General features: G+C 74.9%; 44 protein-coding genes and 2 tRNA genes. 20 read left to right on the forward strand and 26 right to left on the reverse strand.

The features are described from left to right. Window positions 1-123 precede the first annotated feature (123 nt). Together ABZW14_RS31730 and ABZW14_RS31735 are read right to left on the reverse strand one after the other, a co-directional pair. Entirely contained in the window at window positions 124-762 is a 639-nt protein-coding gene (locus ABZW14_RS31730; RefSeq protein WP_355354033.1) for a maleylpyruvate isomerase N-terminal domain-containing protein, read from the reverse strand. A 98-nt stretch (window positions 763-860) separates the two neighbouring features. Beyond that, window positions 861-3,572, reverse strand: a complete 2,712-nt coding sequence (locus tag ABZW14_RS31735) for a cellulose binding domain-containing protein (protein ID WP_355354036.1) — start codon at window positions 3,570-3,572, stop codon at window positions 861-863. Window positions 3,573-3,781: 209 nt separating this feature from the next. On the opposite strand from ABZW14_RS31735, the gene ABZW14_RS31740 reads away from it, so the two are divergent. Both ABZW14_RS31740 and ABZW14_RS31745 read left to right on the forward strand, forming a co-directional pair. Further along, window positions 3,782-4,459: a BON domain-containing protein gene (locus ABZW14_RS31740; RefSeq protein WP_355354039.1), complete on the forward strand. Its 678-nt coding sequence runs from the start codon at window positions 3,782-3,784 to the stop codon at window positions 4,457-4,459. A 103-nt stretch (window positions 4,460-4,562) separates the two neighbouring features. Next, complete coding sequence (locus tag ABZW14_RS31745; protein ID WP_355354042.1) at window positions 4,563-5,114, forward strand: thioredoxin domain-containing protein; 552 nt, start codon at window positions 4,563-4,565, stop codon at window positions 5,112-5,114. Window positions 5,115-5,126: 12 nt separating this feature from the next. On the opposite strand, the gene ABZW14_RS31750 is transcribed toward ABZW14_RS31745, so the two are convergent. Then, a complete protein-coding gene (locus ABZW14_RS31750; RefSeq protein WP_355354044.1) occupies window positions 5,127-8,135 on the reverse strand; it encodes a LuxR C-terminal-related transcriptional regulator in 3,009 nt (1,002 codons plus the stop codon). Window positions 8,136-8,299: 164 nt separating this feature from the next. On the opposite strand from ABZW14_RS31750, the gene ABZW14_RS31755 reads away from it, so the two are divergent. From ABZW14_RS31755 to serS, 4 genes are all read left to right on the forward strand, one after another. Next, window positions 8,300-8,725 (forward strand): hypothetical protein, encoded by a 426-nt coding sequence (locus ABZW14_RS31755; protein WP_355354047.1) that lies wholly within the window; start codon window positions 8,300-8,302, stop codon window positions 8,723-8,725. A gap of 53 nt (window positions 8,726-8,778) precedes the next feature. Further along, window positions 8,779-9,954: a saccharopine dehydrogenase NADP-binding domain-containing protein gene (locus ABZW14_RS31760; RefSeq protein ID WP_355354050.1), complete on the forward strand. Its 1,176-nt coding sequence runs from the start codon at window positions 8,779-8,781 to the stop codon at window positions 9,952-9,954. Between the two features lie 47 nt (window positions 9,955-10,001). After that, complete coding sequence (locus ABZW14_RS31765; RefSeq protein ID WP_355354159.1) at window positions 10,002-11,075, forward strand: MerR family transcriptional regulator; 1,074 nt, start codon at window positions 10,002-10,004, stop codon at window positions 11,073-11,075. A gap of 93 nt (window positions 11,076-11,168) precedes the next feature. Next, window positions 11,169-12,455, forward strand: coding sequence for a serine--tRNA ligase (gene serS, locus ABZW14_RS31770; protein WP_355354053.1), 1,287 nt, complete (start codon window positions 11,169-11,171; stop codon window positions 12,453-12,455). Here serS and ABZW14_RS31775 read toward each other — a convergent pair. The 4 genes from ABZW14_RS31775 to ABZW14_RS31790 are packed head-to-tail and all read right to left on the reverse strand — an operon-like array spanning window position 12,439 to window position 17,023. Next, the gene (locus tag ABZW14_RS31775) at window positions 12,439-13,326 is read right to left on the reverse strand and encodes a cytochrome c biogenesis CcdA family protein (RefSeq protein WP_355354056.1); all 888 of its coding nucleotides are present in this window, start codon (window positions 13,324-13,326) and stop codon (window positions 12,439-12,441) included. The two genes, serS and ABZW14_RS31775, sit on opposite strands and share 17 nt — an antisense overlap. After that, the gene (locus ABZW14_RS31780) at window positions 13,323-13,898 is read right to left on the reverse strand and encodes a redoxin domain-containing protein (protein ID WP_355354059.1); all 576 of its coding nucleotides are present in this window, start codon (window positions 13,896-13,898) and stop codon (window positions 13,323-13,325) included. Before ABZW14_RS31780 ends, ABZW14_RS31775 begins: the two co-directional genes overlap by 4 nt. A gap of 21 nt (window positions 13,899-13,919) precedes the next feature. After that, window positions 13,920-15,386: an NADH-ubiquinone oxidoreductase-F iron-sulfur binding region domain-containing protein gene (locus ABZW14_RS31785; RefSeq protein WP_355354062.1), complete on the reverse strand. Its 1,467-nt coding sequence runs from the start codon at window positions 15,384-15,386 to the stop codon at window positions 13,920-13,922. Beyond that, window positions 15,383-17,023 (reverse strand): hypothetical protein, encoded by a 1,641-nt coding sequence (locus ABZW14_RS31790; protein WP_355354065.1) that lies wholly within the window; start codon window positions 17,021-17,023, stop codon window positions 15,383-15,385. Before ABZW14_RS31790 ends, ABZW14_RS31785 begins: the two co-directional genes overlap by 4 nt. A 248-nt stretch (window positions 17,024-17,271) precedes the next feature. Between ABZW14_RS31790 and ABZW14_RS31795 the strand changes: the two genes are divergently transcribed. Next, window positions 17,272-18,720 (forward strand): alpha-amylase family glycosyl hydrolase, encoded by a 1,449-nt coding sequence (locus ABZW14_RS31795; RefSeq protein WP_355354068.1) that lies wholly within the window; start codon window positions 17,272-17,274, stop codon window positions 18,718-18,720. A gap of 73 nt (window positions 18,721-18,793) precedes the next feature. After that, complete coding sequence (locus tag ABZW14_RS31800) at window positions 18,794-19,708, forward strand: L,D-transpeptidase family protein (protein WP_355354071.1); 915 nt, start codon at window positions 18,794-18,796, stop codon at window positions 19,706-19,708. Window positions 19,709-19,714: 6 nt separating this feature from the next. Here ABZW14_RS31800 and ABZW14_RS31805 read toward each other — a convergent pair whose 3' ends face one another. The 5 genes from ABZW14_RS31805 to ABZW14_RS31825 all read right to left on the reverse strand — a co-directional run bounded on the left by ABZW14_RS31805 (window position 19,715) and on the right by ABZW14_RS31825 (window position 24,771). Further along, window positions 19,715-20,338, reverse strand: coding sequence for a response regulator transcription factor (locus tag ABZW14_RS31805; RefSeq protein ID WP_355354074.1), 624 nt, complete (start codon window positions 20,336-20,338; stop codon window positions 19,715-19,717). Further along, window positions 20,335-21,489 (reverse strand): sensor histidine kinase, encoded by a 1,155-nt coding sequence (locus tag ABZW14_RS31810; protein WP_355354077.1) that lies wholly within the window; start codon window positions 21,487-21,489, stop codon window positions 20,335-20,337. Before ABZW14_RS31810 ends, ABZW14_RS31805 begins: the two co-directional genes overlap by 4 nt. 21 nt (window positions 21,490-21,510) lie before the next feature. Continuing rightward, the gene (locus ABZW14_RS31815) at window positions 21,511-22,317 is read right to left on the reverse strand and encodes an ABC transporter permease (protein WP_355354080.1); all 807 of its coding nucleotides are present in this window, start codon (window positions 22,315-22,317) and stop codon (window positions 21,511-21,513) included. A gap of 30 nt (window positions 22,318-22,347) precedes the next feature. Then, window positions 22,348-23,238, reverse strand: coding sequence for an ABC transporter ATP-binding protein (locus ABZW14_RS31820; RefSeq protein WP_355354083.1), 891 nt, complete (start codon window positions 23,236-23,238; stop codon window positions 22,348-22,350). 84 nt (window positions 23,239-23,322) lie between these two features. Further along, window positions 23,323-24,771 carry an MFS transporter gene (locus tag ABZW14_RS31825; RefSeq protein ID WP_355354086.1) on the reverse strand — a complete coding sequence of 483 codons (1,449 nt, stop codon included), beginning with the start codon at window positions 24,769-24,771 and terminating at the stop codon, window positions 23,323-23,325. A gap of 110 nt (window positions 24,772-24,881) precedes the next feature. Between ABZW14_RS31825 and ABZW14_RS31830 the strand changes: the two genes are divergently transcribed. The 3 genes from ABZW14_RS31830 to ABZW14_RS31840 are packed head-to-tail and all read left to right on the forward strand — an operon-like array spanning window position 24,882 to window position 27,713. Continuing rightward, window positions 24,882-25,622 (forward strand): TetR/AcrR family transcriptional regulator C-terminal domain-containing protein, encoded by a 741-nt coding sequence (locus ABZW14_RS31830; protein WP_355354089.1) that lies wholly within the window; start codon window positions 24,882-24,884, stop codon window positions 25,620-25,622. A 42-nt stretch (window positions 25,623-25,664) separates the two neighbouring features. After that, a complete protein-coding gene (locus tag ABZW14_RS31835; RefSeq protein ID WP_355354092.1) occupies window positions 25,665-26,516 on the forward strand; it encodes an alpha/beta fold hydrolase in 852 nt (283 codons plus the stop codon). 54 nt (window positions 26,517-26,570) lie between these two features. Then, window positions 26,571-27,713, forward strand: coding sequence for a site-2 protease family protein (locus ABZW14_RS31840; RefSeq protein ID WP_355354095.1), 1,143 nt, complete (start codon window positions 26,571-26,573; stop codon window positions 27,711-27,713). A gap of 12 nt (window positions 27,714-27,725) precedes the next feature. Here the strand turns inward: ABZW14_RS31840 and ABZW14_RS31845 are convergent, their stop codons facing one another. Further along, the gene (locus ABZW14_RS31845) at window positions 27,726-28,952 is read right to left on the reverse strand and encodes an FAD-binding protein (RefSeq protein ID WP_355354098.1); all 1,227 of its coding nucleotides are present in this window, start codon (window positions 28,950-28,952) and stop codon (window positions 27,726-27,728) included. After that, a complete protein-coding gene (locus ABZW14_RS31850; protein ID WP_355354101.1) occupies window positions 28,949-29,452 on the reverse strand; it encodes a hypothetical protein in 504 nt (167 codons plus the stop codon). Before ABZW14_RS31850 ends, ABZW14_RS31845 begins: the two co-directional genes overlap by 4 nt. A gap of 99 nt (window positions 29,453-29,551) precedes the next feature. Here ABZW14_RS31850 and ABZW14_RS31855 point away from each other — a divergent pair, with 99 nt between their 5' ends. Then, on the forward strand, window positions 29,552-29,764 hold the full coding sequence (locus ABZW14_RS31855) for a hypothetical protein (RefSeq protein ID WP_355354104.1): 213 nt from the start codon (window positions 29,552-29,554) through the stop codon (window positions 29,762-29,764). 25 nt (window positions 29,765-29,789) lie between these two features. On the opposite strand, the gene ABZW14_RS31860 is transcribed toward ABZW14_RS31855, so the two are convergent. Next, the gene (locus tag ABZW14_RS31860) at window positions 29,790-30,719 is read right to left on the reverse strand and encodes an LLM class F420-dependent oxidoreductase (protein WP_355354107.1); all 930 of its coding nucleotides are present in this window, start codon (window positions 30,717-30,719) and stop codon (window positions 29,790-29,792) included. Between the two features lie 87 nt (window positions 30,720-30,806). On the opposite strand from ABZW14_RS31860, the gene ABZW14_RS31865 reads away from it, so the two are divergent. Next, window positions 30,807-31,115 (forward strand): metalloregulator ArsR/SmtB family transcription factor, encoded by a 309-nt coding sequence (locus tag ABZW14_RS31865; protein ID WP_355354110.1) that lies wholly within the window; start codon window positions 30,807-30,809, stop codon window positions 31,113-31,115. A gap of 2 nt (window positions 31,116-31,117) precedes the next feature. Further along, window positions 31,118-31,645, forward strand: a complete 528-nt coding sequence (locus tag ABZW14_RS31870; protein WP_355354113.1) for an SRPBCC family protein — start codon at window positions 31,118-31,120, stop codon at window positions 31,643-31,645. 4 nt (window positions 31,646-31,649) lie between these two features. Here the strand turns inward: ABZW14_RS31870 and ABZW14_RS31875 are convergent, their stop codons facing one another. Beyond that, window positions 31,650-32,852, reverse strand: a complete 1,203-nt coding sequence (locus ABZW14_RS31875; RefSeq protein ID WP_355354116.1) for an FAD-dependent monooxygenase — start codon at window positions 32,850-32,852, stop codon at window positions 31,650-31,652. Window positions 32,853-32,923: 71 nt separating this feature from the next. Here ABZW14_RS31875 and ABZW14_RS31880 point away from each other — a divergent pair, with 71 nt between their 5' ends. Then, window positions 32,924-33,511 carry a helix-turn-helix domain-containing protein gene (locus ABZW14_RS31880; protein WP_355354119.1) on the forward strand — a complete coding sequence of 196 codons (588 nt, stop codon included), beginning with the start codon at window positions 32,924-32,926 and terminating at the stop codon, window positions 33,509-33,511. Here the strand turns inward: ABZW14_RS31880 and ABZW14_RS31885 are convergent. Genes ABZW14_RS31885 through ABZW14_RS31895 form a run of 3 tightly spaced genes read right to left on the reverse strand, consistent with a single transcriptional unit; the run spans window position 33,502 to window position 36,960 of the window. Then, the gene (locus ABZW14_RS31885) at window positions 33,502-34,155 is read right to left on the reverse strand and encodes a response regulator transcription factor (RefSeq protein ID WP_355354122.1); all 654 of its coding nucleotides are present in this window, start codon (window positions 34,153-34,155) and stop codon (window positions 33,502-33,504) included. The two genes, ABZW14_RS31880 and ABZW14_RS31885, sit on opposite strands and share 10 nt — an antisense overlap. Further along, a complete protein-coding gene (locus ABZW14_RS31890; protein ID WP_355354125.1) occupies window positions 34,152-36,248 on the reverse strand; it encodes a histidine kinase in 2,097 nt (698 codons plus the stop codon). The genes ABZW14_RS31885 and ABZW14_RS31890 overlap by 4 nt, the downstream gene beginning before the upstream one ends. 25 nt (window positions 36,249-36,273) lie before the next feature. After that, window positions 36,274-36,960, reverse strand: a complete 687-nt coding sequence (locus ABZW14_RS31895) for a hypothetical protein (RefSeq protein ID WP_355354128.1) — start codon at window positions 36,958-36,960, stop codon at window positions 36,274-36,276. Window positions 36,961-37,188: 228 nt separating this feature from the next. Between ABZW14_RS31895 and ABZW14_RS31900 the strand changes: the two genes are divergently transcribed. After that, window positions 37,189-38,346, forward strand: a complete 1,158-nt coding sequence (locus ABZW14_RS31900; RefSeq protein WP_355354130.1) for an acyl-CoA dehydrogenase family protein — start codon at window positions 37,189-37,191, stop codon at window positions 38,344-38,346. Window positions 38,347-38,455: 109 nt separating this feature from the next. On the opposite strand, the gene ABZW14_RS31905 is transcribed toward ABZW14_RS31900, so the two are convergent. From ABZW14_RS31905 to ABZW14_RS31915, 3 genes are all read right to left on the reverse strand, one after another. Then, complete coding sequence (locus tag ABZW14_RS31905) at window positions 38,456-38,848, reverse strand: hypothetical protein (protein WP_355354132.1); 393 nt, start codon at window positions 38,846-38,848, stop codon at window positions 38,456-38,458. Window positions 38,849-38,931: 83 nt separating this feature from the next. Continuing rightward, the gene (locus ABZW14_RS31910) at window positions 38,932-39,375 is read right to left on the reverse strand and encodes a DUF5990 family protein (RefSeq protein WP_355354135.1); all 444 of its coding nucleotides are present in this window, start codon (window positions 39,373-39,375) and stop codon (window positions 38,932-38,934) included. 46 nt (window positions 39,376-39,421) lie between these two features. Continuing rightward, a complete protein-coding gene (locus tag ABZW14_RS31915; protein ID WP_355354138.1) occupies window positions 39,422-39,787 on the reverse strand; it encodes a hypothetical protein in 366 nt (121 codons plus the stop codon). Here ABZW14_RS31915 and ABZW14_RS31920 point away from each other — a divergent pair. From ABZW14_RS31920 to ABZW14_RS31930, 3 genes are read left to right on the forward strand one after another with little or no spacing between them, the layout of a single operon-like run. Further along, window positions 39,755-40,387 (forward strand): flavin reductase family protein, encoded by a 633-nt coding sequence (locus ABZW14_RS31920; RefSeq protein WP_355354141.1) that lies wholly within the window; start codon window positions 39,755-39,757, stop codon window positions 40,385-40,387. The two genes, ABZW14_RS31915 and ABZW14_RS31920, sit on opposite strands and share 33 nt — an antisense overlap. 4 nt (window positions 40,388-40,391) lie before the next feature. After that, entirely contained in the window at window positions 40,392-40,925 is a 534-nt protein-coding gene (locus tag ABZW14_RS31925) for a PadR family transcriptional regulator (RefSeq protein ID WP_355354144.1), read from the forward strand. After that, window positions 40,909-41,544 carry a GyrI-like domain-containing protein gene (locus ABZW14_RS31930; RefSeq protein ID WP_355354147.1) on the forward strand — a complete coding sequence of 212 codons (636 nt, stop codon included), beginning with the start codon at window positions 40,909-40,911 and terminating at the stop codon, window positions 41,542-41,544. Before ABZW14_RS31925 ends, ABZW14_RS31930 begins: the two co-directional genes overlap by 17 nt. Before the next feature lie 44 nt (window positions 41,545-41,588). Here ABZW14_RS31930 and ABZW14_RS31935 read toward each other — a convergent pair. From ABZW14_RS31935 to ABZW14_RS31950, 4 genes are all read right to left on the reverse strand, one after another. Then, window positions 41,589-41,665, reverse strand: a tRNA-Ile gene (locus ABZW14_RS31935). Window positions 41,666-41,783: 118 nt separating this feature from the next. After that, window positions 41,784-43,025: an FAD-dependent oxidoreductase gene (locus ABZW14_RS31940; protein ID WP_355354150.1), complete on the reverse strand. Its 1,242-nt coding sequence runs from the start codon at window positions 43,023-43,025 to the stop codon at window positions 41,784-41,786. Beyond that, window positions 43,015-45,135 (reverse strand): MMPL family transporter, encoded by a 2,121-nt coding sequence (locus ABZW14_RS31945; protein WP_355354153.1) that lies wholly within the window; start codon window positions 45,133-45,135, stop codon window positions 43,015-43,017. Before ABZW14_RS31945 ends, ABZW14_RS31940 begins: the two co-directional genes overlap by 11 nt. A 250-nt stretch (window positions 45,136-45,385) precedes the next feature. Next, window positions 45,386-45,458, reverse strand: a tRNA-Asn gene (locus ABZW14_RS31950). A 275-nt stretch (window positions 45,459-45,733) separates the two neighbouring features. On the opposite strand from ABZW14_RS31950, the gene ABZW14_RS31955 reads away from it, so the two are divergent. Continuing rightward, on the forward strand, window positions 45,734-46,120 hold the full coding sequence (locus ABZW14_RS31955) for a hypothetical protein (protein WP_355354156.1): 387 nt from the start codon (window positions 45,734-45,736) through the stop codon (window positions 46,118-46,120). Window positions 46,121-46,248 lie beyond the last annotated feature (128 nt).

Consider the following 46,248-nt stretch of genomic DNA (forward strand, 5'->3'; position numbering starts at 1 on the left):
TTATTATGTTTTTTGTTCTGTGTTTTCAGGTGGTTTCATCTCCCTTCCCGCGCCCTGTCCCCGCCCCCCCCCCCCCCGCGCGGCCGGCGGCGCTCCCGGTACCGGGAGCGCCGCCGGCCCGTGTCAGAACGCCGTGACGCTCGCCGGGGCCCGCTCCGCCCGGCTGAGCGCGCGCAGCACGGCGGGCTGCCCGTGCCGGCGTACGGCCAGCCGGGTGAGCAGGGCGAGGACCGGGTCCAGCACCTCGGCCGGCAGCTCCGGGGTGGGCACGCCGACGCTGACCGCCAGGTCGTCGGAGTGCACGGCCAGCTCCATCAGCCGCGTGGTGAGGTAGTCGTCCAGGGTCAGCGACCACGGTCCCCGGGCCAGGTGCACCACCCGTCCCGCGGGTTCGAGCGCCAGCGCGGCGGCCAACCGGTCCACCGTGGAGTCGACCGTCGCGCGCAGCGCGTCGGGACCGTCGGCGGCGACCCGCTCCCCGGAGCTGCGGATGCCCACGTTCACCTCGTCGTCCACCGCCGCGCCGATCCAGGTGCCCCGGGCGTAGTGGTCGAGCAGGCCGATCGGCTCGCCCGGCGGGACCGGCTCGGCGAGCACCCCGGGTACGGCGAGGACCTGGAAGGCCAGGTGGCCGGCCAGCCCGCCGACCCGGAACTCGGCGAGGGCGCTCGGGGTGTCCCAGCGGGTGGCCACGGCCGGCTCGGCGAGCAGCGCCGCGGCCGAGCGGGCGGCGGTCAGGTAGGCGGTCCGGATCGGGTGCATCGGCGTACCCCTCTCGTCGCGTTCGGGAGGCCGAGCGTACTGACCAAGATCGGTGGCCGTCCCCGGGACATCCGGGGACGGCCACCGTGCGTGCGGGGTCAGCGGGCGGTGCAGGAGAGCGTCGGCGCGCGGTTGCCGGCCGTGTACGTGCCGGTGAAGCCGGCCGTGGTGACCGCACCGACGCCGAGGTTGCCGTTCCAGCCGGCGTCCCGGACCGTCACGGCCGATCCGGTCTGCGTGTACGACCCGTTCCACATCTGGGTGATCTTCTGGCCGTCGGGGAAGGTCCAGGCCACCGTCCAGCCGGCGATCGGGGCGGTGCCGGAGTTGCGCACCGTCACCTCGCCCTGGAAGCCGCCCGGCCACGAGTTGGTCACCGCGTAGGTGGCCGTGCAGCCGATGCCGGTCGGCGTCGGGCCGGGCGTGGTGGGCGTCGGGCCCGGCGTGGTCGGAGTAGGGCCGGGCGTGGTGGGCGTCGGGCCGGGCGTGGTGGGCGTCGGGCCGGGCGTGCCGCCGAGCCGGTCCGCCACCAGGATGCCCCGGCCGTTGGTGCCGAGGTAGACCCGGCCGTGGACGCGCGGGTCGCCGGTGAGCGCCTCGCCCGCGTTGCCGTACTGGTGCTGGTCGTCGTTGATCCGCACCCAGGCCGCGCCGGCGTTGTCGGAGCGGTAGACGCCGTGCGTGCCGTCGACGGTGCCGACCGTGAACAGCGCGGGGTACGTCTGCCCCGGGGCCGCCCTGCCGAAGCCCACGTTGACCGCCGAGGTGACGCCGGACAGCTTCGTGAAGCTCGCGCCGGAGTCCGTCGAGTGCCACAGCCCGCCCTCGCCGGCCAGCCAGACGTCGCCCTCCCGGCCCGGCAGGGCCTTGAACTTGACCCCGGTGGTGGGCAGCCCGCTCGCTGCGGTGGCGGTGAAGCTCGCGCCGCCGTTGGCGCTGACGTAGAACCGGCCGCCGCTGACGCCGTAGAACTTGTTCGGGTTGACCCGGTCGGACTCGACGACCGCGTTGGCCGGGATGCCCGTCGCCGCCGTCCACGAGGTGCCGAAGCCGACCGAGCGGACCACCTGCTGGCCGGCGTCGCCCGGTGCCCAGACGAACATGCTGCCGTCGGCGGAGGCGGCCACCGTGCCGCCGCTGTCGATCCCGGACGGCTCGCTGCCCTGGAACCAGTTCGCCCCGCCGTCGGTGGAGAACGCGACGTGGCTGTCGTCGGGGCGGTCCGCTTCGGTGAAGTCGCCGGCCCGGACCAGCACGGCCGGCTTGGTCTCGGCGTAGTCGAGGCTCGTGGTGCTGGTGAAGGTCGGCTGGGTGAACATCATGGGCGGCACGGCGTTCAGGTCGGTGTGGCGGAAGCCGCCGATGTCACCGAGCGCGCTGACCAGCGGCGCGCCCGACGGCGGGCTGACCAGGTCGAGCACCGCGGTCTCCTCCAGACCCCGGACCATCGGCCGGACGGTGAACTGGCCGCCGGTGTCCCACTTCGTCAGCTCGGTGGTGCCGTAGATGGTCGCGCCGGTGCCGTACATCATCCGGTTGCTGTCGAACGGGTCGATCTCCAGCGACTCGTTCATCCAGCCCAGCTTCGGGCTCTCCTCCGGCGGGGACGGATTGCTGCCGAAGGTCAGCCAGGGCACCGAGGAGACGTCCATGGTGTACTTCTTCGTGCGGTCGGGGTAACCGGCGAAGTCCCAGATCCGGGTCCAGGTGGCGCCCCCGTCGGTGCTGCGCCAGAAGACGGCGTCCGGCCACCAGGAGACCTGGGTGGCCACCATCAGGGTGTTCGGGTGCTGGCGGTCGATGGTCAGCCCGGAGTAGCCGAAGTAGGCGTCGGCGCTCGACGACGGGACCGGGCTGATCTGGGTCCAGGCGCCGGTGGCGCGGGTGAACTTCCACACGTCGCCCTTGCCGCCGTCGTACGGGCCGCCGGTGTCGCTGGTGGCGATGTAGAGGTAGCCGCCGACCGGGTCCACCACCCCCTTGTGGGCCAGGTAGCCGGTGGGCTGGCCGGGGATCCGCTCCCAGGTGGCGCCGCCGTCGGTGCTCCGGTAGACCGGGTTCTGCTTGTCGGCCACGCCCACGTAGACGGTCCGGGTGGCGCTGCCGGGCGTACCCGTGCTCTTGTCGAAGCTGACCCAGGTCAGGCCCTGGTTCTGGCTCTGGTAGCCGGAACTGTCGTTCGGGTCGGCCCGGTAGTTGCCGACGTTGGGGAAGTTGGTCACCTTGGCCCAGGTGACCCCGTAGTCGGTGCTGCGCCACAGGCCGTTGCCGCCCTCGGCGCCGTAGTAGACGATGCTGTTCCGGTTCGGGTCCACGGCGAGGCGCTCGCCCATGCCGCGGCCGGGCATGTTGCCGCCGTTCTTGAACGGCAGCGCGGTGGCCTGCCAGGTGGCGCCCTTGTCGGTGGACCGCAGGATCGCCCCGTTGTTCGGGTCCCAGTCGTTGGTGTACATCCCGACCGCGGCGTACACCCGGTTGGTCTGCACCGGATCGGTGGCGAGGCTGACCACGCCGTTCCAGCCCCACCGGTCGGCATCCACCCAGTCCAGCAGCGGCGTCCACAACTGGGTCGACTGCTCCCAGCGGTACGCCCCGCCGATGTCGGTGCGCGCGTAGATCAGGTTCTTCTCGGTCTGGTTGAAGACGATGCCGGGGACGAAGCCACCGCCGTCGATCCGGACGTTCTTCCAGCTGTACTGCTCGGCCGAGGCGGCGGCGGCCGGGGTGGCGGGTGCGGCGGCGAACTGCACGACGGCGGCCGCGGTGGCGGCCAGCGCCGCGGCGGCCACGCCGGCGAGACTTCTGCGCATGGGCGGTTCCTCTCGGTTGCCCGGTGGTGGGACGGGAGCGGCGAGGCATATTCACACTAGTCGATGATGGAAGCGCTCCCAAGCCCCGCGTTCCCACCCGGATCGGGTGAGGGCGGGTCACCCGGGGTCCGCGCAGGATCGGGGTTGCGGGACTCCGTGCCGGTGGCGGAGCCCGGCGCACCGCGAACCGACCCCGGGAGGGAGCCAGCATGGCCACCGCGACGACCACCCGCACCGACCAGGAGATCCAGACCGCCGTCCTCGACGAGCTGACCTGGGAGCCCCGGGTACGCCCCACCGAGATCGGGGTGACCGTCACCGAAGGGGTGGTGACCCTGGCCGGCTCGGTGGACAGCTACGCCAAGAAGTGGGCCGCCGAGCGGGCCGCGCACCGGGTGCCCCGGGTGCGGGCGGTCGCCAACGACATCGCCGTCCGGATCGCCACCTCGGCCGAGAAGAGCGATCCGGAGATCGCCACGGCGGCCGGCCGGGCCCTGGAGTGGGACGCGTTCGTGCCCATCGAGGCGCTCGACGTGACCGTCGCCGACGGCTGGGTCACCCTGCACGGCGAGGTCGAGTGGGAGTACCAGCGCCGGGCCGCCGAGCGCTCCGTCGCCCGGCTCACCGGCGTACGCGGGGTGAGCAACGGCATCACCGTGCGGCCCAGCGCCCGCCCCGACGGACGCGACCTGGCCGAGCGGATCGTGGACGCGCTGGCCCGCAGCGGCGCCACCGAGGCGGAGGGGATCAGCGTCCGGGTGCACGGCGACACGGTGCTGCTGGACGGGCTGGTCCACTCGCCCGGCGAGCGCGCGGAGATCGAACGGGTGGTGTGGAGCGCGCCCGGCATCCGGGAGGTGCAGAACCGCGTGACCGTGGGCCGGTGACACGGACCACCCGGGCCGGGTGATCCCGGCTCACCCGGGCGCGGGCGAGGCTGGGAACCATGACTGATCCGAACGCCACGCCGGATCGGCGGGTGATGGCCCGATGACCACGCCACTGCAGGTCACCACCGCCCGGCTGCGGCTCCCGGTGACCGGGACGGACCACGCCCGCGGGCCGGCCGACGCGCCGGTCACCCTCGTCGAGTACGGGGACTTCCAGTGCCGGTTCTGCGGGGCCGCGTACACCAACCTGGCCGAGGTGCTGCGCCAGCGCGCCGACACGGTCCGGCTGGTCTACCGGCACTTCCCCATCGCCAACGTCCACCCGTACGCGGAGAGCGCCGCGGAGACCGCCGAGGCAGCCGGCCGGCGGGGCCGGTTCTGGGAGATGCACGACTGGCTCTACGAGCACCAGGACCAGCTGGATCCGGTGCACCTGTCGCTCGGCGTGGAGCAGCTCGGGCTGCCGCCCGACGAGGTCGGCGCGGAGGTCGGGCGGCACGCCCACGCCGACCGGGTCCGGCAGGACTTCGTCGGCGGCATCCGCAGCGGGGTCGACGCGACCCCGACGCTCTTCGTCAACGAGGTGCGTCACGACGGCGGGTACGACCTGGCGGAGCTGCTGGCCGCCGTGGACGCCGCCGCGAACGCCTGACGCCGGACACCGTCAGATCAGCCGCAGCTCACGCGCCCGCCGGACGGCCTCCCGCCGGCGGGTCGCGTCGAGCTTGCGGTAGATGTTGCGCACGTGGGTCTTCACCGTGTTGACCGACAGCGACAGCTCGCCGGCGATCTCCACGTTGGACAGGATGCTCTGCAGGTAGCGCAGGATGGTCAGCTCCCGCTCGGTGAGCGGCTCGTCCAAAGTCCGCTCCGGGCCGGACGGACGCTCCGGCGACTCGTCGGCCCGCCGCTCGTCGGCCCCACGGACCAGGTCGTTCACCGTCGCCCAGTGGGCGGTGCCGGCGTCGAGGTGCGCGGCGAGCAGGTCCCGGACGGCCGGCTCGGCGCGGGTGAACACCCGCCGGAAGCCCTCCGGCTCGGCCAGGTCGAGCACCTGCTCCAGGATCCGCCCGGCCCGGCGATCGTCACCGGCCGCGCCGGTCAGCACCGCGTCGAGCAACCCGGCGGCGAGCCGCACGGACAACGGCCAGGCGTCCGCGTCCGGGCCGGTCCAGTCGGGCAGCGCCCGGCCGGCCGCGCGCGCGTCGCCGACCCCGAGCCGTACCCGGGCCAGCGCCACGTCCAGGGCGGCCGGCCCACCGCCCACACCGCCCGGCTCCCGGCCGCCCGGCTCCCGGCCGCCCGGCTCCCGGCCGCCCGGCTCCGGGGCGGTCGGGTGCGACGGGTCGGGCGTGGTCACCGCGTCGGTCGTGCCGGCTCCCGCCTCGGTGAGCAGGGCACGCGCGCCGTTCAGGTCCCCGACGGCGGCGCGCAGCTCGGCCTCGTCGGCCACCAGCCGGGCGCCCAACTCGGGGCCGGGCGCGGTCTCCCGCGCCGCCGCAAGGGCGCGCAGCGCCGCGGCCGGGTCACCGCCGGCGGCCAGCAGGCCGGCCCGGCAGAGCGCGGCCAGCGCCGCACCGCCCGGCTCCGTGGTCGCCGGACCGGCCAGGGCCAGGTGGGCCGCGGCCTCCGCCGGCTCGTCCCGGTCCCAGGCCACCAGGGCCAGCGTGAGGTACGCGTACCCGCAGTCCAGCCGCGAGGACCAGCCCTCGCAGGGTGGCAGGGCCAGCGCCTCCCGGGCGGTGCGTTCGGCGGACCGCAGCGCGCCGTGCGCCGCGTCCAGCAGGGCCGACCGGCTGGCGCAGACCACCTCGGTACGCGGCCGGCCGGCCCGCCGCGCCGCCGCCAGCGCGCCGGAGAAGTGCCCGGCCGCCTCGGTCAGCTGCCCCTCGGCCAGCGCCACCAGCCCCAGCGCGGCGCCGGCGACCGCCCGCACGTCGGCCTCCTCCGCAGCCCCGGCACGCGGGTCGTCCCCGGGGCCGGTCGGCACCGCGGTGGCGAGCAACCGCCCGGCCGCCCGGCGTACCTCGTCGTGGTCACCGACGAGCCGGGCCAGGGTCAGCTCCACCGCGGTGGCCAGCCGCCGGAACCGGTCCCGCCGCGGCGCGGGCAGGTCCCGGGCGTGCTCGGCGGCCGCCCGCAACCGCACCGCGGCCGCCTCGGCGTCCCCGGCGTACGCCCGCTCGGCCGCGCCGGCCAGCGCCAGCTCGGGATCGCGGCGCACCGCCTCGACCGGCGGCTCGGGCGGGGCCGGTGCCACCGGCCGGTCCCGCTCGTACGGCGCCAGCTCCGGCCAGCGGGCGATCAGCAGCTCGGTGGCGGCGTCCCACTCGCCACCGGCCAGCGCGTGCCGCAGCGCCTCGGCCGGCCGGTCGTGGCCCGCGTACCAGCCGGCGGCGCGCCCGTGCAGCTCGCGCAGCTCGTCGGCGGGGAGCCGGTCCAGCTCGTCGCGGAGCAGGTCGGCCAGGAGGGGGTGGCACCGGTACCAGGGCGGGCTGCCCCCGTCCTGCTCGACGAAGCCGCCCTCCCGGGCCAGGTCGGCCAGCACCTGGCCGGCGTCGGGCCGCCCGGTCAGCGCGTCGGCCAGGTCGCCGCAGACCGCGGCGGCCACCGCGCTGCGGCGCAGCACGTCCCGGGCGGCCGGGTCCAGTGGCGCGAGCACCTCGTCGCGCAGGTAGCCGGCGACGTCCGGCCGGTCACCGGCGAACGCGTCGACCGCGCGGGCCGGGTCCGCCTGGGCCCGCAGCGCCAGCGCGGCGAAGCGCAGACCGGCGGGCCAGCCCCCGGTCCGATCGGCCAGCCGGGGCACCGCCGCGGCCGGCAGCGGCACGCCGTGCGCGACCAGCAGGTCGGCCACCTCGTCGGGGGTGAACGCCAGCTCGCCGGGGCCGACCTCGGTCAGCTCCCCGGCCAGCCGCCACCGGTGCAGGGCCAGCGGCGGGTCGGTCCGCGCTCCGGCCACCAGCCGCAGCCGTCCCTCGGTGTGCCGGAGCAGGAACTCCAGCCCGGTGAGCGCGGCCGGGTCGGTCACCCGGTGGAGGTCGTCCAGGACCAGCAGCACCGGACGCTCCCGGGCGGCGAGCGCCGCGGCGAGCAGCTCCAGCTGATCCGGCCGGGGCGGCCCGTCCGGCACCGGCGGCCGGGGCCCCTCGTCCGGGACGCCCTCGGCCGCCGCCCGCAGCGCCGCCGCCAGGTAGGCCCAGAGCCGCTCGCCGGTGTCGCCCTCCTCCACGGTCACCCAGGCCGGGGGCGGCTCGGCCCGTACGGACCGGGCCCAGGTGGCGAGCAGCGTGGTCTTGCCCCAGCCGGCGGGTGCGAGGACCAGGGTGACCGGCCCGGCGGCGCCCTGGTCGAGCCGGTCCAGCAGCCGGGGCCGGACCAGCACCGGCTCGGGCAGCGCGGCCGGTGCCAGCCGGGACGCCAGCAGCGGCGCGCCCACCACGCCGAGGCCGCCCGCCGAACCGCCCCCGGCCGGCGCCCCGCCGATCCCCGCCGAATCGCCTGCCGCCGGCACCCCGCCGATCCCCGCCGCGTTGGCGCTGCCCGGTGCTCCGCCGGCCCCCGCTGCGCCGACGGCGCTCGGGACGGGCGGTGGCGGGTCGGCGACGTCCGTCGCCCCGGTGCTGTCGGTCGGTGTCGCGGCGACCTCGACGCGGTCAGCCTCCTGCGGCATGCGGCCCCTCCCCCGGTCGGTGCGGGCAGCGGTTACCCGGCCCGGGCCGGTTCACCCCTTCGGGGCGAGCCCCGGTCACCCGACCCGGCCGCAGGCTGGAGGCACGCGGGCGGCCGGCCGCACGGAAGCCGGCCGCCCGGGACCCCGGACGACGGGAGGGTCGGGTGGGACGGCTGGTGCGGCTGACCGGCGGCGGGCTCGCCGTCGCGGCGGCGGGTGCGCTCGCACACCGGCACCGGCACCGGCACCGGCGCCGACCGGCCGCGGCCGCGCCCGACCCGCGGCGCTGGCAGGTCGTGACGGTGGCCGGCCGGCCCGAGGAGGTGCTCCCGCCCGGGCGCCCGCCGGACCCGCTGCGGCGGCTCGGCGGCGCGGTCGAGCTGTCCTCGCGCCCGGCTCCCGGCGGGCGGGGCACCGAGCTGGCGGCCCGGCTGCCGGCCGGCGGGGCGGCACTGCCGGGGCTGGCCGCCCACCTGGTCGGCGACGACCCCGGCCGGTTCCTCCGCCAGGTGCTGCGCGAGACGAAACAGCTCGTGGAGACCGGGGAGGTGCTGCGGGCGGACCGGTCCCGGCTGGACCGGCCGGGCTGAGCCGGCCCTCGTCATCCCGTGATCCGGGCGGCCGGGGATGGCACACTCGGCGGATGCGCGACGACCGCCCGTACGACCTCGTCCTCTTCGGCGCCACCGGGTTCACCGGCGGCCTGACCGCCGAGTACCTGGCCCGGCACGCGCCGGACGGACTGCGCTGGGCGCTGGCCGGCCGCAACCCGGGCAAGCTGGCCGGGGTGCGGGAGCGGCTGGCCGCCATCGCGCCGGGTCTGGCCGAGCTGCCGCTGCTCACCGCCGACGTCACCGACCCGGCGTCGCTGCGCGCCGTGGCGGAGAGCGCCCGGGTGGTCGCCAGCACCGTCGGCCCGTACATCCACCACGGCGAGCCGCTGGTCGCGGCCTGTGCCGCCGCCGGCACCGACTACCTCGACATCACCGGCGAGCCGGAGTTCGTCGACCTCATGTACGTGCGGCACCACGCCGAGGCGGTGCGCACCGGAGCGCGGCTGGTGCACGCCTGCGGCTTCGACTCGATCCCGCACGACCTGGGCGTCTGGTACACCGTCAAGCAGTTGCGCGCCGACGGGCCGGTCACCGTGGACGGTTACGTTCGGGCCGGCGGGCGGTTCTCCGCCGGGACGTACCACTCGGCGCTGACCGCGTTCTCCCGCACCGGGGAGATGCGGCGGGCGGCCACGGCGCGCAAGGCGGTCGAGCCGCGGCCGGAGGGCCGCCGGGTCCGGGCGGTGCCCGGCCGGGTCGGCCGGGTCCGCGAGTTCGGCCAGTGGGCCGTGCCGCTGCCCACCATCGACCCGCAGGTGGTCCGCCGGTCGGCGGCGGCCCGGCCGGAGTACGGCCCGGACTTCCGCTACCGGCACTTCGCGGCGATGAAGCGGCTGCCCACCGTGCTCGTGGCCGGGGTGGGCCTGGCCGGGGTGGTCGGGCTGGTGAAGCTGCCGCCGTCTCGGCGCTGGCTGCTCGGGCGGCTCTCCTCCGGCCAGGGGCCGAGCGCCGAGCAGCGGGCGAAGTCGTGGTTCCGGGTCCGGTTCGTCGGCTCCGGCGGCGGCCGGACCGTACGCACCGAGGTGGCCGGCGGCGACCCCGGCTACGACGAGACCGCCAAGATGCTCGCCGAGTCCGCGCTCTGCCTGGCCCTCGACGACCTGCCCCCGACCGCCGGGCAGGTGACCCCGGTGACCGCGATGGGCGACGCCCTGCTCGACCGGCTGGTCCGGGCCGGGATCACGTTCCGGGTGCTGGGCGCTTGACCCTCGACCGGGTCGAGGGCCCAGGATCCGGCGTCGTGGAGAGCGAACTGCGCAGCATCGGCGAACTGGCCCGGGCCAGCGGCCTGACGGTGAGCGCGCTGCGGTTCTACGACCGGTCCGGCGTGCTGGTGCCGGCGCTGGTCGATCCGGCGACCGGCTACCGCTGGTACACCGACGACCAGGTGGCCCCGGCCCGTCTCGTCGCCGGGCTGCGCCGCGTCGGCATGCCGCTCGCCGGGATCGCCGAGGCGCTACGGCACCGGCACCGGCCGGCCATGGTGCACCGGCTGCTGGACGCGCACCTGCGCCGCCTGGAGGACGGTCTCGCCGACGCCCGCCGTGAGCTCTCCCGGATCCGCACCCTGATCGACCCGGAGGAGACCCCCGTGACCACCACCCGACTCGTGCTGTCCCGCGCCGACCTGGCCGCCGCGGTGGACGCCGTCCGGTTCGCCGTCGGCAGCGACCCGGAGCTCCCGGTGCTCTCCGGCGTGCTGCTGGAGGTCGAACCGGACGGCGTCCGGCTGGTCGCCACCGACCGGCACCGGCTCGCCGTGGCGCGGGTCGGCGGGAAGATCGACGGCCCGCCCGTCCGCGCGCTGCTGCCGGTGGACGCGGTGGACGAGCTGCGCGCCCTGCTCGACACCGGCGCCGGGATCACCCCGGAGGTGCACCTCACCGTGGCCCCGGACCGGGTGGTGGCCACGGTGGCCGGCCGGCCGGTGACCGCCGCGGCGCTCCCGTACGACTTCCCGGACTTCCGGCGGCTGCTGCACGGGCAGGTCGGCGCCGCACCCACCCACCGGATCCCGGTGGACGTTCCGGCGCTGCGGCGGGCGCTCACCGCCGAGAGGGCTCCGGTGCTGCTCCGCGAGTACGCGGGGACCGACCACGAGGTGGTGGTGCTCGGCCTGGACGACCGCGGCGGGCTGTGCGTGCTCGGCCCGGACGCACCGGACGGCCTGCGGGTGGGGGTGAACCGGGAGTACCTGCTCGACGCCCTGAACGCCGGTGGCCGGGGCCAGCTCGTGCTGGAGCTGGACGGGCCGATCGCCCCGCTGGCCGTGCGTCGCCCCGACGACGAGGACGTCTTCTCCATCCTCATGCCGGTGCGCCTCTGACCGGTCGTCCGGGTGCGGGGCGGGCGGAACGGGCCGCGACGGTAGCATCTGGTGGTCCCACCTGACTGCCTGGACGGAGGCGTACGGAGCAGCATGCTCGACATGGAGTTGATCCGGAAGGATCGCGAGGCGGTGGCGACCGCGCTGGCGAAGCGACTGGATCCCGCCGAGGTCAACCGGGCGCTGGACGACATCCAGCGGCTCGACCAGGAACGCCGCGCCCTCATCACGGAGATCGACGCCGAGCGGCAGCGCCGCAAGGCCGAGGCGCGCGCGTACGCGGAGGCGAAGCGGTCCGGCGCGACGCCGGAGCCGGTCGCGCCGGAGGCCGAGCGCAAGCAGCTCGCCGAGCTGGAGTCCCAGCTGGACGAGGTGCAGTCCCGGCTGCGCACCACCATGAGCGAGCTGCCCAACCTGCCCGCCGACGACGTGGTCGCCGGTGGCAAGGAGGCCAACCGGGTGGTGCGCACCTTCGGCGAGCCGCCGGCCGTCGAGAAGGTCCGGGACCACGTGGAGCTGAGCCGGGCGCTCGGTCTGGTCGACCACGAGCGCGGGGTGAAGCTCGGCGGCTCCGGCTTCTGGATGTACACGGGCCTCGGCGCCCGGCTGGAGTGGGCGCTGGTCAACTGGCTGATCGAGCAGAACATCCAGGCCGGCTACGAGTTCCTGCTCCCGCCGCACCTGCTCCTGGACAGCGCCGGCTTCGCGGCCGGCCAGTTCCCGAAGTTCTACGACGACGTCTACCACCTGGACAAGCAGTCCGCCCCGCGCGGCCAGTTCCTGCTGCCCACCGCGGAGACGGCGATCCTCGGCGCGTTCCAGGACGAGATCCTGGAGACCGCGAAGCTGCCGCTGAAGGCGTTCGCCTACACCCCGTGCTACCGGCGCGAGGCGGCCGGCTCGCACTCCGACGAGCGCGGCACGGTGCGCGGCCACCAGTTCAACAAGGTGGAGATCTTCCAGTTCACCCTGCCGGAGCAGGCGGGCGCCGCGCTGGAGGCCATGGTCGGCCACGTCGAGGGCCTGGTCGAGAAGCTGGGCCTGCACTTCCAGACCAGCCTCCTCGCGGCGGGCGACTCCAGCGCCGCCATGAAGAAGACCCTCGACGTCGAGGTCTGGATGCCGAGCACCGGCAAGTACAAGGAGGTGTCGTCGGTCTCCTGGGGCGGCGACTACCAGGCTCGCCGGGCGGCCATCCGCTACCGGGAGCCGGGCGGCAAGCAGACCCGCTTCGTGCACACCCTCAACGGCTCGGCGCTGGCCACCAGCCGGCTCTTCCCGGCCATCCTGGAGCAGTTCCAGCAGCCCGACGGCTCGGTCGTGGTGCCCGAGGTGCTCCGCGACAAGCTCGGCACGGACCGTCTCACCCCGGTCCGCTGACCGCCTGACGCGCGGCGGGGGTCGGCCCGTCCGGCCCCCGCCGTCGTCGCCGGCCAAGGCCGGCCGCGAGCAGCAGCAGCAGCAGCGCCAGGATGGCCGCGAGCAGGGCCGGACCGGCCGTGTCGAGCACGCGGACCAGAGCCTGCTGCACCTGGGCGGCCGCGCGCACGATCGGGTCGCCGAGGGCGTCGTGGTGGCCCTGGGCCAGGCGCACCTCGTACCAGCCGTACCAGGCGACGTAGCCGCCCGCGACCAGCAGCACCAGGCCGCTCAGGCGGGGCACCCACGCGCCGGCGCCGCGCAGCCGGGCCACCAGCCGGCCGCGCAGCAATGCCACGCCGAGCGCGGCCACCCCGACCACCAGGCCCATCCCGATCGCGTACGCGCCGAAGAGCGCCAGCCCGCGCAGCGTCGAGCCGGCCCGCAGGCTGGTCACCACGATCGCCAGGAACGGCGCGATGGAGCAGGTCAGCGAGGTCAGCGCGTACGCTGCCCCGAACAGGATCATGGCCGGCCAGGTGCGGGTGAGCCGGGGCGCCCGGGCGAACGGGCGCGGCGCGGGCAGCCGCCGGCCGGCGAGCAGCCAGGCGCCGGCCAGCGCCAGCAGCACGCCGAGGATCACGGTGAGCCAGGGCAGCCGGGGGCGCAGCCAGTCGGCCAGCGGGGCGACGGCCAGCCCGAAGGTGCCGAAGACCAGCGCGTACCCGAGGGTCAGCCCGGCGGTGGCGGTGAGCGCGCGGCCGACCGCGCCGCGACCGTCGGCGGGGCCGGCGACCAGCAGCGACAGGTACGCGGGCAGCATGGCGAAGCCGCACGGGTTGACCGCGGCGAGCATGCCCGCGGTCAGCGCGAGCAGCAGCCCGCCGGTCATCCCCGGGCCAGCGCGTCGACCTGCCGGGTCAGCGACTCCCCGTCCAGGAAGCCCTGGTGGACCACCCGGCCGTCGCGGTCGACGACCACGAACGTGCTCTGCTCGACCACCTCGAACCGCCGCCACAGCACGCCGGCCCGGTCGTCGAGCTGCGGAGTGCCGGCCAGCTCGAACTCCCTGACGAACTCCTTCATGGCCTTCTGCTCGCCCAGCCCCGCGACGCCCACGATCGGCACGGTGTCCCGGTACTTCGGTGCGATCTCGGCGATCGTCCACGCCTGGCTGGCGCAGGTGGCGCACCAGGGCGCCCAGAACCAGAGCACCACCGGCTTCCCGGCCAGGGCGGCGGCGCTGAACGCCGTACCGTCGAGGGTCTTCGCCGTGAACGACAGGGTCTCCGGCACGCGGGCCGGGACCACCGGGGCGGCTGGCGGCGCGGAGGCCGCCGGGGCGGCGGCCACCGCGCCGACCGGGGTGGCCGGCTCCGGCCCGACCGCGCAGGACACCGCGCCGGGCAGCGTGACGGCCAGCACGGCGGCGGTGGCCAGGCGGCGGGTGGTACGTGGGATCATCCGCGTCTCCTCCGGGTTGGGCTACTCGGCCTTGACCAGCCGGAGCGCGAGTTCGGGACAGACCTTGACCGCCTTGAGCGCGCCCTCCCGCAGCCAGGTGGGCACCGGGGTGGCGGGGAAGGCGGGGTAACCGTTGCCGTCGAGCCGGATGAAGTCCGGCACGACGTGGGCGCAGAGGCCGTGCCCGTCGCAGCGGGACCAGTCGAGGGTGAGCCTGCGCGGGTTGGCGTCGGGGGCGCCGGGCAGGCCCATGACGCCCTTGACCCGCTTGCCGCAGCCCTCGCCGGTGGCGTGCAGCCGCAGGTCCTCCGCGAACACCTCCATGGCGGACAGCGCGAACCGGGCGGTGCCGTCGGGGTGGCTGCACGCGCCGCGCCCCTTCACGTCGCCGGCCGCCGCGCGGACCACCTCGATCGGGGCGCTGCCGGAGACGGCCAGGTCGACGGCGCGGGCCAGGTCGGGCAGGCCCATCTTGCACGGGCCGCACTGCCCGGCGGACTCGCCGGCCAGGTAGCGGACCACCTGAGCGGCCTCGCCGAGCGGGCAGGTGTCGCGGCCCAGCGGGACGATGATGCCGGCGCCGAGCGCGCCGCCCACCGCGGCGAGCCCCTTGCGGGAGATCTCGGCCCGGTCCGCCGCCTCCGGCGTGATCCACTTGCCGTGGTAGCCGCCCATCAGGATGCCCGGCCCCTCGGGCACCTCGCAGAGCTCCAGGATCTCCCGCAGCGGGGTCCCGGCCGCGCACTCCACCACGGCGGGCCGCTTGGCCGCCCCGGTGACGGTGAGCAGCACGGTGCCCGGCTCGTCGTCGGTGCCGAGCGCGGCGTACTCGTACGGGCCGATCCGGGCGGCGACGGCGAGCTGGGCGTACGTCTCGGCGTTGGAGAGCAGGGTGGGCAGCCCGCCGACTCCGGAGTCGCTGGAGCGCTTCTTGGTGCCGGGCGGGATGTGCGGCAGCCCGTTGATCCCGTTGACCAGTGCGCCACCCTCACCGGAGATGAACCGGTGCGGCACGGTGACGATGGTGGTCGGCACCGGCATCCGGCGCTCCTGCAACGCCTCGGTGAGCGAGGGCCGGCCCACGTCGTCGTCGGCCACCCCGATCACGATCTCCTCGGCGTCCAGCGCGTACGCGGCCAGCGCGGCGCCGTCCAGGATGAGGTGCGGGGCCCGGGTGAGCAGCACCTTGTCCTTCCAGCTCGCCGGCTCCCCCTCGGTGGCGTTCACCACCACCACGGCGGCCAGGTCCTGCCGCTCGCAGGACTCCAGCACGGCACGCAGCTTGCGGGCGAACGGGAAGCCGGCCCCGCCCTTGCCCTTGAGGTCGATCGCCTCGGCGAGCCGGAGCAGGGCGGCCGGCTCGACCGGCCCGATCGGGCCGTGCACCTCCTCGTGTGCCAGCAGGTCGAGCCGGCCGAACTCGGCGAAGCCGGCGGTGAGCCGGGGCTCGCCGACGCAGGCCACCGGCGGCACGGTCGTGCGCATCACTTGGCCTCACCCCGCAGCCCGGCCCAGTACGCGCCGTCCACGGCGTCGGCGTTGGCCCGCTTGCGCCGGCTGGACCGGCTCTCGCCGGAGGCTCGCATGGCCCGCCGGGAGGCGAGGTCGACGAGGGTCGGGGTGTCGTCGACGAAGGCGTCGTCGGGGGCGTAGCGGGCCGGCGGGCGCCAGTAGTCCGGCTCCTCCGGCAGGTCCTCCTCCGCGCTGTGCCGGCCGCTGCCGCTGCGCGGCGCCGAGGAGATCGGGCTGCCCGAGATCGGACCGGCCGAGACGGGCTCGCCGGAGACCGGCCGGCTCTCCCAGCGGCGCGGGCTGTCCCACGGCTCCTCGGGCTCGTCGGTCCGGCGGGGCGGGGCCGAGTAGCGGGCGACCTCCGCCGGGGTGGAGTAGCGGGTGCCGGTGTCCGGCGGCGCCGAGTGCCGGCCCTCGCTCTCCGGCGGGGCCGAGTAGCGGGCGGCGGTCTCCTCCGTGCGCGACCGGCGGGCGGTCCGCCCCTCCTCGTCCCGGTACCGGCGGCCGGTCCGCTCGTCGTCGCGACGCCCGGCCACCGTCTCGCGCTCCTCGCGACGCCGGGCGACCGCTGCCGGCTCCGCGTCCCGGCGCCGGGCCGGGGAGACCGGCGCCTCGGCGCGCCGCCGGCCGGCCGCCGCGCGGACCGGCTCGCGCAACGTGCCGGGCTCCGGCACCACCGGTACGGCGAACCGCTCGGGATCGCGCCGCCGGGCCGTGCCGGCCGGCGCCGTCCAGGTGGCGGTGGCCCCTGCCCAGCGACCCTCGCGGCCCCGGCCGTCCTCCTTGGCGGCGGCCCGGCGGCGGGTCAGCCCGGCGAGCAGGCCGGTGCGCTCCTCCCCCTTGCCGGCCATCGCCTGGTTGAGCGCGGCGGCCTGGTGCTGCTCCCGGCTGCGCTTGCCGAGGTGGACGGAGAGACGGACCAGCAGCGCCACCACCACGAGCAGCACGCAGGCCAGATAGCTCAGCACCACCCAGGTCTTCGCCGCCCGGCCGGCGTTGAGCCCGTGGACCAGCGCGAACGGCCAGGAGACGTACGCCATGGAGTGCAGGGCCCGCCACATCCACCGCGGACCCGCGCCGGCGAACCGGACCCGGACGATGCCGGTCCAGAGCACGCCGACCATCAGCAGCGCGGCCACGGTGCCCAGCCCGACGTAGAGGCCCCGGCCGGCGACGAACGGCACCACCGCGTCGGTCGGCCCGGCGCGGCCGATCGCGACCTTGGTGATCACGTGGCACACCAGCCCGGCCACGCCGAGGATGCCGGTGGCCCGGTGCGCCGACTGAAGCAGCACCCGGTGCCGGATGAGCAGCACCAGCCGGTCGGTGGCGAGCAGACCCAGCATGACGGTGAGGCTGAGCGAGACCAGGGCGACGACCCCGGCGAAGAACTCGGTGAAGAAGAATCCGTACGAGTACATGACGGTGCCGGCGCCGGCCAGTTCGAGGCCGGCCCACGCGACGGCGAGCCCGGACGCGGTGAGCGCCACCATCGCGGATCTCGACATGGTCCGGGCACCACGGCTGCTGGTGGCGGTCCGGACGGTCGTCGCCTTCTCGTTCTGCTGTGCCCGGGCCATCTGCTCCTCGATCGTCTCGCGGCGGCGCCCCACCGGCCGACCCTGCTCCGCTCTCCAGTACGGACGGACGGCACGGCCGGATCACCTCCGGTGGCGAATTTCTCGGCCGGTCCGTCGAACCGTCCCGGCCCCGGGCGCGTGTAGCGCCAGACGCAACGACATATGTCCATGCGTTGACATTCCTTGCAACACGCTTGTAACCTTGCCGAAAATTTCAGGCCGGCTTGCAAGAACTCGGCACTGAAGCCTCCCCCGCACCGCACACCCCCGCAGGAGTCCCGATGCATCGACGTCGATGCCGTGCGGCCGCCGCCCTCGTCCTGGGCCTGGCCGCCGGCCTGCTCGTCCCGACCACCGTGGCGGCTCCCCCGGCCGCCGCGGCCACCCCCGGCAGCAAGAAGGTCATCGTCCAGCTCTTCGAGTGGAACTGGACCTCGGTGGCCAGCGAGTGCACGAGCACCCTCGGCCCGAAGGGCTACGGCTACGTCCAGGTTTCCCCGCCGCAGGAGCACGTCCGGGGCAACCAGTGGTGGGTGGCCTACCAGCCGGTCAGCTACCGGATCGAGTCCCGAAAGGGCACCCGCGCCCAGTTCCAGGCGATGGTGAACACCTGCCACAACGCCGGCGTGAAGGTGATCGTCGACGCGGTGGTCAACCACATGTCCGGCCAGGACAACGGCGGCACCGGGTGGGCCGGCAGCACCTTCGGCCACTACGACTACCCGGGCACCTACTCCAGCCAGGATTTCCACTACTGCGGCCGCAACGGCAACAACGACATCGCCAACTACGGCGACCGGTACGAGGTGCAGAACTGCGAACTGGTAAACCTCGCCGACCTGAAGACCGAGTCGGACTACGTGCGCACCCGGCTCGCCACGTACCTCAACGACCTGCTCTCGCTCGGCGTCGACGGATTCCGGCTGGACGCCAGCAAGCACATGCCGGCCGCGGACATCGCCGCGATCAAAGGCAAGCTGTCCCGGTCGGCGTACCTGGTGCAGGAGGTCATCTACGGCGCCGGTGAGCCGATCCAGCCGACCGAGTACACCGGCAACGGCGACGTGCACGAGTTCCGCTACGGCAAGGACCTGGCCCGGATGTTCAACAGCGAGCGGCTGGCGTACCTGCGGAACTTCGGCGAGTCCTGGGGCTACCTGCCCGGCGGCTCCGCGGTGGTCTTCACCGACAACCACGACACCCAGCGCGACGGCGGCGTGCTGACCTACCGCGACCGCGGCGAGTACGCCCTCGCGAACGCCTTCATGCTGGCCTGGCCGTACGGCACCCCGGCGGTGATGTCGAGCTACACCTTCAGCAACAAGGACCAGGGGCCGCCCTCGGACGCGAGCAACAAGACGTCGAACACCACCTGCTATTCGGGCTGGGAGTGCGAGCACCGCTGGCGGGTGATCGCCAACATGGTCGGCTTCGCCAACGCCACGCAGGGCGCCGGCGTGGCCAACTGGTACGACAACGGCTGGCAGCACATCGCGTTCAGCCGGGCCGGCAAGGGCTACCTCACCATCAACGACGAGGACTTCGCCGTCACCGGCCGCTCCTACTACACCGGCCTGCCGGCCGGCCGCTACTGCGACGTCGTCCACGGCGACTTCAGCAACGGTTCGTGCAGCGGTCCGGTGATCACCGTGGACGCCAACGGCTGGTTCCCCGCGACCGTCAACGCGCACGACGCGATCGCCATCCACATCGACGCGAAGCTGCCCTGACCAGGGACGACACCGGCCCCCGGCGCCGCCGTTCCGCGGCCCGGGGGCCGTACGCCCGATTACAGTGTCGATCGTGCTGTTTGACCGATTGTTCGCACGTGGGGCGTTCGGCTGGCTGCTCGCCGCCGTCGGCGTACCGGGGCTCCTGGTCGCCGCGCTGCTGGTCGGGCGGGCCCTCACCGGCGGTCCGGCCCCGGCGCCGGTCGGCGGCGCGCCCACCGCAGCGCTGCCGCCCGCCCCCGAGGAGGCGGTCCCGTCCCCCGCGGAGTCCGTGCCGGCCGCCGCACCCGCCCCGGACGACCTGCCGGTGGTCACCTACGACCCGGCGCCCGGTGGCTTCCCCGCCGACCCCGGTACGGCCGACATCCGGCCGCTGGCCGAGGGGCTCACGCCCATCCGGGAGGTGGCCGCGTACGACGCGCCGGGCGGCCGGCCGCTGGCCTTCCTCGCCCCCACCATCAGCGGCGTCGAGCTGACCGTGCCGATCGTCGAGCGGCGGGTGGGCTGGACCGCCGTCTTGCTGCCCTCGGCCAACCGGCGCATCGCCTGGCTGCCGGCCGGCGGCTGGAACACCGTCGCCCTGCCCGACCAGATCGTGGTGGAACGCCGCCCGCACCGGCTCACCTGGTACCGGGACGGCCAGGCCGTGCGCTCCTGGGAGGTAAGCCTCGGCGCGCCCGGCCAGTCGACGCCGCTCGGCCGCACCTTCGTGCTGGGCCGCACCCCTCCCCCGCAGGGCGTCTACGGCGGCGTGGACATCTTCGCCCTGGGCGCGATCCCCGACGACCCGGACGCGGTGCCGACCGGCCTGCGCGGCGCCCACATCGGACTGCACAGCTGGTACACCGACGACACGCTCGGGAAGAACGTCACCAACGGCTGCATCCGGCTCACCCGCAGCGGGCAGCGGCAGCTCCTCGCCGAGCTGCGTCCCGGCACCGCGGTCGTGGTCGTGGACCAGCTCCCCGCCCCGCCGGCCACCGCCTGAGCGGGCTCAGTCGCCGAGCAGCCAGCCGTTCTCCTCGGCTACCCGCACCGCGTCGGCCCGGTTGCGGGCGCCGGTCTTGCCGATCGCCGCGGACAGGTGGTTGCGCACCGTCCCCTCGGAGAGGTGCAGCGTCGCCGCCAGCTCCGCCACCGTCCCGCCGCCCCGGGCCGTACGAAGCACCTCGGTCTCCCGCTCGGTGAGCGGGCTCGACCCGGTGGCCAGGGTCTCCGCGGCGAGCGTCGGGTCGACCACCCGCAGCCCGGCGTGCACCCGGCGGACCGCGTCGGCGAGCTGCCGGGCCGGGGTGTCCTTGACCACGAAGCCGTTGGCGCCCGCCTCCATGGCCCGCCGCAGGTAGCCGGGGCGGCCGAAGGTGGTCACCACCAGCACGCGGCAGCCGGGCAGCGCGGCCCGCAGCGCCGCGGCCGCCGCGACCCCGTCGAGGCCGGGCATCTCCACGTCGAGCAGCGCCACGTCGGGCCGGGTGCGCAGCGCCTCTGGCACCACCTCGTCGCCCCGCCCCACCTCGGCCACGACGGTCAGGTCCGGCTCCAGCGACAGCAGCGCGGCGAGCGCGCCCCGGACCAGCGCCTGGTCGTCGGCGAGCAGCAGCCGGATCGGCTCGGTCATCCGGTCGTCCCCCGTTCGGTGTCGGGCAGGGTCACCCGGAGCAGGAAGCCACGACCGCCGCTCGGGCGCCCGAGGGTGACGGTCGCGTCCAGCCGCCGGGCCCGCTCGCGGAGCCCGACCAGGCCGTGGCCTGCCGCGTCCGGGTCGCCGGCCGGCCCCCGGCCGTCGTCGCGGATCTCCACGGCCGCCGGGTCGATCCGGATCTCGCAGCGCCGGGCGCCGCTGTGCCGGACCACGTTGGTCACCCCCTCGCGGACCGTCCAGCCGAACAGCTGGTCCCGTTCCGCGGGCAACGACGGCACCGTCTCCGGCAGGACCGCGACGATGCCCGCGGCGGCCAGCGCCGAGCGCGCGCCGGCCAGCTCCGTCGCCAGGTTCACCCCGCGGTACGCCCCGACGGTGCCCCGCACGTCGGCCAGCGCCTGCCGGGCCAGCCGCTCGATGTCGGCGACCTCGGTGGCCGCCCGGGCCGGGTCCAGCTCCAGCAGCCGCCCCGCCAGCTCCGCCTTGACCGCCACCACGGTCAGCGAGTGCCCGAGGATGTCATGCAGGTCCCGTGCGGTGCGGGCCCGCTCCTCGGCCACCGCGAGCCGGCCGATCTCCTGCTGCGCCGCCTGGAGGTCGGCGTTGCGCTGGGCCAGCCGGCTCACCCCGAACATGGCGAACGAGGCGAGCACGACGGCGAAGACCACGGTCCCCTCGGCCGCCCAGCCGGGCACCAGCGCCGCCGTGACCGGCGGGGTCAGCGCGGCCAGCACGACCACCAGCAGGGACTCCCAGATCGGCAGCAGGAACACCGCCGCGGCCGCCACGAAGACCAGTGTGGTCAGCCAGTCCCCCTCGGTGCCCGGGATGCCGGCGAGGCCGAGCCCAAGCAGCGCCGCCAGGGCCGTCCACGCCCGACCGCGCGGGATGTTCCGGTGCGCCTGCCGCCGGCCGCGCGCCCACTCGAACACCCAGACGTAGAGCACGCCGAAGGCGACGAGGGTGACCGCGCCCAGCACCCGGCGCCACACCTCGGGTTGGTGCAGTGCGGTGAGCAGCGGGATGTTGAGGAAGAAGAGCCAGACCGCGGCCAGGAGCCAGCCGGTGATCCGCCAACGGCGGCTCATCGGCTGGCTCGGCTGGCGCGGCAGGCCCACGGTGAACACGCTAACCTCCGCGGCGTCGCGTCAGACGCGGGTGGTGTCGCGGCGGAACAGCCGGGCCGCGCCGAGCCCGAAGAAGGCGGTCCAGGCGGCCACGTTGCCGACGGCCGCCCAGTCCATCCCGGCCCCGGTCAGCGGCGAGCGGGCGAGCTGGCCGACGCCGTACACCGGGGTGAACTTGGCGATCTGCTGCATGGCGTGGGGCAGGATGTCGAGCGGGACGAACAGGCCGCCGAGCATGGCCAGGATGGCCAGCGCCGGGCCCATGAACTGCATGACGTTCTCGGCCGGGGCCAGGTAGCCGACGAAGAGGCCCAGGGCGGCGAAGACGAGCGAGCCGATCCAGGCGGTCAGGCCGGACTCCACCCAGACGTGTGCCGGCAACCGCACCCCGGAGGCGGCGCCCACGGCGAACTCGACCAGCACGCCCAGCAGGCCGAGCACCATGGCGGTGGCCACCTTCGTGGCCACGTACGCGGCCGGGCGCAGCGGGGTGAGCCGCAACTGCCGGCTCCAGCCCAGCGCCCGCTCGGTGGCGACCGCCGCGCCGGCGCTGGTGGTGGCGACCATGGCCGCGTAGACGGCCAGGCTGATCATGATCCAGCCGGTGACCGGTAGGCCGTTGTCCAGGTTCTGCCCGCGCTGCGGCAGGCCGAACAGCAGGAAGAACACCGCCGGCATGACCAGGATGAAGATCAGCGTGCGGCGGTTGCGCAGCACCCGGCGGATCTCGATGCCGAGCACGGGGGCGGAGAAGCCGCCCAGGGCCGGGGGCCGGCGGTTCCCGGCCCGGTCGGTCGAGGTGGTGGCGGACGAGGTGGTGACGGTCATCTCAGGCTCCGGAGTCGGTCTCGGTCGGCGTCAGGCGGCGGTGGTCAGGGCGAGGAAGGCGTCCTCGAGGTTGCGCGAGGTGATCTCCAGGTCGCGGGCGTCGGTCCGGGTCAGCAGGTGCCGGGCCACGACGTCGGAGTCCTCGGTGTGCACGAGCACGGCGTCGCCGCGCACCTCGACCGACTGCACGCCGGGCAGTGCCGCGAGCACCGCCTGGTCGGCGCCCGGCAGGGTGGCCCGCACCACCCGGCCCGCGGCCAGGTTCTTGATCTCGGCGGTGGTGCCGTCGGCGACCACCCGGCCCTGGCGGACCAGCACGATCCGGTCCGCGTACGCGTCCGCCTCGTCCAGGTAGTGGGTGGCGAACAGGACGGTCCGGCCGGAGCGGGCGTCGGCCCGGATGGCCTGCCAGAAGTCCCGCCGCCCCTCGACGTCCATCCCGGTGGTCGGCTCGTCGAGCACCATGAGGTCGGGGTCGGGCAGCAGCGCCAGGGCGAAACGCAGCCGCTGCTGCTGGCCGCCGGAGCACTTGCCCACCGGGCGGTCGCCGATGTCGGCGATGCCGGCCCGCTCCAGCACTTCGGCGACCGGCCGGGACTGGCCGTAGAAGTGCGCGGTCATCCGTACCGTCTCGGCGACGGTGAGGTCCTTGAGCAGGCCGCCGGTCTGCATCACGGCGGCGACCCGGCCGAGCCGGACGGCGTCGGCGGGCGTGCCGCCGAAGACCCGGACGCTGCCGGCGTCCGGGCGGGCCAGCCCGAGCAGCATGTCCACGGTGGTGGTCTTGCCGGCGCCGTTGGGGCCGAGGAAGGCCACCACCTCGCCCGGTTCGATCCGCAGGCTGAGCCCGTCGACGGCGGTCACCGGGCCGAAGGTCTTGGTGAGTCCGGCCAGCTCGACGGCCGGTGCAGTGTCGGTCATGGCAACGATGCTCCGGGGCCCGGCGGTCCGGTCCCCGGAGCAGGCGTCATCTTCCGACCATGACATTTGTCAGGAGGCCGGCGGTCAGTGCCCGCCGGCACCCTCCCGGGCCCGGCGCGGCAGCAGGAACGCGCCGGCCACGGTGACCAGCAGCAGGCCCAGCTCGGCCAGCAGGGTGACCCGCACGGCGTGCGACACCGACTCGGTCAGCCCGTCGAAGAAGACCGTGCCGAGCAGCGCCACGCCGAGCGCGCCGCCGAGCTGCTGCACGGCGGTGAGCGTGCCGGACGCCGAGCCGGTCTCCGCCTCCTCGACTCCGGACAGCACGATGTCGAAGAAGGGCGCCATCACGAGGCCCATGCCGAAGCCGACCGCCAGCAGTGCGGGCGTCATCCGCCACGGGGTGACGTCGGCGCCGGCCACCGTGAGGGTGAGCAGCATCCCGGTGACGCCGGCCAGCACCACCGCGAGTCCCAGGTGGATGAGCCGCCGGCCGAGCCGCTGGGCCAGGCCGGCGCCGGCCAGCACGAAGGCGGCGACCATGCCGAGCGCCTGGGGCACCCCGGCCAGCCCGGCACGCAGCGGCGACCAGCCGAGCCCGAGCTGGAGGTAGAGGCTGAACACCAGCGAGAAGCCGGCCAGCGCGGTGAAGAAGGCCAGGCCCGCGACCAGCCCGCCGGTGAAGGCGCGGCGGCGGAACAGGGCGGGCACCACCAGCGGGTCGCGGCCGGCCCGCTGCCGGCGCTGCTCGTAGCGCGCGAAGACCGCCAGCACGACGACCGCGCCGGCCAGCATCCCGAAGCTCCATGCCGGCCAGCCCAGCTCGCGGCCCTGCACCAGCGGGTGGACCAGCAGGAACACCGCGATCGAGAGGAGCGCCACGCCGGGCAGGTCGAGCCGGCTGGCGTGGCCGGGGCGCGAGGCCGGCAGGAAGCGGGCCGCCCCGAGGGCGGCGAGCAGGCCGAGCGGGACGTTGATCAGGAAGATGGCGCGCCACCCGGTGCCGCCGAGGTCGGCGTCGACCAGCCAGCCCGCCAGGATCGGTCCGCCGACGGCGGAGATCCCCATCACCGGGCCGAACGCGCCGAAGGCGGCGGCGAGCTGCTCCGGCGGGAACATCTCCTTGATGAGTCCGAGCCCCTGCGGGAGGAGGAGTGCGCCGAGCAGGCCCTGCGCCGCCCGGGCGGCGATCAGGGTGCCGGGACCGCCGGCGAGCGCACAGGCGGCCGAGGCGGCGGTGAAGCCGAGCACGCCGACCAGGAACATCCGGCGCCGGCCATAGAGGTCGCCGAGGCGGCCGCCGGTGACCAGGCCGACGGCCATGGCGAGGGTGTATGCGGCGCCGATCCACTGGATGACGGTGGGCGAGCCACCGAGGTCGGCCCGGATCGCCGGACCGGCGAGGTTGGTGACCAGCACGTCGAGCAGGTCCATCACCTCGGCGGCGAGGATCACCGCGAGGGCGATCCAGCGCCAGCGATGGCCGGCGGCCGGTGGCGCCGCGGGCTGCGGCGCGGTGAGTTCGGTGGTCATGGGGGCCCCCGATCGGAAGCGAACAGCGTTCGTTAACGAACACCGTTCTATCAACGAACAGCGTTCGCGACAAGTACGATGTTCGAGTCCACCCGATCCGGAGGTCGTCCGTGAGCGAAACCCCCGCGCCCCCCTGGCGCACCCGGCCGCGCAGCCGGTCGGCCCGCCGGCCGCTGAGCCAGCAGGCCGTGGTCGACGCCGCCCTCGCCCTGATCAACCGGGAGGGCCTCGGCGCGCTGAGCATGCGGCGGGTGGCCCAGGAGCTGGGCACCGGCCCCGCCTCGCTCTACGCCCACGTCTCCGGCAAGGAGGAACTGCTCGAACTGCTGGTCGACCGGGCCAGCGCCGAGATCGTGGTGCCCGACCCGGAGCCCGCGCGGTGGACCGAACAGATCCGCGAGGTGGCCCTCCAGGCGTACCGGGTCTACGCCACCCACACCAACCTGGCGCTCGCGTCCCTCGCCACCATCCCGACCGGCCCCAACGCGCTGCGGGTCACCGAGGGCATGCTCGCCATCCTGCTGGCCGGCGGGGTGCCGCCCCGGCCGGCGGCCTGGTTCCTCGACCGGCTCTTCCTCTACATCGCCGGCGACGCCTACGAGGGCGCCCTGTACGCCGAGAAGGTCCGCGCCTCCGGGCAGGACCGGGAGACCTGGTGGGCCGGGCTGTACCAGCAGTTGCGCACCTACTACGGGAACCTGCCGGCCCGGACGTACCCGAACATCACGACGCACCTGGACGACCTCATGGAGGGCGGTGGCGACGAGCGCTTCCTGTTCGGTGTCGACCTGCTGATCCGGGGCGTCGCCACGCACGTCCCCGCCGGGAGTGAGCGCGGCCGGGCCGGGTAACCAGCGCCGACGTCAGTCGTCGCGGCACCGGGAGGTCAGGGCGTGAGCACACCGACGGCACGGGTCGACACCATCGTGCTCATCCACGGGCTGTGGATGACATCACGCAGCTGGGAACACTGGGTCGACCGCTACACGGCGCGCGGGTTCAAGGTGCTCACCCCCGCCTGGCCCGGGATGGACCAGGACGTCGAGCGGCTCCGGGAGGACCCGACGCCGATCGCCGCGCAGCGGATCACCCCCATCGTGGACCACTACGCGGAGATCATCCGGGGCCTGCCCCGGCCGCCGATCATCATGGGGCACTCGTTCGGCGGCCTCATCGCCCAACTGCTCATGGACCGCGGCCTCGGGGCCGCCGTCGTCGGCCTGCACCCGGTGGCCGTCAAGGGTGTGCTGAAGCTACCGCTCAGCACCCTGCGCTCCGGGTTCCCCATCCTGCGCAACCCGGCGAACCGGCACCGCGCGGTGCCGTTCACCCGCGAGGACTTCCGGTACACCTTCGGCAACACGATCAGCCCGGAGGCCTCCGACGCCGCCTGGGAGCGGTACGCGGTCCCCGCCGCCGGCCACGTCTTCTTCGAGGGGGCGTTCGCCAACCTGGACCCGAACTCGGCCATCGCGGCCGACACCACGCGGTCCGACCGGGCGCCGCTGCTCGTGACCACCGGAGGCGAGGACCACGTGGTGCCGCCGTCACTGGCGTCCGCCGCGGCCAACCTCTACCGGGGCTCGACGGCCATCACCAGCTACCGGGAGTTCCCGGGGCGGTCGCACTTCGTGGGCGGCGAGCCGGGCTGGGAGGAGGAGGCCGACTTCGCGCTGGAGTGGGCCGTGGAGGCCGCCAACGAGTTCTCGCCGACCGTGGTCAGCACGGCCCCCCGCCGCCCGTGACCCGGCCCCACGCCGTCCTGGTGTGGCTCCGCCCACGACGGGTATGACGGGGCCATGAGGGCGAGCTTCCGGCTTGGCCGGATCGCGGGCGTACCCGTCGGGGTCAACTGGAGCGTCCTGGTCATCTTCCTGCTGATCGCATGGGCGCTGTCCGCCAGTCAGTTCCCCCGCGCGTACCCGGGCCACTCGACCGTGGCGTACTGGGCCGCGGGGCTGGCCGCCGCGGTGGTCTTCTTCCTCGGCCTGCTCGCGCACGAGGTCGCCCACGCGGTGATCGCCAAGCGCAACGGCATCGAGGTCGCGGGGATCACGCTCTGGCTCTTCGGCGGCGTGTCCGAGCTGAAGGGCGAGGCCCGCGACCCGGGCGCGGAGCTGCGCATCGCCGGGGTCGGGCCGCTGGTCAGCCTGATCATCGGGCTCTTCTTCGCGGCGATCGCGGTGCTGCTCGCCGTGACCGGCACGCACGGCCTGCTGCTCGGCTCGCTGTCCTGGCTGGCCGGCATCAACGTGCTGCTGGCGGTCTTCAACGTCCTGCCGGCCGCGCCGCTGGACGGTGGCCGGCTGCTGCGGGCCGCCGTGTGGAAGGCCACCGGCGACCGGACGAAGGCGTCCGTGGTGGCGGCCCGGGCCGGCTGGGTCCTCGGCGCGCTGCTGATCGGGCTGGGGCTCTGGCAGTTCCTGGTCGGCCGCGGGCCGAGCGGGCTCTGGCTGGCGCTCATCGGCTGGTTCCTGATCGGCGCGGCCGGCATGGAGGAGCGCCAGGCCCGGATGGGCAGCGCGCTGCGCGGCATCCGGGTCGCGGACGTGATGACCCCGCAGCCGCAGACCGCCTCCGGGGAGATGACCGTCGCGGACTTCGTCGACCACTACCTCTTCGCGTACCGGCACTCGGCGCTGCCGCTGACCGAGGACGGGCGGCCGGTCGGCCTGGTCACCCTCGACCGGGTCCGCGGCATCCCGGCCGACCGGCGGCCCTCGACCACCCTGGCCGAGGTCTCCTGCCGCGCCGGCGAGCTGGTGCTCGCCAACCCGGACGAGCAGCTCACCGACCTGCTCCCCCGGCTCAGCGAGTGCGCCGACGGCCGGGCGCTCGTGGTGACCGACCAGCGGCTGGTCGGGATCGTCTCGCCCAGCGACATCAGCCGCGCCGTGCAGCGGGGCCACCTGCGCGAGCAGATGACGGCCGGCCGTTCCTAGCCGGCGGGCCGATCAGGACCGCGGGAAGTAACGGTCCAGGGCCGCGGTGCGGAACTTGCCGGCCGGGTCGAACTCGCGCAGCAGGGCGCGGAAGTCGTCGTGGCGCGGGTACGCGGCGGCCGGGTCGCGGTCGAAGAGCTTGCCCCAGTGCGGGCGCGGGGCGAACGGGGCGAGCCGCTCCTCCACCTCGGCCAGCACCGGCGCCACGGCGGCCGGATCGCCGAGCCAGGTGAAGTGGACGGCCAGGCTGTCCCGCTCGTGGTTCGGGCTGAGCCACAGCCTGTCGGCGGCCACCGTGCGCAGCTCGCACACCTGGAGCACGGCGGCGATCCGCTCGGCGGCCGGGTCGAGCGCGGCCAGCGCCGCGGCGCCGTCGGCGCGGGCCAGGTGCCACTCGGACTGGAGTTCGTCGCCGCTGCTCGGGGTGAAGCCGAGCCGGAAGTGCGGCAGCCGCTCGTGCCACGGCCCGGGCGCGCCGAGCTGGACCGTGCAGTTCTCCGCCGGCATCCCGGGCACCGGGTGTCGGGGCGTGTCGGCGGCCCGGGTGTCCAGCCAGTCCGCCGCGGGTGGCGGCTGGTCGGCCCGCTGCTTGAGCCACACCTGGTCGAACCGGGGCGACCGCCAGCGGGTGAAGACGCTCACGCTGTAGGCGGCGTCGAGGGCGGCGTCGAGTGCCGCGCGGGGCAGGCCGAGCCGGACGTACTGCCGCACCTCGAAGGCGGGCACCACGTCGAGGGTGAGCCGGGTGACCACGCCCAGCGCGCCGAGGTGGACCACCATCCCGGCGAACCGGGGGTCGGCGCGGTCCACCGTGAGCAGGTCACCGTCGGCGGTGACCAGTTCCAGCGCGGCCACGGCGGTGGCCAGGTTGCCGTGGGCCGGTCCGGAGCCGTGGGTGGCGGTGGCGACCGCCCCGGCCACCGAGATGTGCGGCAGGGAGGCGAGGTTCGCCACCGCGTACCCCTCGGCGTGCAGCGCGGTGGCCAGGTCGCCGTAGCGGAGCCCGGCGGCGACCGTGACGGTGCTCCGGTCGCGGTCGAGCGCGACGGTCGGCGGGAGCCCGGCCACCGAGACCTGCTCGCCTGCGGTGTCCCCGATCCGGTTGAACGAGTGCCCGGTGCCCACCGCCCGGACCCGGTCCGCGCCGGCCACGAGCCGGCGCAGCTCGTCGAGGGTGGCGGGCTCGTGCCGGGCGCGGGCCGACCACGTGACGTTGCCCGCCCAGTTGGTGCCGGTCATGCCGCCGCCTCCCGGCCGGTGCCGGCCTCCTCGTCCCCGCCGGCCGGGCGGGTGCGGGCGTCGGTGAACCGGTCGCCCGCGAAGCGGGCCAGCGCCGCCGTCACCTCGTCGGGGCTCTCCCGCACCTGCCGGAGGTCGAGCAGTTCGACGGCGGGGCGGCCGTCCCGCGGATGCCGGGCGGTGAGCGGCGGGCCCGGCGGCAGCCCGGCGGCGGGCACGCCCACCAGCCGGCCGGCGTCGTCGAGGGCGAGCGCCACGAACTGCTCCCAGCGGTACGTCCCGCGCAGGCCGGGCCGGCGTACCTCCAGGCCGTCCGGGCCGAGCACACAGCGGAACGGCCGCAGCGCGCCGACCAGCACCTTGACGCCGATCGCCACGATGCCCAGGGCGACCAGCATCCGCAGCACCGGCCCGTCACCGGCGACGGCGAGCACCATCACCCCGCCCGCCACGCAGACGAGGGCCAGCGGCAGCACCCCCCGGTTGCGATGCAGCTCCATGTCCGTTCCCCCCGGTTCCCGTCGCCGGTGTCCGGGTGCATCATCCGTCAACCGCGCAAGGCGTGGTTGCCCGGCCGTCGAGTGGGGAACCCCGTGGGCATGAGCAGCTACCGCGACCCGACCCTCCGTGGTGACGTGCACCCGTCGGAGGAGGAGATGGACCCGACCGGCGTGGGGCCGGAGCCGGCGGCGTACGCCACGGCCCCGGCGCCGCCGCCGGCTCCCGAACCGGAGCCCGACCCGCTCCCCCATCCGGGGCCGCCGCCCCGGGGCACCGGGAGAGGGCCGGTCGTCGCCCACGGGTCGAGGTGACGCGCCGGCCGGCCCACCCGTCCGCTCAGAGCTGCCGCATCACCTCGGCGGCGACCAGCTCCAGGTGGTCCAGGTCGGCCAGGTCGAGCACCTGGAGGTAGACCCGCTCGCTGCCGGCCTCCGCGTACCGGCCGAGCTTGTCGACGACCTCGGCGGGCGTGCCGGCGGCGCCGTTCTCGCGCAGCTCGGCGGGCTCCCGGCCGATGGCCGCGGCACGCCGGTTCACCTCGGCGTCGTCGCGGCCGCAGCAGAGCACGAGGGCGTTGGACCAGGTCATGGTGGCCGGGTCGCGCCCGGCCTCGGCGCAGGCGTCCTTCACCCGCTGGAACTGCCCGGCCGTGTCCTCGGCCGAGGCGAACGGCAGGTTGAACTCGTCGGCGTACCGGGCGGCGAGGCGGGGCGTCCGCTTCGGCCCCGTGCCACCCAGCAGGATCGGCGGGCGCGGCTGCTGGACCGGCTTGGGCAGCGCCGGGGAGTCGCTGACCGGGTAGTACTTGCCGGGGAAGTCGAAGGTCGCGCCGGCCGGCGTCTCCCAGAGCCCGGTGATGACCTCGAGCTGCTCCTCCAGCCGGTCGAACCGCTCGCCGAGCGGCGGGAAGGGGATGCCGTACGCGGTGTGCTCCTCGGCGAACCAGCCGGTGCCGATGCCGAGCTCGACCCGGCCGCCGCTCATCTGGTCGACCTGGGCGACGGTGATGGCCAGCGGGCCGGGGAGCCGGAAGGTGGCCGCGGTCATCAGGGTGCCGAGCCGGATCGTCTTGGTGTCGCGGGCCAGCCCGGCGAGGGTGGTCCAGGCGTCGGTCGGTCCGGGGTCGCCGCTCACCGAGCCCATCTTCAGGTAGTGGTCGGAGCGGAAGAAGGCGCCGAAGCCGGTCTCCTCCGCGCGGCGTGCCACGGCGAGCAACCGGTCGTAGGTGGCGCCCTGCTGGGGTTCGGTGAAGATCCGCAGTTCCATGCCCCGAGCATAGGAAGCGGACGGGTCCGCCGCGTCGGCACCTCGTATTCCTTGACAGGCATATGAGCCTAGAGGCATATTGGGGAGGTGTCCGGGGATGCCTTCACCGTGCTGGCCGAGCCCACCCGACGCCGCATCCTCGACCGGCTGCGCCGGGCGGAGAGCAGCGTCAGCGACCTCGTGGACGCGCTCGGCATGAGCCAACCAGCCGTCTCCAAGCACCTGAAGGTGCTGCGGGAGGCCGGCCTCGTGAGCTGCCGCACCGCCGCCCAGCAGCGGATCTACCGGATCGACGTCCGCCCGCTGCGCGCCGTGGACGACTGGCTCGGCCCGTACCGGCGCATGTGGGCGGACCACCTCGACGCCCTGGAACGCCATCTCGACAGTGAGGAGTGACCATGGACCGCGACAGCTTCCGCCCCGGCCCGCTCGCCGACGTCGCCTGGGCGCCGGCCGGCGACCGCTGGGACCTGGTCTTCGTCCGTGACCTGCCGCATGCGCCAGAGAAGGTGTGGGCGGCACTCACCGAGCCGGACCGCCTCGCCGAGTGGGCGCCCTTCGTCACCGACCGGAACCTGGGCACGCCCGGGGCGGTCACCCTGAGCACGGTCGACGGCGACCGGCGCTGGCCGGACGCGGCCACCGTGCGGCGGGCCGAGCCGCCCACCCTGCTGGAATACACCTGGGGCGACGGGCTGCTGCGCTGGGAGCTGGCCGCCACGGCCAGCGGCACCCGGCTGACCCTGCGGCACCGCCTCGACGACCGCGCGATGGGCGCCGGCATGGCCGCCGGCTGGCACCTCTGCCTCGACGTCGCCGGTCACCTGCTCGACGGCGACCCGGTGGGCCCGATCCGGGGCGCCGAGGCCAAGGAGTTCGGCTGGGACGAGCTGCGCGCCGCGTACGACGAGCGCCTGACGGACTGACCGCTCAGCGCGCGGCGGCCGGCGCCTCCGGCAGGGTGATCGCACCGGCCGCCCGGCGGATCGGCTCGGTGACCCGGCGGATCATCCGCTCCCGGCCGGGCAGGCGCGGCATGACCCGCAGCATCGCCGTCTGGAACCGGATCCGGGCCGCCGACGAGAGCACCATCCCGGCCAGGTTCCGCTCGGCCAACCCCTGGTTCGCCTCGACGAACGGGCGCATCCGCCGCTCGTACGCGGCGAAACCGGCCACCGGCTCCCCACCGGCCTCGGCCAGCGAGGCGGCCAGCACGTACGCGCCGACCAGCCCCAGGCTGGTGCCCTGCCCGGAGGCCGGCGAAGGACCGTAGCCGGCGTCGCCGACGAGCCCGATCCGGCCGGTCGACCAGCGGTCCAGGCGCACCTGGCTCATGGGCGCGAAGTAGAAGTCGGGCGCGTCGGCGGCGGCGAGCAGTTCGGGCACCCGCCAGCCGGCCCCGCCGAACGCCCGGGCCAGCGCGACCCGCTGGGCGGGCAGGTCCCGGTGGTCGGGCTCCTCGACGGGCGAGGGGAAGAGGAACAGCGCCCGGGCGTTGGCCGCCCCGGCGGTGCGGTAGACCCCGACGCTCCGGCCCGGCGCCGGGTGCATGAGCTCGACCCGCTCCTCGCCGAACTCGGCGGGGACGGTGCAGATGGCGATGTGGTGACCGAGCGGGCGCAGGTGCGTCGCGGTGGGGCCGAACGCCAGCCGGCGTACCGCCGAGTGCAGCCCGTCGGCGCCGATCACCAGGTCGAAGCGGCGGCGCCCACCCCCGGCGAAGGTCACGTCCACCCCGTCGGCGGCCGGGTCCAGCGCGGCGATCGAGTCGCCGAAGAGGTATTCGACGTCGCCGGTCGCATCGACGAGCAGCCGGGCCAGGTCGCCGCGCAGCATCTCGACGTCGTCGCCCTCACGGCCGCCGAACAGGGCGGCGTCCATGGTGGCCAGTTGCCTGCCGCCCGCGTCCACGAAGCGGGCCAGCCGCATCCCGGTGTCGCGCCGGCGCACCTCCTCCAGCAGGCCCATCCGGTCCAGCACGGTCAGCGCCGCGCCCCGGACGTCCACCTTGTAGCCCCCGTCGCGCAGCGCCGGGGCGCGCTCGACGACGGTCGGCCGGAAGCCCTGGCGGCGCAGCCACCAGGCGAGCGTGGGTCCGGCGACACCGGCGCCGGAGATCAGCACATCAGTCATGCCGATGACGGTACAACCGTCTTAGACAATTGTGCAAGACGCTTGTTCAAGGAATCCGCTAGGCTGCCGCCATGGGAAATCGGGAGGACCTGCTCGCGGGGGCCAAGCGCTGCCTCATCGAGAAGGGCTACGCGGCCACCACGGCCCGGGACGTGGCCGGCGCGGCCGGCACCAGCCTGGCCGCCATCGGCTACCACTTCCGCACCACGAAGGCCCTGCTCAACGAGGCGCTCGTGGAGGCCATGGCCGAGTGGGGCGCCGAGCTGGAACGCGCGCTCGCCGAGGACGCCGGGCCGGACGCCACGCCCGAGGAGCGCTTCGAGGCGGCGTGGGAGCGGATCATCGAGTCGTTCGCCCGGCTACGCCCGCTCTGGGCCGTGCAGTTCGAGCTGATCGCCCAGCTCGACCGCGCCCCCGAGCTGCGGGAGGCGTTCGCCGGGGTCACCCGCCAGGCCCGGCTCGGGCTGGCCGAGGTCTTCCACCGGCTCGACCCGGCCCTCGACGAGTCGACCGCGCTCGCGCTCGGCGCCTTCCACCAGGCACTCATCGGCGGCGTCGCCGCCCAGTGGCTGGTCGACCCGGCGGCGGCGCCCTCGGCGCGGGAACTGACCCGGGCGCTGCGGGCCCTCGCCGCCGAGTTCGGCGACGGTCAGGGCTGACCGAGGCCCGCCTCCCGGGCCCGCACGATGGCCTGGGCGCGGTCGGCCACCTGGAGCTTGGCCAGCACGTTCGACAGGTGGTTGCGGACGGTCTTGGGGCTCAGCGTCAGCCGCCGGGCGATGACCACGTTGCTCAGCCCCTGGGCGACCAGGTCAAGCACCTCGCGCTCCCGCTCGGTCAGCTCGGGGAAGGCGGCCGCCCCGGCGCCGCGCGCACCGGACAGGTAGCTCACCGCCCGGCTGGCGACGACCGGGCCGAGCAGCACCTCGCCGTTGGCCACCGCCCGGACCGCCCGCTCCACCTCGGCCGGGGCGGCGCCCTTGAGCAGGTAGCCCCGGGCTCCGGCGCGCAGCGCCGCGAAGACCCAGTCGTCGTCGTCCAGCATGGTCACCACCAGCACCCCGATCCCCGGGTGCCGCTCCACGATCTCCCGGGTCGCCGCCACCCCCGACCGGCCGCCCAGGTGCAGGTCCATGATGATCACATCGGGCCGGTGCTGGTCGGCGACCCGCAACGCGGCGTCCGCGTCGGCGGCCTCGCCCACCACCTCCAGGCCGGCCGTCGAGGCCAGCAGCGCGCTCATGCCGAGCCGGAACACCGGGTGGTCGTCCACCACGGCGACCCGGATCGTCTCCCCGGTCACGGGACCACCGCGAACGGCTGCCCGGCCTCGTCCGCCGCGTCGTCCCCGGACAGCCGCGCGGCCGGCACCCGGACGGTGACCGTCGTGCCGCCCTCCGGGCCCGGCGCCACCACGCAGACCCCGCCGATCCCCTCGGCCCGCTCCCGCATCGAGCGCATCCCGATCCCGGCCGGCGTGCCCGGCACGATGCCGCTGCCGGCGTCCTCGACCCGGAGGGTGAGCCCCTCGTCGTCCCGGTGCACGGTCACCCGGCACTCCGTCGCGCCCGCGTGCCGGTGTGCGTTGCGAACCGCCTCGGAGACGATCCCGTAGATCGCGGTGGCCACCGCCTCCGGCAGCGCCAGCGGCTCGGCCGCCACCGACACGGCCAGCCCGGAACCGGCGTACCGCTGGGCCAGCTCGTGCAGCGCCGGGGCGAGGCCGTGCTCACCCAGCACCGGCGGCAGCAGCCCGCGCGCCAGGTCCCGGACGTGCTCCACCCGCTGGTCGGTCTCGTCACGCAACCGGTCCAGCAACCGGCCGGCCGCCTCGGGATCCACGGTGAGCAGGTTACGGGCCGCCTGAAGGCCCAGCGCCACCCCGGCCAACGCCGGGCCCAGCCCGTCGTGCAGGTCGCGGCGCAGCTTGCGCCGCTCCTCCTCGCGCGCCTCTGCGAGCCGGGCCCGGGAGGCGGCCAGCGCCCGGCCGGTGGCGGCCAGGCTCGCGGCCGAGGCGACCACCGGCACCAGGTCGAGCAGTGCCGCCCGGGTCCGCCCGTCCAGCCGCTCCCCCGCCCGGGCCCAGGCGACCAGCCGGCCGATCTCGGTCCCGCCCCGGTGCAGCGGCAGCACCAGCGGTTCGCCGACCGGACCGCCGGAGGAGCCGTGCGCCGCGTACGGCTCGGGGCCGTCGACCTCGATGGCGCAGGCGCCCAGCCGCAGCAGGTCCGTCACGCTGCTCGCCACCCCGTCCAGCACGTCCGCCGGGTCGGCCGAGGCGCTGATCCGGCGGCCGACGCCGCGGACCACGCCGAGCGGCTCCACCGCCTCGCCGTGGATGAGCCGGTCGACGCCGCGCTGCACCCGGGACCGGGCCGGTTGCGTGCCGGCCGCCACCAGCGCGGTGACCAGCACCCCCGGCACGGCCGGCGACGACGGCAGCAGCCCGTCGAGCGTGCTCACCCCGACGACGTACGCGGCGACCAGCAGGAAGGTGAGCAGGAACCAGACCAGGGTGCGGCGGACCGCGATCTCGATCCCCCACAGCCGCTGCCGGAGCACCACGGCCAGCACGGCGGCCGGGAAGAACGCCTGCGAGGCCAGCATCGCGGTCGGGGCCAGCCAGTCCGGGACCTCGCGGGCCCAGGCGGTGGGGAAACCGAGCGGCGCGAAGCTCACGGCGAGCAGCAGCGTGCCGACCGCCAGCCAGCCCAGCCCGACCCGCTCCCCCGCCGGCCCGGTACGCCACCGCCGCAGCACCCCGGCGGCGGCCACCAGCCCGAGCAGCGGCACCACCCGGAACAGCCACGGCTCCCCCGCCACCACGAGATCGGCCCAGCCCGGCGCGGTCACCGGGAACGGCGCGCCGGAGGGGTGCCCCGGCCGCCCGGGCCAGGTCAGGTGGGACACCGTGATCCCGGCGGTGGCCAGGGCGCCGGCCGCCACGGCGACCCGGGCCGGCACGGGCGGCCGCCCCTCCCGGACCAGCCACGGCACCACCGTGATGAGCGACAGCATCCCGGGCGCCCAGGCCCAGTCCCGGGCGGACGTGAGCAGCACCGGGGCGGGCAGGTCGGGCCGGACCGCCAGCAGGTCCACGTACTGCGCGCTCAGCGCGGACAGCCCGCCGCCCAGCCCGGTCACGGCGAGCAGCCAGGCGACCGGGTGCCCGCGGCGCAGCAGCACCAGCCAGGCGACCGTGCCGTAGACCGCGCAGTCGGTGAAGTCGACCAGGAAGTAGAGCTGGGACAGGCCCCACGGCCGGCGGGCGGCCACCCAGCACGCCGCCGTACCGACGAGCAGCAGCGCGCAGCCGACGGCGACCAGCCGGGCGGCGACCGGGTGGCGGCGGTCGCCGGCGGCGCGGGACGGCACGGGCGTCGGCTCGGCGGACATGGCCCTGATCCTGGCAGCCGCCGGGTCAGTTGCCGAGACCCCGCCGCTCCAGCGCGAATGTCAAGCCGGCGACAGTCGCCCAGAGCGCCGCCGGGGCCAGCGCCAGATACTGGAGCGGCACCGCCTGCGTGACCACCACCAGCAGCGTCATGACCAGGCTGAACACCGCCAGCCACCGGCTCACCGACCGGCGGCGCAGCCCGGCCACGGCCACCGCGCCGGCGCTCAGCCCGGCCCCGGCCCACACCCATGGCAAGGTGCTGTAGAGGGCGGCGAGCGCGGCGACGGTGTCGGCGTCGGTCTCGGCCACGTGCAGCAGGTCCCAGTACAGCTCGGTGGACACCCCGCCCCCGACGAGCAGCAGCGCCGCGGTGAGCAGCAGGCCGGCCGCGGCCACGTCGGGCAGCAGACCGCCGGCCGGCTCGCGGGCGGCCAGCCGCCGCCGCAACCCGGCCGCGAAGACCGCCAGGCAGCCGGCGGCCAGCACGGCCAGGACCTGGAAGACCCAGAGGTACGCCTCGCGGCCGTCCATCGCGGCCACGTAGCGGGCGTTGTCGGCGAGAAGCGCGGTGTCCACATCGGTCAGCGCCGGGCTGAACTGGAAGAGGGCGATGCCGGTGAGGCCGGCGACGGCTCCGGCGACCGCCCAGCCACGGCGGGGGCGGTCGGTGGCGGCCGGCACGGCGGTGCCGTCGAGCAGGGCGCTGGTCATGGTTCCTCCTTCGGGTACGGGGGCGCGGCGGAGCGCCGCTCGGTGCAGCGTCACCGTCCCGGCGTCCCGGGCACATGGGGCGGGGTGTCCCGACCGGTCGGGCGGTTCCGGCGGCGTACCCGGGCCACGCCGGTGTCCCGACCGGTCGGTGCCGGTGTCCCTGGCGTCCGGGACGGCGGGCCGCCCACCGTGGATCCGCTACACCGATACCGAGGGAGGCCACCACCGATGGCGCACGACCTGCTGACCGCCGTACGCGAGCTGACGCCCGAGATCACCACGCGGGCCGCCGAGATCGAGCGGGCCCGGGAGCTGCCCGCCGACCTGCTCGACCGGCTCCGCGCCGTGGGCTGCTTCCGGATGTTCGTGCCCCGCAGCCACGGCGGGTACGAACTGGACCTGCGTACCGGCATGGCGGTGCTGGAGACCCTGGCCCGGGCCGACGGCTCGACCGGCTGGACGGTGATGATCGGCGCGGAGACCCCGCACCTGCTGGCCCTGCTGTCCCGGGAGCGGTTCGACAAGCTCTACGCCGCCGGCCCCGACCTCGTGGTGGCCGGCGCCTTCGCCCCGCAGGGCCGGGCCGAGCTGGCCGACGGCGGCTTCCAGGTCAGCGGGCGCTGGTCGTTCGCCAGCGGCTCGCGGCACGCCGACTGGATCTTCGGCAACTGCCTGGTCACCGCCGACGGCCAGCCGCTACCCGGCACGGACGGCGGGCCGCCGGAGACGCGCTCGATGCTCTTCCCGGCCGAGCGGGTGACCGTGGTGGACACCTGGCACGTGCTGGGCCTGCGCGGCACGGGCAGCCACGACGTGGTGGTCGACTCGGCCTTCTGCCCGGCGGAGGCGAGCTTCGACCTGTTCACCGGCACCCCGTGCGTGCGCGGGCCCGGGTTCAGGGCGCCGCTGGCGCAGTTCGTGCTGCACCTGGGCGCGGTGGCGGTCGGCATCGCGCAGGGCGCGCTGGACGACATGACCGCGCTGCTCGCCGGCGACCGGCAGCGGCTCTACGCCCGGCAGCCCCTCGCCGACTCCCCCTCCTTCCGCATCCACCTGGGCCGGGCCGACCTGAACGTGCGCGCCGCCCGGACGCTCCTCGCCGACCTCGCCGACGAGCTGTGGACGGCCTGCGCCCGGGACCCGGAGCGCATCCCGGCCCTGCAACCGACCATCTCCGCGGCGCTGCCCTGGGTCACCGAGCAGGCGATCGACGCCGTGGCCACCTGCTACCGGGCGGCCGGCGGCGGCGCGGCCCGCGACTCGTCCCCGCTCCAGCGCCGGTTCCGCGACATCCACACGTTCGCCCAGCACGCGGCGGCCGCGGAGGGCTGGCTGGGCAACAACGGCGCACGGCTGCTGGGCCGGCCGGTGGCGCTGGCGTACTGAACTCTGCCGCGGGGCCGGTGGGGCCCGGCCCGGCCGGCGCGAGGGGCGCCGGCCCGTCGGCGGGGCCGGCCGTCGAGGGGGGTTCGGCGGCCGGCCCCGCCGCTTCCGATCACGGTGTCGTCCGCCTCCGGCGCAGCCAGCAGGTGCCGCCGCTGACCACCGTCGCGCCGATGGCCGTGCCGATGGCGACCATCGCCGCCCCCACCGCCCAGAGCCCGGTGTCATCCGTGGACGCCGCCCGCGCCGCCCAGGCCGCCGTGAAGGCCACCGTCATCACCGGCGCCACCAGCCACGGGCTCGCGAACCAGCCACCGACGGCCGCGATCACGATCAGGGTGAGCACGGCGCCGGCCACCTGCCAGACCGCGTACGGGCCGCTGACCGCGCCGGTCTCCGGGTCGACCGTGTAGCCCGACTCCCAGCCCAGCCAGGCCCACCAGGCGCCGACCGTCGCCGCGGCCAGGAGGAGACCGCCGAGCAGGGTACGCGTCGTCTTCGTCACGGCCCGATCCTGCCGCGTCGCACAGCAGAGCGAATGAGCATCCGTACTCGGTTACCGGCCACCGCCGTCCCGGTCGCCGCGTCTTACTCCACGGTCCAGCTGATCCGTGGCGGACGGACCCGGGCGCAGAGCGGTCCGCCGTCGGCGTCGGTCAGCCCGAGCCGGCCGACCAGCACGCCGGCACCGTCGTGTGCGGCGCGGAGCAGCCCGGTCGGGATGTCACCGAACATCAGCTTGGCCCGCCGGAACATCTCGAAGCGGCCCTCCGTCACAGCGCCCCAGCTGAGGTAGAGGAACCGCGCCCCGGGTCGCCCGTGCACCCACGGCCCGCCGACGTCGAGCAGCCCGTCCACCTCACGGCTGGTGGCCTCGCACCGCCAGGCCGCCTCCTGCGCGTCGGCCGGAATCCGGTCGACCACCTCGGCCCTGCGCTGCATCCCCACGTGCACGTTGCGGAGCCGCAACAGGTCCGCCTCGGCGCCGGCACGCCGCCCCGGCAGGTCGCTGCCCTCGATCCGGATCAGCATTCCCCGACTCTAGAGCGGGGCACCGACGCATCCGCCCGCCGTCCTCCTAGTCGGCCCGATCCTGGCGCGGGGCGGACACGAAGCCGTCGCTCCACTCGTCCCGGTCCAGCGTCTGGTGGCCGATGAAGAAGCAGTCGGGCTCGTCGCGGAAGCCCGGCAGCGTCCTGGCCCGCTCGATCCGGTCCTGCGCGCGCGCCTCCGACGAGTACGCCCCGAGGAGCTTGAGATCGTCGCCGTCCTCCTCGTCCCAGACCAGCTCGCCCGCGTCGTCGCGATGCGTCGTGGGTCGCCCCTTCCTGTGGGCCCTCAGGGATTGAACGTGGATCGATTCGGCGATCGTTCGCCCTCCACCGAAGCATCCCGCCCATAGCCTCCCGGCATGATCCGGACGAACGACCACCTGACCATCCAACCCAAGATCCTCTACTTCGGTACGCCGGTGGTGCTGCTGAGCACCGAGAACGAGGACGGGACGAGCAACCTCGCGCCCATGTCGTCGGCCTGGGCACTCGGCCAGGTCGTGGTGCTCGGCCTCGGATCGGAGGGGCAGACCGCGCGCAACCTGCGCGAGCGGCCGGACCTCGTGATCAACCTGCCGAGCGCCGAGCAGTGGCCGGCGGTGGAGCGACTCGCCTCGCTCACCGGCCGAGACCCGGTTCCGGACTGCAAGAGGGGCGCGTTCCGGTACGAGCCGGCGAAATTCGCCGCCGCCGGGCTGCGTCCGGAGCCGGCTGAGCTGGTTCGACCGCAACGGGTCGCGGAGTGCCCGCTCCAACTGGAGGCGCGGGCCGCGCGGATCACCCCCGACCTGCACGGCGACTTCCTGATCGTCGAGGCGCACGTGCTACGCGTACACGCGGATCCCGCCATCGTCGTGCCCGGTACGGACCACGTCGCCCCCACCGCGTGGCGCCCGCTGATCTACAACTTCCGGCACTACTTCGGCCTCGGCCCGGAACTCGGGCACACCTACCGGTCGGAGACGGCAGAGGCTATTCTAGCGCTAGAATGATGTGGTGGAGCTGACCGCCAACGAGCTGACCGTGCTGGGCCTGATCATCGAACGCCCCCAGCACGGCTACGACCTGGAGCAGGTGATCGAGCAGCGTGGCATTCGGCAGTGGACCGACATCGGGTTCTCCTCGATCTACTACCTGCTCGCCAAGCTGGAGACGCGCGGTCTCCTCCACGTCCCGCACGCTCCCGCCGCCACCAGGTCCCGCCGCGTCTTCCACGCCACCGCCAGAGGCCGTGACGTGGCGGCGCGCACCGCGCTGATTCTCATCACGGAGGCACGGCCGGTTCCGCACCCGCTGCTGGTCGGCCTCGCCAACCTGCCACTGCTCTCACCCCGGGAGTACGCGCAGGCGCTGCGCAGCCGGCTGACGCAGGTCGAGGCCCGCATCGCCGCGGTCGAGGCGGCGCAGCAGGCACCGACTCCCCTCCCGATGGCGGCCCGCGAGGTGTTCTCGTACTCGCTGAGCCTGTTGCTCGCGGAACGGCAGTGGCTCGCCACCCGAGCCGAGGTATCCGATGACGAACAAGATTGACTTCAAGAGAGCCCTCGACGCCTACCAGGCACAACGGAACGCGTTCCGGATCATCGACGTGCCCGACATGCGGTACCTCGCGATCGACGGCCACGGCGACCCCAACACGTCGCCCGCCTTCACCACCGCGGTCGAAGCGCTGTATCCGGTGGCGTACAAGCTGAAGTTCGCCAGCAAGACAGACCTCGGGCGCGACTACGTCGTTCCGCCCCTGGAAGGTCTGTGGTGGGCCGAGGACATGGAGTCCTTCACGGCGGCGCGGGACAAGTCGCGGTGGAACTGGACGCTGCTGCTCATGGTCCCGGAGTGGATCGACCAGGCCATGTTCGCCACGGCCATCGAGCAGGCCGGGGTGACGAACCGGTCAGCGCGTCTCGATGACGTCCGCCTGGCGACGCTGTCCGAGGGGCGGTGCGTGCAGACGCTGCACGTCGGCTCCTTCGACGACGAGGCCGACGTGCTTGCGCAGATGCATCACGAGTTCATCCCCGGCCACGGCTTCCAGATGGCCGGCCTGCACCACGAGATCTATCTCAGCGACTTCCGTCGAGTCGCCCCAGACAAGCGGCGCACGATTCTCCGGCAGCCCGTCACCACCTCGGCCGCAGCCGGTGCCTAGGCAGGCTTCTGCCCGCGTGACCCGCCTTGGTCAGGGAATGTGCGTGGTGGGGCGGGCGGGGTTCGAACCCGCGACCGAGGGATTATGAGTCCCCTGCTCTAACCCGCTGAGCTACCGCCCCGCTACCGCGCCGGATCGTAACCCGCTCAACGGATCACCGGCCATCACCCATCGGGCCGGGTTGATGATCTGCCCGGCACGATGAGCAACGCGAGGATAACAGCGCGCAGGCGGTCCGATCAGCCCGTGCCGCGCAGGTCGGCGAGCACCGCGCCGGCGGCCCGCCAGCCGCTCGCGAGGGCTCCCTGGATGGAGGGGCTGTCCCGGTGGTCGCCCGCGACGTAGAGCCCGTCGCCGAGCGCGACCGGCTTGCGCAACCGGCCCTGTGGCGGCGGCGCGGCGGGGAGCGCGTCCGGCACCGACACGGTCGCGAGGTGTGTCCAGTCGGCGGTGGAGCGCCCGTAGAGGCGGTCCAGCTCCCGGCGGACCAGCGGCTCGGGTGGGGCCTGCGGGCCGACCACCGAGGTCGCCACCAGGTGCCTCCCGGCCGGCGCGTACGTGGGCGCCGCGTTGCTGAGCACCACCGTGTTGGCGACCAGTTCCCGCCGATCCCCGTCGAGGAGCAGGGTCGGCTCGGCCAGCGGCGGGGTGTCGGTGCCGTGGTAGTACGTCGTGTAGCTGTGCATGCGTACCCGCTGGAGCCGGGTCAGCAGGGTGGCCGCCGCCGGCGGGTCCACGGCGACCACGACGGCGCGGCAGGTGATCTCGCCGGCCGGGGTGCGGACCCGGCGGGGCGCGACCTCGGTGACCGGGGTGTCCAGGTCGAACAGCTCCGCGGGCAGCGGTGCCGCGATGGCCGCGGGCAGCGCGGCCATGCCGCGGGCGGGCAGCCCGATCCGGCCGCGGGCGAACGCGCGCAGCAGGACGGCCAGCACATGGCTGGAGGTGGCCAGCTCGCGGTCGAGCAGCACGCCGGATAGGAACGGCCGGAGCAGCTCCTCGATGAACGCCGGGGAGAGGCCGGCTCGGCGCAGCGCCTGCTCGCTGGTGGTCTCGGGCGCGTTGAGCAGCCGGCCCACCGGCAGGGTGGCGCAGCCGGTGGCGAGCGCGGCGAAGCGCAACCGGTCGACCAGGGATCCGACGCCGGCGGCCATCGTGCCGGGCGTGCTCGCCGGGTCGCGCAGCGGGTTGACCAGGCGTTCCAGCCGGCCGCCGCGGCGGACCAGCACGCCGGGGGTGAACCAGCCGAGGTCGAGGGCGCGGAGGTCGACCAGGCCGCCGAGCCTCGGGTACGCCGTGTTGAGCACCTGGAAGCCCCGGTCCAGCAGGTAGCCGTCGACCTCGTCGGTGGCGACCCGGCCACCGAGCCGGTCGGCGGCCTCGATCAGCCGCCAGGGCACGCCCGCCCGGTGCAGCCGGCGGGCGGCGGCGAGGCCGGCCAGGCCGCCGCCGACGATGACCACGTCGGTGTCAGCGGGCATGCTCCACCTCCGCCCCGGCCCGGTCGCCGTTCCGGTTGTTCCGCGACAGCCGGCCGGGCCACCAGATCTTCGGCCCGATGTCGTACGCGAGCGCGGGCACCAGCAGCGAGCGGACCACGATGGTGTCGAGCAGCACCCCGGCGGCGACCGCCACGCCCAGCTCGACGAGCACCACCAACGGCAGCACGGCGAGCGCGGAGAAGGTGGCGGCGAGCACGATGCCGGCGGAGGTGATCACGCCGCCGGTGACGGCCAGGCCGGTGAGCACCCCGGCTCGGGTGCCTCGCCGCACCGACTCCTCGCGGACCCGGCTCATCAGGAAGATGTTGTAGTCGATGCCGAGCGCGACCAGGAAGACGAACGCGAACAGCGGGAACGACTGGTCGACCCCGGGGAAGTCGAGGACGTGCCGGAAGATCAGCGCGCAGAGGCCGAGCGTGGCCAGGAACGACAGCACGACGGTGGCGATCAGCAGCACCGGCGCGAGCAGGGCTCGCAGCAGCACGGCCAGGATGACCGCGATGACCAGCAGCACCACCGGAATGATGACGTTGCGGTCCCGGGTGGAGGCGTCGGCGGTGTCCACGTTGATGGCGGTGAAGCCGCCGACCACCGCATCCGCGCCGGGCACCCGGTGCACCGCCACGCGCAGTTCGCGGATGGTGCTTTCGGCGGCGTTGCTGTCGGGCGGGTCGGCGAGGGTGGCCTGCAACTGCACCCGCCCGTCGACCACCTCGGGCGGCCCGGCCGCCCCCTGCCGGCTGAACGGCCGGACCGAGGACACCCCCGGCACGCCCTGCGCCACCCGGGCGACCTGCTCCGCGGTGGCCTGCCTGGTGAAGATGGTGGCCGGGCTGCCGGTGCCGGCCGGGTAGTGGCGGGCGATCACGTCCTGCCCGGCCACCGAGTCGGTGCTCTTCGTGAACAGGTCGGACTGGCCGAGCGTGGTGGCGCCGAGCTGGGTCACCCCGAGGGCGAGTGCGGCCAGGACCACCGCCGTGACGATCCAGACGGTACGGGCGCGGCGCGCCACGAAGCCCGCGATCCGTCCCCAGATGCCGTGTTCGGTGCGCGGGTCGGCGTGGTCGAACCCGGGTCGCCGGGGCCAGAACGCCCAGCGCCCGCCGAGCAGCAGCAGGGCCGGGAGGAAGGTCAGCATCACCAGCAGGGTGGCGGCGATGCCGACGGCACTGACCGGGCCGAGCGCCCGGTTGGAGTTGAGGCTGGACAGCAGCAGGCAGAGCAGGCTCACGATGACGGTCGCGCCGGAGGCGATGATCGCCGGGGCGGCGCCCCGCCAGGCGGCGCGCATGGCGTCCCCGGGCCGCTCGTGCCGGTGCAGTTCCTCCCGGTAGCGGGCGATGAGCAGCAGCGCGTAGTCGGTGCCGGCGCCGAAGACGAGGACGGTGAGGATGCCCTGGGCCTGCCCGTTGAGCTTGATGACGTCGTTCCTGGCGAGGACGTAGACGCAGAGCGAGGCCAGCGAGTACGACATCCCGGCGGCGAGCAGCGGGAAGACCCAGAGCACCGGACTGCGGTAGACGATCAGCAGGATGACCAGCACCACGACCAGGGTCACCAGCAGCAGCGGCCCGTCGATGGCGGTGAAAACCTCGATGAGGTCGGCGAGCAGGCCGGCCGGGCCGGCCACGTCCACGGTGAGGCCGTCCCGGTCGCTGCCGACGATCTCCCGCAGCCGGTCGACCACCGCGCCGATCTGTTCGCCCTCGGCGGCGTCGATCGGCACCACCACCTGCACGGCCTGCCGGTCCTGGCTGACGATCGGCGGGGGCAGCGGGCCGACCACGCCCGGCACCTGGGCGAACCGGGCCACCTCGGCCCGGATCCGTTCCTGGTCGGCGGGGGTGATGCCGGAGGTGCGTTCGTAGACGACGAGCGCCGGGGTGGTCTCCCGCTCGACGAAACCGGCGGCGAGATCCTGCGCCCGGGTGGCCTCGGCGTCGGCGGGCAAAAAGGCGGCGTTGTCGTTGGTGGCGACGTCGCCGAGCTTGCCGGAGTAGGGGCCGGCGAGGCCGCCGACGACCAGCCAGCCGAGCACCACGACGAGCGCGATCAGCGTCGCGGTCCAGCGGCTCCGCCCCCCAGCCATTCCCATCCACCCTCAATCGACGCAGGAATCGACGCAGCGCGAGTCTAAGTCGACATCGACCATCCTGCCGGGCGGACCAGCACCAGCGGGCGGAAACCACCGCCCACCCGAGCGTTGATCATGAGGTTGGCGGCAGGTAACCGGCTTTCCGCCGGCCCCCAACTTCATGATCAACGGGATTGAGGGGCGGGGCCGGGCGCATGCAGAAACGCCCGCCGGCGTTGGCCGGCGGGCGTTGTGTGGAGCGAAGCTCCCCCGTTTGGACTCGAACCAAAAACCTGCCGGTTAACAGCCGGCTGCTCTGCCAATTGAGCTACGGGGGACCGTAGACCGCGCGGTTGCGGATCTCTCCGCGCCGTGCGACGGGGACAAGAGTACAGGACATCAGGGGGTGGTGCGCCAGGGGGTTACGACGACTTCCCCCGGCCGATGACCGCATCAGAATACCGGACAAATCGCCATCTCGGCACACGGAGGTATGAGCGGAGAGCAGGATGGGTAGTTAGCCGCCGACAGAGAACGCAGGCGCGAGAAGGTCGCTCCCGCCCGGGACCACCCGGTCGGGATCGGCGGCGCGTCAGGTACGGAAGGAGCCGCCATGCGCGGAAAGATCATGTTTCTTGGCGGGCTGGCTGCGGGATTCGTCCTGGGCGCCCGTGCCGGCCGGGAGAAGTACGAGGAGCTGGTGGTCCGGGGCCGTAAGGTGCTCGACCACCCGACCGTCCAGGAGGCGGCGGGGGTCGCGCAGGCCCAGGCGACCCGGCTCTACTCGGAGGGCAAGGACAAGCTGGGGCAGACCAAGCTCGGCGAGAAGCTGGGCACCGGCAACGGCCACGGCAGCAAGCAGGGGCTGACCGATACCGACAAGCCGTTCGCCGGCACGCCGGCCGCCGTCGGCGCCAAGTCCGGCTCGACCGGCACGGGCTCGACCAGTTCGACCAGCTCGTCGGCCACCAAGTCGTCCGGCACGAGCACCAACCTCTGACGTCACCGGGAGCGGGGCGGGGGGGCGCGGGGGGGGGGGGGCCCCCCCCCCGGGGGGGCCAACAGCCCCCCCGCAAAAAAAATAAAAAAGAAAAAAAAAAAAGCGCGGTGGAATTAAAAAAATAATAT

Origin of the sequence: Micromonospora sp. NPDC004551 (assembly GCF_040609975.1) — a bacterium.
GTDB lineage: Bacteria > Actinomycetota > Actinomycetes > Mycobacteriales > Micromonosporaceae > Micromonospora.

Bases quoted from the DNA above. Each gene is read 5' to 3' on its own strand.
- ABZW14_RS31730 (WP_355354033.1), bottom strand. From the start codon at position 762: ATGCACCCGATCCGGACCGCCTACCTGACCGCCGCCCGCTCGGCCGCG.
- ABZW14_RS31735 (WP_355354036.1), bottom strand. From the start codon at position 3,572: ATGCGCAGAAGTCTCGCCGGCGTGGCCGCCGCGGCGCTGGCCGCCACC.
- ABZW14_RS31740 (WP_355354039.1), top strand. From the start codon at position 3,782: ATGGCCACCGCGACGACCACCCGCACCGACCAGGAGATCCAGACCGCC.
- ABZW14_RS31745 (WP_355354042.1), top strand. From the start codon at position 4,563: ATGACCACGCCACTGCAGGTCACCACCGCCCGGCTGCGGCTCCCGGTG.
- ABZW14_RS31750 (WP_355354044.1), bottom strand. From the start codon at position 8,135: ATGCCGCAGGAGGCTGACCGCGTCGAGGTCGCCGCGACACCGACCGAC.
- ABZW14_RS31760 (WP_355354050.1), top strand. From the start codon at position 8,779: ATGCGCGACGACCGCCCGTACGACCTCGTCCTCTTCGGCGCCACCGGG.
- serS (WP_355354053.1), top strand. From the start codon at position 11,169: ATGCTCGACATGGAGTTGATCCGGAAGGATCGCGAGGCGGTGGCGACC.
- ABZW14_RS31775 (WP_355354056.1), bottom strand. From the start codon at position 13,326: ATGACCGGCGGGCTGCTGCTCGCGCTGACCGCGGGCATGCTCGCCGCG.
- ABZW14_RS31780 (WP_355354059.1), bottom strand. From the start codon at position 13,898: ATGATCCCACGTACCACCCGCCGCCTGGCCACCGCCGCCGTGCTGGCC.
- ABZW14_RS31795 (WP_355354068.1), top strand. From the start codon at position 17,272: ATGCATCGACGTCGATGCCGTGCGGCCGCCGCCCTCGTCCTGGGCCTG.
- ABZW14_RS31805 (WP_355354074.1), bottom strand. From the start codon at position 20,338: ATGACCGAGCCGATCCGGCTGCTGCTCGCCGACGACCAGGCGCTGGTC.
- ABZW14_RS31815 (WP_355354080.1), bottom strand. From the start codon at position 22,317: ATGACCGTCACCACCTCGTCCGCCACCACCTCGACCGACCGGGCCGGG.
- ABZW14_RS31820 (WP_355354083.1), bottom strand. From the start codon at position 23,238: ATGACCGACACTGCACCGGCCGTCGAGCTGGCCGGACTCACCAAGACC.
- ABZW14_RS31825 (WP_355354086.1), bottom strand. From the start codon at position 24,771: ATGACCACCGAACTCACCGCGCCGCAGCCCGCGGCGCCACCGGCCGCC.
- ABZW14_RS31840 (WP_355354095.1), top strand. From the start codon at position 26,571: ATGAGGGCGAGCTTCCGGCTTGGCCGGATCGCGGGCGTACCCGTCGGG.
- ABZW14_RS31845 (WP_355354098.1), bottom strand. From the start codon at position 28,952: ATGACCGGCACCAACTGGGCGGGCAACGTCACGTGGTCGGCCCGCGCC.
- ABZW14_RS31850 (WP_355354101.1), bottom strand. From the start codon at position 29,452: ATGGAGCTGCATCGCAACCGGGGGGTGCTGCCGCTGGCCCTCGTCTGC.
- ABZW14_RS31855 (WP_355354104.1), top strand. From the start codon at position 29,552: ATGAGCAGCTACCGCGACCCGACCCTCCGTGGTGACGTGCACCCGTCG.
- ABZW14_RS31860 (WP_355354107.1), bottom strand. From the start codon at position 30,719: ATGGAACTGCGGATCTTCACCGAACCCCAGCAGGGCGCCACCTACGAC.
- ABZW14_RS31870 (WP_355354113.1), top strand. From the start codon at position 31,118: ATGGACCGCGACAGCTTCCGCCCCGGCCCGCTCGCCGACGTCGCCTGG.
- ABZW14_RS31875 (WP_355354116.1), bottom strand. From the start codon at position 32,852: ATGACTGATGTGCTGATCTCCGGCGCCGGTGTCGCCGGACCCACGCTC.
- ABZW14_RS31880 (WP_355354119.1), top strand. From the start codon at position 32,924: ATGGGAAATCGGGAGGACCTGCTCGCGGGGGCCAAGCGCTGCCTCATC.
- ABZW14_RS31890 (WP_355354125.1), bottom strand. From the start codon at position 36,248: ATGTCCGCCGAGCCGACGCCCGTGCCGTCCCGCGCCGCCGGCGACCGC.
- ABZW14_RS31895 (WP_355354128.1), bottom strand. From the start codon at position 36,960: ATGACCAGCGCCCTGCTCGACGGCACCGCCGTGCCGGCCGCCACCGAC.
- ABZW14_RS31900 (WP_355354130.1), top strand. From the start codon at position 37,189: ATGGCGCACGACCTGCTGACCGCCGTACGCGAGCTGACGCCCGAGATC.
- ABZW14_RS31910 (WP_355354135.1), bottom strand. From the start codon at position 39,375: ATGCTGATCCGGATCGAGGGCAGCGACCTGCCGGGGCGGCGTGCCGGC.
- ABZW14_RS31920 (WP_355354141.1), top strand. From the start codon at position 39,755: ATGATCCGGACGAACGACCACCTGACCATCCAACCCAAGATCCTCTAC.
- ABZW14_RS31930 (WP_355354147.1), top strand. From the start codon at position 40,909: ATGACGAACAAGATTGACTTCAAGAGAGCCCTCGACGCCTACCAGGCA.
- ABZW14_RS31940 (WP_355354150.1), bottom strand. From the start codon at position 43,025: ATGCCCGCTGACACCGACGTGGTCATCGTCGGCGGCGGCCTGGCCGGC.
- ABZW14_RS31945 (WP_355354153.1), bottom strand. From the start codon at position 45,135: ATGGCTGGGGGGCGGAGCCGCTGGACCGCGACGCTGATCGCGCTCGTC.
- ABZW14_RS31955 (WP_355354156.1), top strand. From the start codon at position 45,734: ATGCGCGGAAAGATCATGTTTCTTGGCGGGCTGGCTGCGGGATTCGTC.